This is a genomic window from Halomonas sp. NCCP-2165 (assembly GCF_023708045.1).
Lineage (GTDB): Bacteria > Pseudomonadota > Gammaproteobacteria > Pseudomonadales > Halomonadaceae > Bisbaumannia > Bisbaumannia pacifica.
The window spans coordinates 1-57064 of sequence record NZ_BRCY01000007.1 but is presented as its reverse complement, the minus strand read 5'-3'; the positions used below and the strand labels follow the sequence as shown (position 1 = coordinate 57064).

Below are 57064 nucleotides of genomic sequence, written 5' to 3'. Positions count from 1 at the left end.
CCGATGGCGGTAGCAATCGAGGACCGCGAAGCCGGCCACCGAGTGGTTCCATTCCAGGCACCAGGTCGTCCCCTCGGGCCGGGGCCGGCTCAGCAGGGTGGCGCCGTCCTCGCCGATCACCGCCAGGCACGCCTCGGCGGCGTTCGCCGGCGACGCCAGCAAGCCCGACATAAGCGCCAGGGCGGGCCCCAGGGCCCACCCCGTCAAACGCCTCGACACGGCTCAGGGACGCTGATGCTCGGCCACCTCGGCGCCCACCTCCTCGTAGTAGCGCAGGGCCCCCGGATGGAAGGCGATGGGCGTGGAGTCGATGCTGAAGGGGACCGTGGTGTCGTTGGCCGCCGGATGGATGGCGATCAGCTCGTCGGTCTGCTCGAAGAGCACCTTGGTGATCTGGTAGGCCAGTTCCTCGCCCATCTCGCTGCTCACCGCCAGCACATTGGGGATGCTGATGGTCGGCACCGGCTCGTCCACGCCGTCGTAGATGCCCACCCGCAGGGTGTAGGGGGCGAATACCGGCTCCGCCTCCCGGGCGTTGGCGATCTCCTCCTCGGAGAGGCCGATCAGGCGCACCTCGCGGGTGGTGGCCAGGTTGAGGATGGAGCTGGTGGGCGGCCCCACGCTCCAGAAGCCGGCGTCGATATCGCCGTCGCGGATGGCATCGGCGGTCTCGTTGAAGTTGAGCCGCTGGGGGGTGAAGTCGTCGTAGTCGATGCCGTTGGCCTCCAGCAGGGCCCGGGCATTGAGCTCGGTACCGCTGCCCGGTGCCCCCACCGAGACCCGCTTGCCGCGCAGGTCCTCCAGCGAGTGGATATCGGAGTCGGCCAGGGCCACCAGTTGCACCGCATTGGGGTAGATGGAGGCCAGGGCGCGAATGTTCTCCAGCTGGCGTCCCTCGAAGTCGCCGGTGCCGCTATAGGCCTGATAGACGGTATCCGCCAGGGCCAGGGCCAGGTCGGAGTCACCGCGCCACACCAGGCCCATGTTCTCCACCGAGGCGCCGGTGACCTCGGCCACGGCGCTGGCGCCCTCGATATGGTTGTTGATCAGCTCGGCGAGGCCGCCGCCATAGGGGTAGTAGGTGCCGCCGGTACCGCCGGTGGCGATGGAGAGCTGCTGGCCGAAGGCGGCGGGGGCCAGGGCCAGCAGGGAGGCGGCCAGGGTAAGCTTGAATCGGGACATGGGTTCGCTCCAGGAAGTCATGGTTGTTGTTGGTCTGTCGTCGCCGTCAAAATTAGCAGGTTCTGGAATTCACTGCGCGACACGGGCCGCCGACTGCGACCAAGGAATAAGGTTAAATTCCTGCATTTTTCCCTGGCAAGCCACGGCAAAACCTTGCATGCTGAGGTCGTCGCTAGCCAAGGCCAACGGAGAACCATGAGCACGGCACGATTATCCAGCGGTTGGGATGCCCTAGACAGTGCAAACACGGCCCCCAACCTGGACGTCCGAGAGCTGGAGAAACGCTCTCGACTGATGCGCATCCTGACCCGCCGCATCGCCCTTTCCGACCTGCCCAATCGCGAGATCGCCCATCGCGTCGGCATGCCCCCCCAGCGCCTCAGCGACCTGCTGGCCGGCAAGGTGGAGCTGTTCGGCGTAGAGGAACTCGAGTCGCTACGCGACAGCCTCGACCCGGATCACTGAGCGCGCCCGCACCGCCCCCCGCGGTGCGGGCGCGTCCACCTGGTCGCCGAGTGGTCGGCAAGTCCCCCTCAATCGAGTATCCTGGCGCCTTCTTCTCAACCCGAGGACGAGACAGCCATGCTGCGTGCCCTGATGCTGGCCCTGGGACTGGTCGCCGCCCCCCTGGCCGCCGCCGCCCCCCTGGTGTTCACCGCCATTCCCGACGAGGACGAGACGCGCCTGCAGGAGCGCTTCGGCGCGGTCGCCGACTACCTGGCCGAGGAACTCGAGGTAGAGGTGCGCTTTATCCCCGTCACCTCCTACGCCGCCTCCGTCACCGCCTTCCGCAACAACCAGGTGCAGCTGGCCTGGTTCGGCGGCTTCACCGGGGTCCAGGCACGCCAGCTGGTGCCCGGCGCCCGGGCCATCGCCCAGGGCGTCGAGGATCCCCAGTACAAGAGCTATGTAATCGCCAACCGCGACACCGGCCTCGAGCCCATGGAGCAGGCGACCGCCCCCGAGGCGCTGCGCGGCCTGACCTTCAGCTTCGGCTCCCAGAGCTCCACCTCCGGGCGCCTGATGCCGGAATACTTCCTGCGCGAGCACCTCGGCGAGGCCCCGGAGGCGCTCTTCGAGCGGGTCGGCTTCAGCGGCAACCACAGCCGCACCATCTCCCTGGTCCAGTCCGGCGCCTACCAGGCCGGGGTGGTGAGCTACAAGGCCTGGGAGAACGAGGTCGATAGCGGCAGCGTCGACCCCGAGCGGGTCCAGGTGATCTGGCAGACCCCGCCCTACCCTGACTACCAGTGGACGGTCCGCGGCGACCTGGACGAGCGCTTCGGCGCCGGCTTTACCGAGCGCCTGCAGCAGGCCCTGATCGCCATGCAGGCGCCGGAGCTGCTGGCCAGCTTTCCGCGCTCCGGCTTTATTCCCGCCGACAACGACGACTACGCCATGATCGAGCGCGTCGCCACCGAGCTGGGGCTGCTCGACTGATGACCGACCTGGTCCTGGCGGGGGCGGTGGCCGACTACGGCAGCGCCCGGGTACTGGGTCCCCTGGACCTGGCCCTGGCCCCCGGTGAGCGCGTCGCCCTGGTGGGCAAGAGCGGTGCCGGCAAGTCGACCCTGCTGTCGCTGATGCATGACCAGTGGCGGCAGCAAGGGGTGGCGCTGATGCCCCAGGACCTGGGCCTGGTGCCCAGCCTCTCGGTGTTTCACAACGTCTATATGGGGCGCCTGGACCGGTATCCCTGGTGGGCCAACCTGTGGACCCTGGTGCGTCCCCGAAACCGCGACGTGGTAGAGATCACCGCGCTGCTCGAGGGCCTGGACATCGCCGAGAAGCGCTGGACGCCCTGCGGCGAGCTCTCCGGCGGCCAGCGCCAGCGGGTCGCCGCCGCCCGGGCGATTCACCAGGGCGGTCGGGTGCTGCTGGCCGACGAGCCGGTCTCGGCGCTGGACGGCCCCCAGGCGGAGCGCGTGATGCGCGCCCTCACCGAGACCTATGACATGGCGGTGCTGGCCATGCACGACCTGGAGCTGGCGCTGCGCCACTGCAATCGGGTGGTGGGCATCCAGGCGGGCAGGATCGCCCTCGACCGCCCCAGCCGCGAGCTGAGCACGAACGACCTGCTCGATCTCTACTGATATGCCCATCCTGCCCTCGTCACGCGATCCTATGCCCTTCGGCGCCACCCGCCGGGTCAGCCTGGCCCTGGTGGCACTGGCGGCGCTCTGCCTGTGGCTGGGGGACTTCGAGATCAGCGCCCACGACCCCTGGCAGGAGCTGGGACGCCTGGCCCTGGGCCTGGTGCGCCCCGACTTCGGCGCCGTGGATGCCCTCGGCGAGGCGCTGCTGCGTACCGTCGCCTTCGCCTTCGTCGGCGTCGGCGTCGGCGCCAGCGCCGGCCTGCTGCTGGCGCTGGGCTTCCACCGCCTCTGGGTGCGTACCGGCTGCGCCTTCGTCCGCGCCATTCATGAGCTGTTCTGGGCGCTGATCTTCCTGCAGTGCTTCGGCCTGCACCCGCTGACCGGGGTGCTGGCCATCGCCATCCCCTATGCGGGCATCTTCGCCAAGGTCTACGCGGAGATCCTCGACGAGACCGACCCGGCCCCGGCGCGTACCCTGCCCCGGCGCACCGGACGGCTCTCGGCGCTGCTCTATACGCGCATCAGCCAGGCCTGGCCACACCTGGTCAATTACACCGCCTATCGCCTGGAGTGCGGCCTGCGCTCCAGCGCCGTGCTGGGCTTCGTGGGCATGCCCACCCTGGGCTTCCACCTGGCCAGCCACTTCGCCCAGGGCCACTACGCCGTGGTGGGCGCCCTGCTGCTGCTCTTCTATGCCCTGATCGCCAGCCTGCGCCTCTGGGTGCGGCCGAAGCTGCTGCCCTTCTACCTGCTGGCGGCACCCTTCTGCCTGGGCACCGGCCTGCCGATCCTGTGGAGCAATGTGGCGCGCTTCTTTACCCAGGACATCGTGCCGGCGCCGCTGAGAAACGGCGAAGGCCTGGCGGGGCTCGGCCCCTGGCTCGGCGACCTGCTGCTCCACCAGGCCCTGCCCGGTCTCTGGAATACCCTGCTGCTGAGTCAGATCGCCCTGGTGCTCACCGGGGTGCTGGCCATGGCGCTCTTCCCGCTGATCTCTCACCACTTCACCGGGCGACACCTCACCGGCCGCCTCGGCGCCGGCCTGGGGCATGGCGTGCTGGTGGTGCTGCGCTCGACCCCGGAGTACCTGCTGGCCTTTATCCTGCTGCAGCTGTGGGGCCCCTCCATGCTGCCGGCGGTGGTGGCCCTGGCCCTGCACAACGGCGGCATCATCGCCCACCTGGTGGGACGGCGCAGCAACCAGATCGTGCTGCGCCCCGACGCCCCCCGGGGCCTCGAGCGCTATGCCTACGAGGTGGCCCCTAGGGTCTATGGCCCCTTTATGGCGCTGCTCTTCTACCGCTGGGAGATCATCATGCGCGAGACCGCCATCCTCGGTATCCTCGGCATCGCCACCCTGGGCTTCTACGTGGACAGCGCCATCCAGGAGATCCGCTTCGACCGCGCCCTGGTGCTGATCCTGATCACCGCCGCCCTCAATATCGGCGTGGATATCCTCGCCCGCCGCCTGCGCGCTCACCTGCGGCTGCGCCATACCATCAATCGCCAGAGCTGCTAAACGACCAAGCGACCAAGCGACCAAGCGACCAAGCGACCAAGCGACCAAGCGACGATAGCCTTGGCGCCTGGAGCCTAGTCCGGTATATCGGTCACCGCGCCGGTACTCGCCGAGCTGACCAGCCGCGCATACTTGGCCAGCACCCCGCGGGTATAGCGCGGTGCCGGCTGCCGCCAGGCGGCGCGACGGCGCGCCAGCTCCGCCTCGGAGAGGTCGACCTCGAGGGTATCGGCTTCGGCATCGATGGTGATGACATCGCCGTCCTCCACCAGCGCCAGGGGCCCACCATCGAAGGCCTCGGGGGTCACATGGCCCACCACGAAGCCGTGGCTGCCGCCGGAGAAGCGCCCGTCGGTGATCAGCGCCACCTCGCTGCCCAGGCCTCGCCCCATGATCGCCGAGGTGGGAGTCAGCATCTCGCGCATGCCCGGCCCGCCCCGGGGCCCCTCGTAACGGATCACCACCACATCGCCGGCGGTCACGGTGCCGTCGTTGATGCGCGCCTGGGCCTCCTCCTCGGAGCCGAACACCCGGGCGGTGCCGGAGAAGCGCGTGCCCTCCTTGCCGGTGATCTTGGCCACCGCCCCCTCCGGCGCCAGGTTGCCGTAGAGGATGCGCAGATGGCTCTCGGCCTTGAGGGGGCGGTCGAGTGCCGCGATGATCGTCTGGTCGTCGGGATAGGGGGCGACGCTCGCCAGGTTCTCGGCCAGGGTCTGGCCGGTCACCGTCAGGCAGTCGCCATGCAGCAGGCCGGCGTCGAGCAGGGTCTTCATCAGCGGCTGGATGCCACCGATGGCCACCAGCTCGCTCATCATGTAGTGGCCACTGGGGCGCAGGTCGGCGAGCACCGGCACCCGCTTGCCGATGCGGGTGAAGTCCGCCAGCGAGAGCTCGACCCCGAGGGTGCGAGCCATGCCGATCAGGTGCAGCACCGCATTGGTGGAGCCGCCCAGGGCGATCACCACGCTGATGGCGTTCTCGAAGGCCTCCCGGGTCATGATATGCGAGGGCCTGATATCGCGTTCGAGCAGCGTCAGCACCGCGTCCCCCGCCGCCTCGCAGTCCTCGCGCTTGTCCCGGGACACGGCGTTCTGGGCGGAGCTGCCCGGCAGGCTCATGCCCAGCGCCTCGATGGCCGACGCCATGGTGTTGGCGGTGTACATGCCGCCGCAGGAGCCGGGGCCGGGAATCGCCGTCTCCTCGATCTGCTTGAGCGCGATCCGGTCGATATCGCCGCGGGAGTGGGCGCCCATGGCCTCGAACACCGAGACGATATCGGTGTGGCCCTTGCCGGGCAGGATGGTGCCGCCGTAGACGAAGACGCTGGGCCGGTCGAGGCGCGCCAGCCCCATCAGGCAGCCGGGCATGTTCTTGTCGCAGCCGCCGATGGCCACCAGGCCGTCGAAGCCCTCGCAGCCGGCCACCGTCTCGATGGAGTCGGCGATCACCTCCCGCGACACCAGGGAGTACTTCATGCCCTCGGTGCCGTTGGCGATGCCGTCGGAGATGGTGATGGTGTTGAAGATCACCGCCTTGCCGCCGGCGGCGTCGGCGCCGTCCCGGGCATGCTCGGCGAGTTCATGGATATGGCTGTTGCAGGGGGTGACCATGCTCCAGGTGGAGGCGATGCCCACCTGGGGCTTGGCGAAGTCGTCGTCGCCGAAGCCCACCGCGCGCAGCATGGCGCGGCTGGCCGCCTTGCCGGGGCCATCCACCACCGGGGCGGAGTGACGACGGCGGGGATCCTTGGGGGTATCGGACATGGCGGGCCTCCTCTGACGATGGCATGACCCTCAGAGGGTGGCCCCTCACCGCCCGGCTGGCAACCGCCTCAGCGCGGCATCACCGCGTCGTGGAAGGCGCGCTCCTTCGCCACGGTGTCGCGGAAACGCTCGGCCATGCGGGTGAAGGCGGCGTCATCGAGCGTTTCCGCCTCCTCGTCCAGGCGGCGACGCAGCCAGGCGACGAACGCCTGGAAGGCGGGGTTATCGTGCAGATCGATCCACTCTCCCATCAGCGGGTGCAGGCCTTCGGCCCGCGTCACCCGCAGCGCCCACTCGAGATAGACCCACTCGGTGACCACCAGCACCGCCAGGAGCTCGGCATAGTCGCCGCGATCGCCGGTATCGCGCAGCAGCGCCCGGAAGGCCTGGGTCTCGGCCAGGTAGTCCGGCGCCTCGCGCCGGGCGGCCGGTACCTCGAAGGCCTCGAAGGTGCGCTGGAAGGTGCGGTTCTCGTCGCTGGTCAGCATGCCCATGAACTGGCCCAGCACCACCCGATCGTCCATGCTCGGCGCCCGGCCGATGGCGTGACCGATCAGCGCGGTGAAGGGATCGACGAAGCCGTAGTCCTGGACCATATAGGCGGCGAAGTCGGCGCCGGGGAGGTGCCCCCCGGCCAGGGCCTCGAACAGCGGATGCGTCACCGTCGCCGACCAGTCGGGCTCGCTGATCTCGCGCAGCCAGTCGGTCAGGCGCGGCGTTTCGCGGCCGGCGGCCCAGGCATTCCATTCGGCACGTGTGGTCATCGGGCCTCTCCTTCACTCGTCAGTTGAAATCTCGCCCCCGGGCGCCGCCAGGCGACCAGCAGGCTGACCAGGGTGGAGGCGACAAGCGCCCCCAGGAAGGGCGGAAGCGTGGGGATACTGTCCGGGAAGGTCGCCGCCAGCACCCCGGCGCCGAGGCCGCCCAGGGAGATCCAGCCCGGCAGCACCGCGCCGAGCAGGCCCGCCACGCCGCCGGCCACCGCCGCCAGCGGCGACATGCGCCGCCACAGGCCCAGCAGCACCGGCAGCAGGATGGCCGCACACAGCAGGTCGGCGATCAGGAACAGGCGCAACACCGAGAAGCCCTGCAGGGCGACCCAGGCCACCGGCACCATCAGCGCCACCGTGACCCACCGCGCGCCGCGGACCGACAGCCCCCGCCGGCCGCTGCTGGCCACCGCCATGGAGGCGATGGCGTTCTGCAGGGTATCGACGCTGGAGGCCACCAGGGTCACCGCCAGCACCAGGGCCGGTAGGCTCAGCCAGGCGGGCGCCTCGCTCAGCAGGGCGAAGAAGGGAATCGGCGGCTCGCCGAGCGGCAGCGCATGCATCGCCGCCAGCATGCCCAGGCCACCGATGGCCATCACCACCAGCAGGCTGCTGATGCCGCCCAGCAGGGCCCCGCGGCCGAGCGCTCGGTCGTTTTCGGCGGCCCAGACCCGCTGCCAGTAGCCCTGGTGGAAGAGATTGGCGGCGGTGACCGCGATCACCAAGGTCAGCGCCACCGAGAGGGCGCTGCCGGTGGGAATCGACGGCATCACCGCATCAGAGGGCATGGGGGGCAGCCCCCACCAGGCCACGCCGCCGACCAGCACCAGCAGGGCCAGCAGCAGCCAGGCCTGCCAGCGGTCCGTGGCGAGGCTGGCCCGCAGCCCGCCGAGGGTGGTATAGACCAAAGTGGCCAACGCCACGCCGAGGATCACCAGCGCCGGCGGCACCTCAGACAGCAGCGCAGCGATGGCGCCGATGGCGGTGAGCTCGGCGGCCAGGAAGATCGCCATATAGGCCACCGAGACGAAGGCGACCCAGCGCCGCACTCCGCTGCCGTAGCAGGCCTCGGCGAACTCGCCGATGCTGCGCCCCTCGGGCAGGTGGCGGCGAATCGCCGGGCCATAGAGCCCCAGCACGATAAACGGCAGGGAGGAGCCGATGGCATAGCCGGCCAGGGCCACCGGCCCCACGAAGGCACCGATCTCCGGCGGCGCGAAGAGGATCCAGGCGCCCATGCTGGAGGCCAGGAAGGACAGGCCGATGGCCTGGGCGCCCTGGGAGTTGCGGGCGGTCACGTAATCATCGAGGGGGCCATCGGCCCGGCGGGCCCTGAGGCCCAGAAAGGCAAAGCACAGCAGCGCCGCGCCGAGCGCGGCAGACGTCAGGTAGGGCATGTCGCACTTCCTCCGCCGGCATGAACCGGATCAGGTTCCAGGGTCGGCACTCGGCCCTCTCAGTCCCGTGGGACCCCCCTGGCGACAGTGAATGATTGGATTGTCTCGCGATGGCTCGCGGCGGCCTATGGTGTCGTCACCGACCGCGACTGTAAAGCCATATCCCCCATCAGGCCTGCTACCAAAGCAGCAGGACACAGGCATCAAGTCATACCAGAACCTGCCGATATGGCACCTATCGCCCCTATGCCGGCCCGATGATTACTCGAGATCCCCGATGCCCTATCACGAAGCCAAAGAACACGCGCCGGGGCGGCTCCACGCCCTCTTTACCGCCCCCTATAGCGCCTTCGACAACGACGTCGTCGAGCGCCGCCTGCACCTGCGCGTCGCCCTCCAGGCCCTGCTGGACCGGCCCGGCCGGGAGGGCCGCCTGGTCCTGCGGGTCCTGCATGGCTGGGCCAATGGCGAGGCCGACCCCCAGCACCTGGCCCATAGCGACCACCCCCTGAGCCGGCGCGGCGACCTGCTTCCCGTGGTGGCCCGCTATCAGGCCGCCATCGACGAGCAGCGGCCACTCCCCGGGGAAGCCGGCACCCTGCTGGCGGAGCCGCTGATGGCGGCCATCGCCGGCGCCGAGGCCCGGGGCCAGGAGATCGATGCCGAGACCCGCGCCAACCCGGCCCACTGGCCGAGCTTCGAGCGGGGCCTCGGCCTCTATACCTTCTTCAAGGTCTATCACCGTCTGACCTATGGCGAGGACGAGAGCTACCGGGTGGCGCGCTGCGAGACCCCGGAGGGCCTCAGGGAGATCCACGAATTCCATCTGGAAGAGTGCGAGTTCGCCGTGGTGACCGGCATCGAAGGCGACGACAAGAGCCGGGTCGTCCTGCTGGTGCATGTCGGCGCCCTGGCGCCCCTGGCCGCCTTCGTGGAGACCATGCTGGGGGAGTGAGACGGCCCTATTTCTCCCGCGGCACCCGGCCCATCAGGTAGAACTCCGGGTTGGGCGGGGTGCCGGCCAGGGTCACCAGGCGATTGGAGAGGCCGAAGAAGGCGGCGATGGCGCCGATATCCCAGCAGTCGTCCCGGGTGAAGCCCGCCGCCTCGAGCCGCGCCGCCCAGTCGTCGTCGAGCTCTCCCACCCCCAGGCCGCTGTGCAGGGCGAAGTCCAGCATCACCCGATGCCGTTCGCCGATCTCAGCGACCCGGTGGTTGACGGCCACCTGATCGGCCAGCAGCGGCTCCTTGCTGTAGATGCGCAGCAGGGCGCCATGGGCCACCACGCAGTAGAGGCAGCGATTGCGCGCACTCAGCGCCACCACGATCATCTCCTTCTCGGCCTGGGTCAGGGTGTCCGACTCCCGCTCCATCAAGGCATCGTGATAGGCGAAGAAGGCACGAAACTCCGCCGGGCGATGGGCCAGCATCAGGAACACATTGGGCACGAAGCCCGCCTTCTCCTGCACCGCCAGGATGGCGTCACGGATGTCCTCGGGCAGCTCATCCAGCGACTCGGGGATGGGAAAACGGCTAAGGGATGGGGTCATGGCGTGAGGCTCCTTGAGTTGTGATTGTTCGCCACTCAACAGTTAACGTAAACGTAAGTCAGTTGTCCATCCTTCCATGGCCGCGACGACAAAGGCCCCGCCTCGAGGAGGCGGGGCCCTTGATGTGCCGATCACCAGGGGTCAGCTCAGCGAGATGGTGCTGTTGATGCCTCCGGAGACGTTTTCCGGCTCGTACCAGCGAGCGGTGACCGTCTTGGTCTGGGTCCAGAAGGCGATGGCCTGCTTGCCGTTGGGGCCCAGATCGCCGAGCTTGGAGGCCCGGGAGCCGGTGAAGCTGAAGTAGGCCACCGGCACCGGAATCGGCACATTGATGCCCACCTGGCCCACGTCGATCTCGGTCTCGAAGCGCCGTGCCACCCAGCCGGAGTTGGTGAAGATCGAGGTGCCGTTGCCGTTGGGGTTGGCATTGATGAAGTCGATGGCCTCATCCAGGGTGTCGACGCTCACCACGCAGAGCACCGGGCCGAAGATCTCCTCCCGGTAGATGGTCATCTCGGCGCTCACCCCGGCGAAGACGGTGGGGCCCACGAAGTTGCCCTCGGCATAGCCCTCCACCCGACAGCCGCGGCCATCCAGCAGCAGCCTGGCGCCCTCCTGCTCGCCGGCATCGATCAGGCTCACCACCCGGTCCCGGGCGGCGGGCGAGACCAGCGGCCCCAGGTCGGCGTCGCGCTGGGTGCCGGGGCCCACCTTCATCTTCCGGGCACCCTCGACGATATCCTCCAGCCAGGCCTGGGCCTCGCCCACCAGCACCACCACCGAGTTGGCCATGCAGCGCTGGCCGGCGGCGCCGAAGGCGGAGCCCAGCAGGTTGTTGATGGCCTGGCTGTGGTTGGCGTCGGGCATGATCACGCAGTGATTCTTGGCGCCCATCATCGACTGCACCCGCTTGCCCGCCTCGCCGGCGCGACGATAGATATGGGTGCCCACCTGGGTCGAGCCGATAAAGGAGAGCGCCTTGATGTGCGGATGGTCGCAGATCTGGTTGGCCACCTCGGGGCCGCCATGCACCACGTTGAGCACCCCGGCGGGGAGGCCCGCCTCGTGGGCCAGCTCCACCAGGCGCATGGTCGAGCTGGGGTCCTGCTCGGAGGGCTTGAGCACGAAGGTGTTGCCGGTGGCGATGGCCAGCGGAAACATGAAGCAGGGCAGCATGATCGGGAAGTTGAAGGCGGTGATGCCGGCGCCGACCCCCAGCGGCTGGTTGAGGGTGTAGACGTCCACCTCGCTGGCGGCGTTCTCGGCCAGCTCGCCCAGCTGCAGGGAGGGAATCGAGCAGGCGTGCTCCACCACCTCGAGGCCGCGGCCCACCTCGCCCTCGGCGTCCGGCAGGGTCTTGCCGTGCTCCTCGGTGATCAGGGCGGCGAGCTCGGCGGTGTGTTCACGGATCAGCGCCTGGAACCGGAGCATGATGCGCTGACGCTTGGCCAGGGGCACCTTGCGCCACTCCTTGAAGGCGGCCTTGGCGCTGGTCACCGCCCGATCCACCTCCTCGGCGGTACAGAAGGGCACCCGAGCCACCACCTCCTGGGTCGCAGGATTGAGCACGTCGCGCCACTCCTGGCTCTGGGAGGGCACGGCCTGGCCGTCGATATAGAGGGGAATCTCGCGGATGGACATGATGGCGACTCCTTGACGGGTGGCGTCACAGCCTTGGACCCGAGGGTTGGGGGTATTATCCGAAGCGCTGCTGGTGTGCATATCGGCAAGGCCGATATGGCGTTCAGGCATGATTTCAGTGTAGACAGGGGGGTAATTGACAGACAACGACCAAGACCGCACATTGCTTGTGCACTTATGCACAACAACTCGTCGAGGTGCGCATGCTGGACTGGCAGGACATACAACTCTTCCTGGAGGTGGCGCGCTGCCAGCGCCTCACCGAGGCGGCACGGCGCCTGGGCCTGGATCATTCCACCCTGTCGCGGCGCACCCGACGCTTCGAGGAGAAACTCAACACCCAGCTCTTCGAGCGCAGTACCCACGGCTACCGCCTCACCGAGGCGGGGCAACGGCTGCTGGCCCATGCCGAGGAGATGAGTCGCCACGCCCTGGAGGCGGTGGAAGGACTCAGCGACCAGAATCGCCGCCTCAGCGGCCAGATACGCCTGGGGGTCACCGAGGGGTTCGGCACCTGGGTGGTGGCCCCCCTGCTGGCCGCCTTCGGCGACCGCCACCCGGGGCTGACCCTCGACCTCCTCGCCCTGCCGCGGGTGGTCAACCTGAGCCGTCACGAGGCGGACCTGGCAATCACCATCGAGCGCCCGGCGAGTCCCGGCCTGGTGGTCTCGCGGCTCTGCGACTACCGCCTGCGCCTGTATGCCAGCCGCGACTACCTGGCCCGCCGCGGTCGCCCGGAGCGCCTCGGCGAACTGGGCCGCCATCGGCTGATCGGCTATGTGGATGACCTGATCTTCAGCGACCAGCTCAGCTACCTGGAACCGCTGCTCGACCCGGCCAGGGTCGGCCAGCCGCCGCAGATGGCGATCCGCAGCACCAGCGTCACCACCCAGTACACGGCCTGCCTGCATGGCGCCGGACTCGCCGTGCTGCCCTGCTTCATGGCGGAGCCGGCGCCGACCCTGGCCCCGGTGCTCGGCGAGGAGGTGACGGTAGAACGCCAATTCTGGATCACCGCCCGCCAGGAGCAGCGCCAGCTGGCCCGGGTACGGTTGCTATGGGATTACCTGCGCGAGGCCCTGGTACTCAACCGCGGCTTCCTGATGGGCGAATCGGCCGGCCTGATCATCCCCGAGGCCTGAGCCATCGATAACTTGTCAGGGGTATATCAACCTTTATTGATAAAGCGTGACTATCAAGGCCTTCGAGAAAGAAAAATGGCGGCAACCGTCCCCGGCTCTTAGCTTATAGAGAGCAGACGGGGGAAGGCCGCCGCCGATGTCTGAGTGACGCAGAGTTGATTCAGCGCATTGTTCAGGTCGGCGCTTCTCATCTATCACTAGTGAGTCACCGCCAAGTGGCCATGACTAGAGAGGAACGGAGAGAGCAATGAGCGACCAACAGAGCAGCAGCGGCAAGTGCCCGGTCATGCACGGTGGCCAGACCACCAGCGGCCAATCCAACACGGACTGGTGGCCGGAGACCCTGAATCTGGACATTCTCCATCAGCATGATCGCAAGACCGACCCCATGGGCGAGGACTTCGACTACCGCCAGGAGGTCCGAAAGCTCGACTTCGACGCCCTGAAGCAGGACATGCACGCCCTGATGACCGACAGCCAGGCCTGGTGGCCGGCGGACTGGGGGCACTATGGCGGCCTGATGATTCGCCTGGCCTGGCACGCGGCGGGCTCCTACCGTATCGCCGACGGCCGCGGCGGCGGCGGCACCGGCAACCAGCGCTTCGCTCCCCTCAACAGCTGGCCCGACAACGCCAGCCTGGACAAGGCGCGGCGCCTGCTGTGGCCGATCAAGAAGAAGTACGGCAACCAGATCAGCTGGGCCGACCTGATCATCCTCGCCGGCAACGTGGCCTACGAGTCCATGGGCCTGAAGACCTTCGGCTTCTCCTTCGGCCGCGAGGATATCTGGCATCCCGAGAAGGACACCTACTGGGGCGCCGAGAAGGAGTGGCTGGCCCCCTCCGACGAGCGCTACGCCAGCGTCGACAAGCCGGACACCATGGAGAATCCGCTGGCCGCGGTGCAGATGGGCCTGATCTACGTCAACCCGGAGGGGGTCAATGGCCAGTCCGACCCCTTGAAGACCGCCGCCCAGGTGCGCGAGACCTTCGCCCGCATGGCGATGGATGATGAAGAGACCGCGGCGCTGACCGTCGGGGGCCATACCGTGGGCAAGTGCCACGGCAACGGCGATGCCGATGCCATCGGCCCGGAGCCCGAGGCCGCCCCCGTCGAAGAACAGGGGCTGGGCTGGAAGAACCCCAACCAGGGCGGCGTGGGCCGCTACGCCCTGACCTCGGGCATCGAGGGCGCCTGGACCACCCATCCCACCAAGTTCGACATGGGCTACTTCGATATGCTGCTCGATCACGAGTGGGAGCTGAAGAAGAGCCCGGCCGGCGCCAACCAGTGGGAGCCGGTCGACATCAAGGAGGAGGACAAGCCGGTCGATGTGGAGGATCCCTCGATCCGCTACAACCCGATCATGACCGACGCCGACATGGGCATGAAGATGGACCCGACCTACCGGGCCATCCTCGAGGCGTTCCGCAAGGACCCGGCGCGCTTCCAGGACGCCTTCGCCCGGGCCTGGTTCAAGTTGACCCACCGAGACATGGGCCCTAAGGCCCGGTATATCGGCCCGGAGGTGCCCGATGAGGAGCTGATCTGGCAGGACCCGGTACCCGCCGGCAGCACCGACTACTCCGTGGAAGCGGTCAAGCAGAAGATCGCCGCGAGCGGTCTCTCCGTCGCCGAGCTGGTCAGCACCGCCTGGGACAGCGCCCGCACCTTCCGCGGCTCCGATATGCGCGGCGGCGCCAACGGCGCCCGCATCCGCCTGGCCCCGCAGAAGGACTGGGAGGGCAACGAGCCGACCCGCCTGGCCAAGGTACTGAAGGTCTACGAGGGGCTCAGTGCCGAGACCGGCGCCAGCATCGCGGACCTGATCGTGCTGGGTGGCAGCGTGGGCATCGAGCGTGCCGCCAAGGCGGCCGGCTACGAGATCCTGGTGCCCTTTATTCCCGGCCGCGGCGATGCCAGCGACGAGATGACCGACGCCGACTCCTTCCAGTACCTGGAGCCGCTGGCCGATGGCTTCCGCAACTGGCAGAAGCAGGACTACATCGTCAAGCCGGAGGAGATGCTGCTCGACCGCGCCCAGCTGATGGGCCTGACCGCCCCGGAGATGACCGTGCTGATCGGCGGCATGCGGGTGCTGGGCACCAACCATGGCGGTACCCAGCATGGCGTCTTCACCGACCATGAGGGGCAGTTGACCAACGACTTCTTCGTCAACCTGACCGACATGGCCTACCGCTGGGTGCCGACGGGCGACAATCTCTACGAGATTCGCGACCGCCAGAGCGATCAGGTGAAGTGGACGGCCACCCGTATCGACCTGGTGTTCGGCTCTCACTCCATCCTGCGCGCCTACGCCGAGGTCTATGCCCAGGACGACAACGAGGCGAAGTTCATCGAAGACTTCGTGGCGGCCTGGACCAAGGTGATGAATGCCGACCGCTTCGATGTGGACAAGCTCGGCGAGTGCTGAGGACGCGACTCACCCGTCACCACGCGGACGCCCGGGCCCTGGCCCGGGCGTCTTGCCGTCGAGGCTAGGTGTGATCCCTCGGCGGGCGATTCATCCGGTGCACCGCCAGCAGGACCCTCTCGACTCAACCGCGCAGCATCACCACCAGGATCAGCAGCGGACAGACCACGCGGATATACCAGGGCCACAGCTTCCAGAACAGGGTACGCTCGATCTCCGGGGCCCCCCGACGCAGCTCCTGGAGCTTGGCGTTGCGCGACAGCAACCAGCCCACATAGACGCAGATCAGCCCACCCACCAAGGGCATGCTATAGCTAATGGTCAGGGTAATCGCCCAGTCGAACAGCGGTTCGAAATAGGCCAGGATCAGAGTGGCGATCATGAAGGTGAGCGTGGCCATCAGCCAGGTGGCCGGACGACGCCGAATCAGGCCGGTTTCCTCGAGGGTCGACACCGGCACCTCCAGCACCGGAAACATGGAGGTCAGGGCGGCGATGGCCAGCAGCAGGAAGAAGACCAGTTCCAGGCCCAGCCCCAGCTCGCCCAGGGCCTCGAACATGGCCGGCATGACCATAAACAGCAGGGTCGCCGAGCTCTGCAGTTCACCGGCCTCGTCGAAGACCTCCACCCCCAGGCCATGAGCCACGAACATGGCCGGAATGATCAAGAGGCCGGCGATAAAGGCCACCCCCATATCGATCAGCATCACCTGGGCACCGACCCGGGGCAGATTGGCCTGGCGACTCAGGTAGGAGCCATAGACCACCATGGCGCCGACGCCGATGGAGAGCGAGAAGAAGGCCTGCCCCATGGCATCCAGCAACAGCGGTCCATCGATCCGCGACAGGTCCGGTATCAGGTAGGTCTTGACCCCCTCGCCGGCGCCGGGGAAGCTCAGCATCACCGCGATCAGTCCCAGCATCATCACCAGCAGCAGCGGCATCAGCCGTTTGGTCCAGCGCTCGATGCCCTGGTTCACGCCGGCCAGCACCACGGCCGCGGTAATTACCATGGCCACCAGGGCCAGGCTCCAGTCCCGCCAGAAGCTGCCCTCGGCGAGCCAGGCCGTCGCCCCCTCCAGGCCGAGAAACCGGGATAGCGGCAATAGCGCGTAGCCGATCAACCAGCCGGTGACGATGGCATAGAACGCCTGCCCCAGGCAGGCGGCCAGCAGCGCCAGACCGCCGACGCCCTGCCCCAGGCGCCGTGGCAGGCCACGGCCCCCCACCCTCCCCATGGCATTGATCACGCCACTCTGGGCATAGCGCCCCAGGGTCAGCTCAGCCATCAGTGCCGGGTAGGCGAGGATAAAGGCCATCACCACATAGGCCAGCAGGAAGGCCCCGCCGCCATTGTTGGCGGCCATGGAGGGAAAGCTCCACACATTGCCGAGCCCCACCGCGGCGCCGGCGGCGGCCATCAGGAAGCCGAAACGACTGGAAAATTGCGCGCGCCCGGCGGGCACCTCGGCGGCGGATGGGGTGCCGGCGGCATGGTTGGTTTGCGATATTGTCATTGGAATTATCCATCGGGTGTAGGAATCGGCCCGTCAGGGTCTTGGTTCGAGCCGCTCGAGAATGTCGAAGTGATCGCAAGCGGACAGCGGGCAGAGTTCCACCGCCACCCCGGCCGCCCGGGCGCGTTCATAAAGCGCCTCACCCTGGGCGCGGAAGGCGGGCGGGTCGAGTTCGCCGTGGGCCAGGGTCACTGGCGGCAGGCCCCGCAACGCCTGACACAGGGGGCTGAGCCGCTCGGCCCGCCCGTCGTCCAGCCCCAGGGGAGCATCGATATAGGTGCCCACCAGGGGACGCAGATCATAGATGCCGCTGATCAGCCAGAGAGCGGCGATATCCGTCAGGCGCCCCTGCCCCAGGCAGCTCATCAGCGCCAGCTGAGCCCCGGCGCTATGACCACCCAGATGGAAGCGACCATCCAGGCCCAGGGCGCTCGCCTCACGGCGCAGCGCCGCGATGCCCTGGCGACAGGCCGCCACCATGGCCTCGATATCGGCCTCAGGCGCCAGGGGATAATCCAGGGAAGCGAACGCCCATCCCCGCGCCAGCCAAGGCGCGGCCATGAAGTCGGTGGCCGAGGCATCCAGCTCCTGCCAGTAACCGCCGTGCAGGAAGACCATCAGCGGCCAGGGCCCCCGCCCCTCGGGGACGAAGAGATTGATCCCCTCCAGCGGCCCGGCCCCGTAGCTTAGGCGCTGTGGGGCATGCCGCTCGCGTAGCCGAACCCCGAGCTCGGCCTGGCGCGCCAGGGTGGCTTCGACATCCCGCGCCCAGCGACTCGGGGAATAGGCCCGCTCCCGGCGAGTCAGCTCCGCATGGTCCATCTCAGGTAACCTCCGAACGTACCTGGAAGCGCGCCTCGAGGTATTCGCGGCTCTCCACCACCTCACGGAAGTGGCGGGCCGCCTGCCAGACGTCCTCGTAGCTGAGATAGAGGGGCGTGAAACCGAAGCGCATCAGCCCCGGCTCCCGGTAGTCACCGATCACGCCACGGGCGATCAGCGCCTGGACGATGGCATAGCCATGTTCGCGATGAATAAAGGCCACCTGGCTGCCACGCTCCGCCTGAGCCGGGGTGATGTCCTCGATGCCCTCGGCCTCGAGCAGGTCGGCCAGGCAAGCGCGGAACAGCTCCCCCTGGGCCAGGCTCTTCTCCCGCAGGGCGGCCATATCGACCGCTTGCCAGAGACGCAATGAGGCCTCCAGGGGGGCATAGATCAGCGCCGAGTGGGTACCGGTACGAAAGCGGGTGATGCCTGGGGCCGGGGCATAGTCGCCATCGAAGGCGAAAGGCGCGGCGTGACCATGCCAGCCGGAGAGCGGCTGCCAACCGCCCTCCTGGTGATCCCTGTGCACATAGAGAAAGGCCGGCGCCCCGGGGCCGCCGTTGAGGTACTTGTAGGTGCAGCCCACCGCATAGCGGGCCCCGCAGCCATTCAGGTCCACCGGCAGGGCCCCGGCGGAGTGGGCCAGATCCCAGACGACTTCAGCGCCTCGCTCATGCACCTGGGCGGTGATGGCGGCCATATCGCGCTGACGCCCGGTACGGTAGTTGACCTGGCTCAACACCACGGCGGCGACCCGCTCGTCCAGGTAGTCGGCGAGTTCGGCGCCCTCGGGAAGCACCCGGTGCTCGAACCCGGCGAAACGGCACAGGCCCTGGGCGATATACCCATCGGTGGGAAAATTGCCGCCTTCGCTGAGGATCACCGGCCGCGAGCGCCCCTGAGACTCGGTGATATATCCCAACAATTTGAAGATATTCAAGGTGATATTATCGGTAATGATCACCTCGCCGGACTCGGCGCCAATCAGTGGCGCCAGCAGATCGCCCAGGCGTTCCGGGGCGTCGAACCAGCCCTGGTTCCAGCCCTTGATCAGCTCATCGCGCCACTGATCGCGGGTAGCGGCCAGGGCCTCCCGGGCGTCGACTGGCTGAGCCCCCAGGGAGTTTCCGTCCAGATAGATCACGCCTTCGGGAAGCGCGAAGCGGGCCTTGAATGCCGCCAAGGGATCATGGCGATCCAGTTCGCGCGCCCTATCCAGGGTCGGGTTCATGCTGTCCTCCGAAGAATGGGGTGGAATATCTGCCCCCGATTCTAGGAGGGATTGGGCGGGAAAGGCTTGCGTTATTCGCCACAAAACCGGCAGCCTACGCAATAATCTTGCATCCTTAAGAGGAATGGCACATTGGAAAACCTGGATCGCTTCGACTGCCGGATTCTTCACGCCCTGCAGCGAGATGCCCGCCTGACCCTGGCCACCCTGGCGGAGACGGTAAACCTCTCTCCCAGTCAGTGCTCGCGGCGTATCGCCCGCCTCGAGGAGAGTGGAGTCATCCGGGGGCACGGCCTGCGCCTCGACCCCGAGGCCCTGGGCCTCAAGGTCACCGCCTTTATCTTTCTCTCGGTGGACAAGGGGAACATGGCCTGTCCTCGGGAGGCGGTAGCGGAGCTACTGACCCGGGATGAGGTGATCGACTGTCACGCCATTACCGGCAATCACGACTTTATTCTCAAGGTCATGGTGGAAGACCTCGCCGACCTGTCCCACTTCCTTTCCAGCGCCGTGAGCAACCTGCCGGGAATCCGCGATATTGCCACCCAGGTGGCCATGAACACCCTCAAGGTGGAAGGCCCGCTCAGGGTCATGCCTTGATTCCCCCCAGAGACCGCCGCTTCGATCGCCCCCCGGCTCAATGCCGGTAATTCTGACTCGACCGCCCTAGGTGACCGAGGTCGTCGGCCTGCCCTGGCTCACCTTCCTGCAACCAGCGTGCCGGACCATCGACACGCCCAGCTATCATTATTTCGAATACCTGACACTAGCCAATGTCTGACCTTGCCCAGCAGATTCGCCTCTGCCAAGGCCAGGCCTACAGCCTGGCTTTGGCGTTTTGTCGTGATCGAGGCGGATACGCTACGCGCAAGGGGAGTACCTCGGCAGCCGGGCCTCGAGCAGTCGAGCCGCATGCAGCACCTTCATGTCCTGAAACCGTGGGCCGACTAGGTGTAGTCCAATAGGAAGGCCCTGATTATCCAGGCCGCAAGGCAGCGAGGCGGCGGGCTGCTGTGTCAGGTTGAAGGGGTAGCTGAAAGGTGTCCAGTCCATCCAGTCACGATAGGGGCCACCCGGTGGCACGTTGTGACCGGCCGCGAAGGGGGCGATCGGCATGGTGGGGGTGATCAGCAAGTCGTAGCGCTGGTGGAAGGTCTGCATTTGGGCGGTCAGCCTTTCCCGAGCTCGGCAGGCGGCTAGGTAATCACACAGCGAGATTTGTGCGCCACGCTGAGCAATGTCGAAAAACCCGGGATCCAGTTGGGACTGCTGGGTCGTATCGAGTCGCTCGAGTGCCTGGCTGGCACCAGAGAACCACAGGGTATTGAACGTCTCGAGCGGGCTCTCGAACCCAGGATCAACCTCATCCACCTCGGCGCCTAACTCCTCGAATAAAGCCACCATGTCGCGCACCCGTGCGGCAATATCGGGTGCCACTTCCACATAGCCAAGATCGGGGCTGTAGGCGATCCGCCAGCCTGTCAACGCGTTCGGTGGAGCCATTAGCCAATCATCGGCGCGAGCATTGCCAAGATAGCCGTCCCTAGGATCGGGTTGCGCCATCACACTCAGCATCAGGGCGCTATCCGTGGCGGTTCGGGTCATGGGCCCCAAGTGTGACAGGGTACCCATGGCACTGGCCGGCCATTGAGGCACCCAGCCGAAGGTCGGCTTAATGCCGAAGGTGCCGGTGAAACTGCAGGGAATGCGGATGGATCCGCCGGCATCACTCCCCTGGTGTAAGAGCCCGAGATTGAGGGCAGCGGCAGCAGCAGCTCCTCCCGAAGACCCCCCGGGGGTGAGGCGCGTGTCCCAGGGATTGCGTGTAACGCCGTGCAGGGGATTGTCGGTGACCCCTTTCCAGCCAAACTCCGGAGACGTAGTCTTGCCGAGGAGTACCGCCCCGGCACTGCGCAAGTGACGGCTGATCGGTGCATCGACATCCCAAGGCCCGTTGAGGGCGCTAGTGGCCGAGCCCAAGCGAGTCGGCATGCCTTCCGTTAGGGTCAGATCTTTGATGGTAGTTGGTACTCCATCGAGGGGGCCGCAAGGCGTGCCTGCATGCCAGCGGGCCTCGGAGGCACGTGCCGAGGCCAGGGCCTGCTCCTCATCGACATGGGCGAAGGCGTTGACTCGAGGGTTGTCGCGGGTAATGCGTGTCAGGCAGTCCTGGGTCAACTCGACCGGGGAGAGGTCGCGTCGATGAAACAGGCTGAGCGCTTCCGTGGCGCTCAACTCTGCCAGCTGAGTGGGTTGGGAAGGCGTTGTCATGGTCGTCTCACTCCTCGACGTCATCAGCTAGGCCTGCTTGTTCCAGCATGGCGTGAAGCAAGATATTGCATCCCTGGTGTAAGTCGTTGGGATCGGCGCCTTCAATTTCGTTGTGGCTGATGCCGTTCTCACAGGGCACGAAGATCATCCCGGCTCGGGTGACACGACCTAGGAAGATGGCGTCATGGCCGGCGCCACTGACAATATCCAGGTGTGAGTAGCCGAGGCTATGAGCAGCACGGCGGACCGCATCGACGCAGTTGTCGTCGAAGTGCTCCGGTGCGAAGTCGGCAGTTGGTGTGAGCTCGGCTTGCAGGCCATGACGCTCGCTCACTTCCACGACCACTTGGCTGAGTTCTTGCGCCATCTTCTCGAGGGTGTCGTGATCAAAATGACGCAGATCAATGGTCATCCGTACCTGTCCAGGAATGACGTTGCGTGAACCAGGGTGTAGCTGCAGCATTCCTACCGTGCCCCGGCCATGGGGAGGGTAGGCATTGGCGATGCGATTGACCGCGAGGGTGATCTCCGAGGCACCCAGCAGTGCATCGCGCCGCAGGGGCATGGGCGTCGGTCCGGCATGCGACTCTAGGCCGGTCAGGGTCAGATCAAACCACTTCTGACCGAGGGCCCCCATGACCACGCCGATGGTGTTCCCGGTGTCCTCGAGGATAGGGCCCTGCTCGATATGGCACTCATAGAACGCCTTGATATGACTGGGGTTGACCACATCGCTGCCGCGATGACCGATAGATGACAATGCCTCGCCGGCAGTGATGCCATCGCTGTCGGTACGGGCTAGCATATCGTCCAGTGCCAGCTGCCCGGTAAAGACGCCTGAGCCCATCATGCACGGTGCAAACCGGCACCCCTCTTCATTGCTCCAGACCACCACCTCGATGGGGGCACGCGTCTTGATGTCGTGCTGATTTAGGGTGCGAATGACCTCTAGTCCTGCCAGTACCCCATAGACCCCGTCATACTTGCCGCCAGTAGGCTGGCTATCGAGATGGCTTCCGGTCATCACCGATGGGCCGTTAGCATCCTGGCCCGGGCGTCGGGCGAACACATTGCCGATGGCATCGATCCGGATCGAGCAGCCTTCGGCGCGGCACCACTCGATAAATAGCTCACGTGACTGGCGATCGAGCTCGGTGAAGGCCTGTCGGTTGACCCCCCCCTTGGGCGTGGCACCGATCTTGGCCATGTCCATCAAGGCTTGCCAAAGGCGCTCTCGATCGGTTCGCAGATCGGTGATGGAGCGGGCTGTATCCATGAGTGTCATGAGTATCCTCTTTTATCCTTATCGTTGTCAGGGCGGAATGTCGTCGTGACTAGCGATTCTGATTAACCAGGCGTAGTAGTGGCGAAGCCTGGTCGAGCTCGCTCAGCGCTTCCTGTGAGATCAGCATCTGGCCGGCCATTTCCGCCTCGAGTGCTGACATATGGGTTTCGGCATCACGCATGTGCTCATCCATTAGTTGTCGGACACGTTCGGCATCCTCGGCGCGGTAGGCCTCGAGCAGCTCGCGATGGTAGCGGTGGTTGGCTTCATCGAACTGTTTGCGTTCCGGGATATAGGCCTTCTTTACGACGACCAGGTCTCGTAGCAAGTCATTGAGGAATCGGCACATGAAGGCCAGCAGGGAGTTAGGACAAGCGCGGGCCAAGAGGTTGTGAAACTCGAGCTCCAGGAAGCGCTGACGCCGCTGATCCTCATCGTCGGGGTGGCAGCACTCACAAGAGGCGATATTTGCTTCGAGCTTCTCCAGCATGTCGTCACTGAGGTGCCCAACCACCGAAACTGCCAGCTCCACCTCGAGCAAGCGCCTCAACTGGTACACCTGTTGGCCGTCCAGCGAGCGGAAGTGGAGAAAGTTTCTCAGCATGCGACTGGCTGGCTCCATGCTGGGGGGATGGAGAATGGCGCCACCGCCTGGGCCAGTCTTAAGGGTAATCAAGCCTTCGACTTCGAGGATTTTCAGGGCCTCGCGGACGGTCCCCTTGGCGCACTCATAAAGCTCCATCAGGGTCTTTTCATTAGGCAGCCGGTCACCCTCTGTGAGTCCCTCGGTGGCAATCCAGCGCTTGATATCTTCGCTGATCAGCTCGGCGAGCTTTTGCCGCCGGCGTAGGGGAGGGGAGTTGGCCATGTATATGTCTCCTTGAGCGGGGCCGGGTCGGCCCCGCGTGGCTATGGATTAACGGGGGGAGAGGGTTTCGGAACCCTGGCGAGATCCGTCGCCGAGGCGCTCCGGGTGGTATTCGGCATCATAGTCCTGTCGGGCGCTGGCAAAGCGCTCCACGACGTCATGGTCATGGCGAACAAGAGCCAGGCTGAGGCCAACGAATAGGCCGGAATTGACCAGGAGGCCCCAGATACCGGCATGGAAGCCGAAGGGGGCGCTGAACGGGCCGAAGGTCAGCAGCAGTACGCAGCCGACACCTCCAAGCAGACCCCAGACTGCCGCGGTGGGATGGGCACGACGCCAGGTGATGGCGCCGATTGTGGGAACCACCAGCTGAGCCGTACCGGCGAGGGCGGCGATACCGATGGTGACGAGCACGCCCGGCACGGTCAGCGCCATGATGTAAGCGGCCAGTGAGAACACCACCAGGGAGATGCGACCGACCCCGACGATACGTGCTTGATCGGCATCGGGCTTCACATAGCGCTTATAGATATCCATGGTGACTACGGTCGATACGGCGTGAATCTGCGAGTTGGCCGTGGACATCGCCGCTGCCGCACCGGCTGCCATGATCAATGAGGCGAGCAGGAAGGGGGCATAGTTCATCAGCATGACCGGCAGGATACGATCGGGAGACTCCAGTCCTGGTTCCAGCAGCACGCCGGTGTAACCGGTCAGCACAGAGCCAATGTAGGCGAAGGCGGCGATCCCCAGTAGGAACGGCATCAAGTTAAACAGGCGGCCGCTCTTGACCGAGTACATGCGCAGCCAGATCTGAGGGCCCATGAAGGCGCCAATGGCGGTGATGATGAACAGTGAGAACCACATGCTGTAGCCCATGTTGCCGTTCGGCCCGGGCATTGTGAGGTGTGCCGGCGAGCTTTGACGGAGCTGTTCAAAAAGGGCTGCTGGACCACCTACTTGGCTGGAGATGTAGTAGCCGGCGTACATCATGCCGAAGAACAGCAAGGCTCCATAGATCACATCGGTCCAGGCGATGGCGCGAATGCCGCCGATCCAGACGTAGATGATAATGATGAAGTAGAAGAGCAGCGCCGCTAACCAGAAAGGGATCAGACCGCCAGATGCCACCTCGATCAAGTAGGCGCCGCCGGTTAGCTGGATCTGCAGGTAGGGCACGGTGAATACCAGGGTGATCAGTGCCACCAGGATGCGTAGCCCTTCATGGTTATAGAAGTCCCCCATCAGGTCAGAGGGCGTGAGATAGTTGAAGCGCTTGCCGAGGAACCAGACGCGCTTGCCGATCCAGTAGTACATGAGGCCGAATAGCAGGTTCCAGGCCAGGGCGGTCAGGTACACGGGCCCGCTGCTGTAGAAGGTGGCATTGGAGCCCAAGAAGGCAAAGGCACTCCACCAGGTGGCCGCTACAGTGAAGAAAACGGCGATGCTGCCCATGGCCCGCCCCTGAACGAAGAAATCCTCGCTGGTGGCCTGTGACTGCTTGGATGACACGACTCCCACGAGTAGCGGGATGATCATGAACGCCGCGATGATCAGAATGCTTCCGGTCATGATGGTCTCCTCCTCAACGGATGTGCTGGGTGGCCGGAGCGGTACGACTGCCCCAGTTGGTGAGGTAGGCCACCAGGAACAGGCTGGTTAGGAAGGCCCACCATCCCAGATTCCAGATGAAGAAGAACGGCACCCCCATGACCATGGGTTCTATCTGGTTGGCGGTCATGATGAGTGGGCTTTCCAACATCACGAAGCCGAGTAGGATCCCGGCATAGAGGTAAAGCTTCGCTATGGGTAGGTTACGCATTGGTCAAGGCCCCTTATTCTGATTGGTTGGGGGTTAGTGGTCACCGCTGCGATGCAGGGTGGAGGGCTTCGGAGTGGCGCTCAATCAATTATTATATTTATACGCATAAATAGATTTTTAGACGCCCTGGCTGAAGCTGTCAAGAAATGAGCAGCTGTAGGGTCTCGGATGATCAGCTCGCCTATGGAAATTATCCTCCGCTGGCAGCCAGACGCCTTCTACAGCAATTCATCCGGGAGCCATAGATATCAAGCATCTGCCTCAGATGCCCGACGAGGAGCAGAAGCGCTACCTGTACGTCGCCATCGGCCGTGCCACAGGCTGGGTCTATTGGAAGGTCAGGCGTCGCCAGTCCGCCAAGGATGGCAAGGCGTTCATGAAGCGCGTGGAGGCGAAGGCTTCCTTCACGATCCAGACGGTACTCACTGACAACGGCAAGTCGCTTAGCGATCGCTTCACATGGGCAGGTGAGCGCAATCCCAGCGGCTGCCCCCCTTCAACCAGGAGTGCCGGGCCCGTGGTATCGAACATCGCCTGATCAAGCCGGGAAGGCCACAGACAAGCGGTATGGTGGAGCGGTTCAACGGCCGCCTCAGCGACGTGTCGGAGACCCAGCGCTATACCTCAGGCGAGGACCTGGAGCAGACGCTCAAGTGCTACGCTTGGCTGTACAGTCACCACATCCCCCAGAAGGCGTTGCACCATCAACCACCGATTGCAGCGATGAAGGAGTGCCAGGCCAGGCGGCCTGAGCTATTTACCAAGCGGGTGGTCAATCACGCGGGACCCGACACCCATGGGGTCCCGCGTGATCACATCCGGGTACGCACCGACCACAGCTCGGGGAAGAAGGTCAGCTCCAGGGCCTTGGAGAGATAACCGACGCCGCTGGTGCCGCCGGTGCCGGACTTGTGGCCGATGATCCGCTCCACCGTCTTCATATGGCTGAAGCGCCATTGCTGGAAATGGTATTCGGTGTCCACCAGCTTCTCGGCCAGCTCGTAGAGGTCCCAGTGGCGCTCGGTGTCGCCATAGACCTCGGCCCAGGCCGCTTCCACCTCGGGAGACGCGGCATAGGGCTCGCGCCAGTCGCGATCCCGCACCTCGGCCGGTAGGGCGAAGCCGCGCCGGGCCAGTAACTGCAAGCAGGTGTCGTAGAGACTGGGCGCCTCGAGCACCTCGGTGAGGCGCCGGTAATGTTCGGGGTGGCCGCGATGCACCTCCACCAGGCCGGGGTGCTTGTTCCCCAGCAGGAACTCCAGCTCGCGATACTGGTAGGACTGGAAACCGGAGCTCTGCCCCAGGCTATCGCGAAAGCGCGCATAGTCCGCCGGGGTCAGGGTGACCAGCACCTCCCAGGCCTGGATCATCTGCTCCTGGATGCGTGCTACCCGGGTCAGCATCTTGAAGGCGGGCCTCAGTTTGTCGGCGGCAATATGCGCCGCCGCGGCATGGGCCTCATGAAGACACTGCTTGAGCCACAGCTCGGAGACCTGGTGAATGACGATAAACAGCATCTCGTCATGCTCGTCGGTCAGCGGCGTCTGGCAGGCCAGCAGCGGCTCCAGGGCCAGATACTGGCCATAGCTCATCTCCTGATCCCAGTGCACGCCTTCATCATCCAGGCTCACCGAGGTGCGGTCCCGCTGCGACTTGTTCATCGTCCCCTCCTCGTTTCGTGGTGGATCACTCCATGGTGCGCCCATCCCGGGTGGCGGGCCAGGGGGCGCCCTCAACGCCGGCGACACCCGGTCCTAGAGCAGCGCCAGGGTCAGCCAGGGCTGCCAGGCCAGCAGCACCAGGGTCGCCAGGCTGGCCAGCAGGAAGGGCAGCAGCGCCCGGAAGATCCGCAGCGGCGGCACCCCGGTCATCGACGAGGCGATAAAGAGCCCCGCCCCCACCGGCGGCGTCAGCAGCCCCAGCACCAGGGTCAGGCAGACCACCACGCCGAACTGGTAGGGGGTGATATCGAACTGCTGGGTGGCGATCGGCAGCAGGATCGGCACCACCAGGATCAGCGCGGCGATGCCGTCGACGATCATCCCCACCAGCAGCAGCACCCCCACCAGCAGCAGCAGGAAGACGAAGGGATCGGTGGTCAGGGCGGCGATCCAGGCGGCGGCCATCTGCGGCAGCTGCTCATAGACGATCACCCAGCCGAACACCCCGGCGGCGGCGATCAGCATGATCACCAGGCCGGCGTTGATGGCGGTGCGCTTGAGGACCTCGGGCAGCATGACGAACTTCAGGTCGCGATAGAGATAGCGTCCCAGCAGCAGGGCCGCGAGCGACGCCAGCGCCGCCGACTCGGTGGGCGTGGCCAGGCCGAGCAGGATGCCGCCGATGATGATCAGCGGAATCGACAGGGCCGGCAGCCCCATCTTCAGGGCCTCCATCGCCTGGTGGCGACTCGGCCACTCGCCCTTGGGGTACTGCTGCACCAACCCCACCACGGCGATGGCCAGGAAGAAGGTGCCGCCCAGCAGCAGCCCCGGGAGGATGCCGGCGATAAACATGTCGGCGATGGGCACCTGGGCCATCACCCCGAACAGCACGAAGAGCATCGACGGCGGAATGATCGGCGAGAGCAGGCCGCCGGCGGCGGTGATGGCGGCGCTGTAGGGCTTGTCATAGCCCTCTTGCTCCATGGCCGGCACCATGGCCCGGGACATGATGGCGATCTGCGAGGCCGCCGACCCGATGATCGCCGCCATCATCATGTTGGCGACCAGGTTGATATAGGCCAGGCCGCCCCGGAAGCCGCCCACCAGCAGCCGCGCCAGGTCGATCAGGCGGCGGGTCACGCCCCCCTCGTTCATCAGCTCCCCGGCCAGCATAAAGAGCGGAATGGCCAGGAGGCCATAGCTCTCGATGGCCCCGAAGAGCTGCTGGGGATAGGACTCGAAGAGCACGCTATTGCCCGAGACCTGGATATAGAACAGGGCGGTAAGCGCCAGCACCAGGGCGATGGGTACGGCCCCCAGCAGCAGCACGGCAAAGACGGCGACGGTCATCGGGCCAGCTCCTCTCGAGTGGAATGGGATGCCCGCCGACCCGGGCCACGCAGGGCCTGGCCGACGTTGACCAGGCCATGCAGCAGCAGGGAGGCGGCGAACCAGGGCAGGATCAGCCACACCCAGAACTTCTTGATGCCCAGGGTCGAGGTGGTCTCGGCATAGATGAAGTTGAAGGTCTGGCCCTGGAAGGCCTGCACATCGAAGCCGGCCTGCCACAGGGTGAGCGGTTGATACCAGCGCCAGCAGAGCACCAGAAGCACCAGCGCGAAGCCCGCCACCATGAGGTCGACGAAGAGGCCGACCAGGCGCTGCAGGGATGACGGCAAGAGGTCGGTGAACAGGGTCACGGCGATCCCCTGACGCCGCTTGAAGACCGCGCTGGCGATCAGCAGGGTCATCCAGATCATGGCGTAGATGGCCAGCTCGCTGATCCAGTAGATGGGGCTGCCGGCGGCGCGGAAGGCCACATTGACCAGGATCAGCAGGGTCACCGCCGCCGCCAGGGCGGCGGCGGCGATCTCTTCTCCCCTGGCCAGTCGGTCGGAAAGTCGTGACAACATGACGTCACCCCTCACTCACGTAGGCGGTCGGCTTCCTCGCGAAGCAGCTCCAGCCTCGGCGCCTTGTCGGCCCAGGTGGCTTCCCACTCGGCGATGGCATCGCTGAAGAACTCGGCATCGGCCTCGACGATATTGAGGCCCAGCTCGCGGATCTGCGCCTCCTGGGCGGCGTCCATGGCCTGGAAGCCACTCAGCACATTCTCCAGGTGCTCGGCCATGGTGGACTCGATCAGTTCGCGATCCTCGGCGGAGAGCTCCCGCCATACCCGTCCCGAGACCACCCCCACCATGGGGAACATCATATGGTTGGAGATCAACAAGTTAGGTGCCTGCTCGTGAAACTTGAGGATCAGGATCGAATCGAAATCCATGTCGATGGCATCCACCTGACCGTTGGCCAGGGCGTCATAGACCTCGAGCAGCGGCAGCGGCGCCGGGGCCGCCCCGGTGGCGGTATAGAAGTCGCGGATCGGCTCGAAGGGAGTGATGCGCAACCGCTTGCCGCGCATGTCGTCCTGGCTCTCGATGGGATCCCGGGAGAGCACCTGGCGCATGCCCACCATGCCGTAGCCGACGCCGATCAGGCCCACGCCCTGGGGCATCAGGTCGAGCAGCTCGCCGGCGGCCTCGGAACGCAGCAGGGCCGCGGCATGATCCACGTCATCGACCAGGTAAGGCGCATAGAGGGCGCCGAAGTCGGGAATCCGGTTGGAGATCTCGGCGATGGTCAAGAAGGCCATGTCCAGGGCGCCGGTCTGCAGCTGCTGGACCATCTGCGCCTCGTTGCCGAGTTGCTGGGCCGGGAAGACGCTGACGGTATGCTCGCCGCCGGAGCGCTCATTCAGGCTCTCGGCGAAGGCCACGGCCTCGGTGGACCAGAGGTGCTGGGGCGGGGTGATCAGCCCCAGGCGGAAGTCGCGGGCCTGGGCGGTGGTGGCAGCGAAGGCCAGGGTAACCGCCACGGCGCTGCTCAACAGGGTCTTGATGGGTGTCATGGGGGCCTCTCTTGTGTTGTTGTGGAGAGCGAGATGCCCCGCCCCCGGCGTGGGGGCGGGGCAACCATCAGGCGTCTTCGAGGGCGCGCGGGCGCTTGTGGCGGGCCTGCTGCTCGGGATCCTCGGTCCTGGCCAGCTCCACGTCGAAGATCACCTCGGTGAAGGGACCGCTGAGACCGCGCAGCTCGGCTTCGCTGGGGTCTTCGATGCGTTTGGCATCCACCACCAGCTCCTCGCGGGTGGCGAAGGCGAAGTCGTCCCAGGTGTATTCATCACCGGCCAGGTTGATCTGGGTAGTCAGATGACGATGACCCGGCGCCGAGATAAAGAAGTGAATATGCGCCGGACGCTGGCCATGGCGCCCCAGGGCGGCGAGCACCCGATCGGTGGGACTGCCCGCGGGCACGCCGTAACCTGAGGGGATGATGCTGCGGGCGTGATAACGCCCCTCGGCGTCGGCGATGATGGTGCGGCGCAGGTGGTACTCGGACTGCGACGGGTCGAAGAAGGAGTAACCGCCCTTGGCGTTGGCGTGCCACACCTCGACCTGGGCATGGGGGATGGGATTGCCCTGGGTGTCGCGCACCTGGCCGGTCAACCACATCACCTCGCTGTCGGTATCGCTGCCGTCATCCAGGCGGGCCTCGACTTCGCAGACCGGCGCGCCGGCCACGTAGAGGGGCCCCTCGATGGTGCGCGGGGTGCCACCGGTCAGGCCGGCCTGGGCATCGGCGGCATCCATGCGCATGTCCAGGTAATGATCGAAGCCCAGGCCCGGGGCCAGCAGGCCGAACTGGGTCTCCTTGCCGAGCTCGTTCATCAGGCTCACCGCCGACCAGAACTCCTCCGGAGTGACGTCATAGTCGTCGATCAGCTGGTACACATCGCCGAGCAGGCGATGCAGGATCTGCTTGGCGCGCTCGCTGCCGCCGGCCTGGTCGAAACCGGCCACCTTGCTGAGGAAGCTCTGGACTTCGGCGCTGTCGAAAATCTTTACGGTCATGGTCGAATCTCTCGTTGTCATTCTTGGGACGGAGCTGGCCACCCGGGGCCGGTGACGAGGCCTTGGCAGGCCAAGGCCTCAACTGGAAACGAATTTCTCGAAGAACACCCGGTGCTCGCCCACCTCATGCGCCTCGAGCCATTGCTTGGTGGCCTCGATCATCGGCGGCGGCCCGCACAGGTAGGCGTCGAAGGGCCGGGCCAGGAAGTCGAGGTCGAAGAGATCGCAGACCACCCCCTTGTTGCCCTGCCAGGCCTCCGAGGGGTTCATCACCACGGTGTCGAAGGCGAAATCGGGCAGGCTGCGGGTAAAGGCCTCCAGGCGATCGAGCTCGCTCAGGTCCTGCTCCTGGGTCACCCCATAGGCGAGGCGAATCGGCTGGGTGCACTCGCCCTTGTCGGCCAGCTCCTCGAGCATGCCGAGGAAGGCGGAGAGCCCGGTACCGCCGGCCACCATCAGCAGCGGCCGCTGCACCTCGCGCAGGTAGAAGGCCCCCAGGGGCGCCTCCAGGGAGATGGCATCGCCCGGCTTGGCGCGATCGCGCAGGTAGTCGCTCATCACCCCGCTGGGCAGCAGGCGAATCAAGAAGCGCAGCTTGCCCTCCCGGACCGCCGCGGTGGCGAAGGAGTAGGCCCGCCACTCATCGGAGCCCGGCACCTCGATCCGCGCGTACTGGCCGGGCAGGTAGGGCAGGGCCTGGGCCGGATCGTCGAGGGTGATCTCGAGGATGGCGGCACCGTCGGAGACCGCCTCCACGGCAGTGACGGTGCCGTCGTGCACCTCGGTGGCCACGCTGCAGACACTGGAGTCGATATCGAAGTAGAAGGAGCCCTGGCTGGAGCGCAGGCGAGTCTGGCAGGCCAGCACATGCCCCTCGGCGATCTCCTCCTCGGTCAGGGCCTCCTCGTCGATGTACTCGACCTCGACCTCGCCGGACTCGCGCAGGCAGCGGCAGGTCCCGCAGACCCCTTCCCGGCAATCCACCGGCAGGTTGACCCCGTGGCGCTGCGCGGCGTCCATCAGCAGCTCGTCGGCGTCGACCTTGACGAAGCGGGTGGTGCCGTCCCGAAAGACGATGGCGGCTGTGTTGTGCATGACTCGCCCTCCAGCGCAATCAGACGTGGTAGAAATCCAGGACGGAATCGATCTTGTCGTTGAGCAGCACGGTGTGCTTGCGGGTGATCTTCCAGTCGTCGCCGTCGCCGCGCAGGGTGTAGTCGGCGGTGCCGAAGAAGTGGCCGCTCTCGCCGAAGCGATGGAAGTGGGTCACCCAGTTCACCTTGACCTGCACCTGGCCATCCTCCCGGGGCGCCAGGCGCACGTTATTGATCAGGTGCAGGGTGCGCGGCATCGGCGTGGAGGCGGCGGACTTGCCGGTGCGCAGGCGGAAGATACGATCCTCGATGCCGGTGCGATCGGCGTAGTACATCAGCGACATCTCGCGCTTGGGGTCGCTGGTGACCTCGTGTTCGCCCTTCCACTGGGGAATATGGAACTCGCACTCCGGCGCGAACTGCTCTAGGTAGGCGTCCCACTCCTGGTGGTCGCAATACTCGGCGACCCGATAGAGGAACTGCTCGATGGCTTGCTGCTGGCTCATGACTTACACCTCCTGGAGCTTGAGTGCTTTCTTCTCGAGGCCCTCGAGCAGCAGCCGCTGCCAGGTGCCGTGCTGGTTGACGTAGAGGCCCTCGTGGGTGAACTCGGTGCCGGTGATCACCGGTCGGATGCCGAGCACCTGGCTGTTGTGGGTCTCGGCGTACTGCCAGTGCTCGTGGCCCCGGGAGATGTCGTTCCACTCGGTGGCCCGCGCCTCGAAGCCGCGCTGCTGCTCGCGGAACTCCACCAGGTCATCGGGGGTACCCATGCCGGAGACGTTGAAGAAGTCTTCGAACTGGCGGATGCGGTTCTCGCGGTCGGCGTCGGACTCGCCCTTCACGCCCAGGCAGAGGCTGATCACCTCGGTCTTGTTCCAGGCCACCGGGCGCACGATGCGCAGCTGGGAGCTGATCTGGTCCATGAAGAACAGGCTGGGGTAGATGTTCAGGTTGCGCAGGCGGTGCATGGTCCACTCGGCGCGCTCCCGGGGGTGCTGCTCGAGCAGGCGCGGCATCACCGCGGCGTAACCGGGACGCACCTGGGGGTTGGGCATGTCGCTGAACAGCAGGCTGTGGCCGTTGGTGAAGGAGAACCAGCCATCGTCGGTGTCCTTGTCGCCGGCGCCGAGCTTGCTGTAGTCGAGGGTATCGCCGCCGCCGCCGTGCTTCTGGGCCTCCAGCTCGCGGCGATGCTGCACGGTGGAGACGTAGTTGTAGTGGACGGTACTGACGTGATAACCGTCCAGGCCGTTCTCGTTCTGCAGCTTCCAGTTGGCGTTGAAGGTGTAGCGGGACTCGCCGGGCAGCACCTCCAGCTCACCGTCTTGCGCCTGCTCCACCATCATGTCGAAGAACAGCTTGGTGTCGCCGAGGAACTCCTCGAGGCCGACGGTGGACTCGGTGTCCAGGCTGATAAAGACGAAGCCGCGATAGCTCTCGATACGCGCCTGGCTCAGGCCGCGGGAGGCCTTGTCGAAGTCCTGGGGATATTCGCTCGGCGCCTTGACCTTGACCAGGCGACCATCGGACTTGTAGCACCAGGCGTGGAACGGGCAGGTGAAGGTGGACTGGTTGCCCTTGCCGACCCGGGTCAGGGTGGCCCCGCGGTGCTGGCAGGTATTGGCCAGGGCGCGCAGCTCGCCCTTGCCATCCCGGGTGATGATCATCGGCTGGCGACCGGCCTGCATGGTGATGAAGTCGTGGTTGTCGGGGATCTGGCTCTCGTGGCAGGCGAAGATCCACTGCTTCTCGAAGATCAGCTCCATCTCGAGGTCGAAGAGGGCCTGATCGGTGAACATGTCACGGGAGACGCGATAGACGCCGTCATCGGGGCGGAAATCGATGCACTGCTCGATAAACGCCTGCCAGTCAGGGAGGGAGCGATATGCTGTCATCGGTCGTTACCGTCTTGTTGCTGTTTTGGTATGGCTCACCTTAGGCGCCCTTCCCCGGGGCTCACTATGCGGTTCTTGGAGGAACGCTATGCACTTTTTCACCACCTCCGAAATGAGCATATAAGCCACTGATAATTAAAAGCTTTAAAGAGCCCATACGACCAAAGAAAAAGGCACCGTCGCCGGGGCGAACGGTGCCTTTTCGGGCCGTATGCAGGTCTTGGATCAGAACGGCAGGCTCGCCTTGAGCCACAGCGAATCGCCTCGAGGACGATGCTCGACGGCGAACTCCCGCTCGTACTTGAGGGTCACGAAGGCGCCCTGACCGTTATCCCATTTCAGCGACGGGCCGAGGGCGAATGCCTGCCCGCGATTGCCGATAGCTTCGCCATTGAGGCGATCATCGGTGACCTGCCGGTAGGCGTAGCCCCCCACCCCGACGACCCAGTTGGGGTGCAGCGCATAGCCCAGGGAGTAGTCGGCATGCAGTTCCTGGCCGGACTGGTAGTGGGTATCGGGATTCTCGAAGTTGTAGTCATACATCACCTTGAGATCCCAGTTGAATCCCTCGGGATCGACCCGGGAGAGCGCATACACCCCCTGGACGGTCCAGTAGTTGCGACCGATATTGGCCAGGCGATCGGCATCGAAGCTGCCGGTGGGCACGAAGAGGTCGACCCCCACGGCGCTATGCAGGTGGGGGCTGTGGTGATAGGCCAGGGCCATGGTCAGGTCGATATCGCCCAGGCCCCGATCGCTGTCGTGCCGACCATTGACGGTGACATCCAGGTCGACCAGCGGAAAGAGGCCGGCGAAGGCCAGTTGCCCGCCCCACAGGGTCTGCTCGGTGACCCACAGCAGGCGCGGTGCCAGCACATTGGCCCTGAGCCGGAAGTCGATGGGCAGGCGCTCCCCTTGGCCGTCGCGGAACTCATCGGCGGCATAGTGGTTGGCGTAGAGCAGCGGATAGACCCCCGGCGGCGGCAGGGCCCCCATCAGGAAGTTTTCGGCGCCCATGGGGTAGCTGGACCCGCCGCCCTCGGTGGCCTGGGCCGAGGCCGCGGCCACCAGGGCCAGTGCGGCGATGCCGCCGCGCAGTGCGGTGTGTTTCATCGGATGGACTCTCATGGCTGTTGTTGTTATTGCCCGAGGCCGGACGGCCCCGGGGCTGGCAGGGGACCGAAGCACTCAGGCGCAGAGGCGCTGAAAGCCCCCCTGGTAGAAGAGCAGCGGCTCGCCCGCCTCGCTGGCGAAGCGCAGCACCCGCCCGACGATCAACAGGTGATCCCCGGCCAGGCGCGTGAACTCGACGCGGCATTCCAGGCGCGCCAGGCTATCCGCCAGCAGCGGCACGCCCTCGACACTGGTCTGCACCGCGATGCCGGCGAACTTGTCCTCGGCGGGGCGGGCGAACTGCATGGCCAGCGCCTCCTGTTGGGCACCGAGGATATTCACCGCGAAGTGACGCCCCTCGGCGAAGGCCCCCAGGCTCGGCGACTGCACGCCCAGGCTCCACAGGATCAGGGGCGGCTCCAGGGAGAGTGAAGAGAAGGAGTTGGCGGTGATACCGATGGGCTCACCGCCCTCCCCCGTCGTGGTCACCACGGTCACCCCGGTGGCGAAATGCCCGAGGGTCTGGCGCAGGGCCCGGGGGTCAAGGGCCTCGGCGCCGGCCTCCACGGCCGGCTGGGATGCGGTCAGGGTAGTCATGATCAGGCCTCCTGCTTGAGTTGCTCGTTGATCAGATGACGGCAGGCCTTGGCATCGAGCCACCAGGGCAGGTAGTCGGGGGGATTATCGAAGCCGTTGGCCAGCATCGCGGCGAGCTCCGGCGCGTGCTGGGCGGCGTCCAGCAGCTCGAGGATATGCTCGGCGGGCGGCAGCAGCAGGCTGTTGGTCCAGCTCACCACGTCCTTGGCATAGCCCCAGTAGGTCTCGAAGGTGGCCTCCATCCAGGCCCGATCGAAGGGCGCGTCGCCCCGGGCCAGGATGGCGTCCAGGTAGACGCGGCTGCACTTGGCGCCGTTGTTGGAGCCCTGCCCGGTGATCGGGTCATTGACCACCAGGGCATCGGCGATGCCCAGCACCTGGCGCCCCGACGGCAGGGTCGCCACCGGCTTGCGCACCGTGGGCGGGAAGCGTCCGGCGAGGATGCCGTTGTCGTCGGTGAGCTGCACGTCCTGACAGCGCGCCGCTTCCCAGGGCGCATAGGTGCGCAGCAGTTCCAGGCTCTTGGCCAGGTGCTGCTCGGGGGTGGTGACCTCCTGCCAGCAGTCCATGGGCCCGCCGGGGATTCCCTCGAAGACCATGATCTCGCAGGGGCCGTTCAGGGTCAGGGAGGGGAAGACGAAGTATTCGCCGACGCCGGGGATCAGGTTGAAGGCCACCCGGGAGAAGTCCTCCCGGGGCGTCATGCCCTGCACATAGGTGAGAGCCAGGGCGCGCTGGGGCTTGTCGAAGCGCGACCGCTCGGCATCGCGTTCGAAGAGGCGCACGATATCGCCCTTGCCCGCCGCCACCAGTACCAGGTCGTGGCTGGCGGCCAGTTCCTCCAGCTCCTCGATGCCGGCGTCACGAATCACCAGCTCGCCCCCCAGGCGCTCGAACTCCGCCATCCACACCGGCATCTTGAGGCGCTGATCCACCGATTGGGCGTAGCGCTCCAGGGGCGCGGCCCAGTCGATCAGCTTGGCGCCGGCCCGTTCCGGATGGGGCACCGTCATGCCGATGCCCTCCACCGGTGGGCACTCGTCCTCCCAGAAGTTCAGCCCCAGGTCGCGCTCGGTCTGCAGGGCCTGATCGAACATGCACTGGCTCGACATCACCCGCCCCTGGCGGATCTGTTCACCGGTGCGGTTGGAGAGCAGGGTCACCTGGTAACCGCTCTTGAGCAGGCCGATGCCGGTCTGCAGGCCGGACTGACCGGCCCCTACGATAGCAATGCGTCGGGTCATGGGAATCTCCCCATCGGTTGTTGTTGTGATGGCCAGAGGCCTTGGTGAAGTCAGCCGGCGAGTCGCGGGATCGCCGGGACGCGCTGCTCCGGGCCCAGCGCCGAGTAACCGCCATCCACGGCGTAGTCGGCGCCGGTGACGAAGCTGGCCCGGTCGGAGCAGAGGAAGAGCACCACCTGGGCGACCTCGGCCGGGTCACCGGCACGACCGAGCATATGGAAGTCCCCCGCCACCCGGTCGGTGCGCGCCCGGTCGCCGCCGCTGACCTCTTCGATCAGCCGCGACCAGGTCCAGCCCGGCGACACCGAGTTGACGCGGATGCCCTCCTCGGCCAGGTCGAGGGCCATGCTGCGGGTCAGCTGGCGCATCGCCGCCTTGCTGGCCGGGTAGAGCCAGCGCCCGGTCTGGGCCACCTCGGCCGAGATGCTGCTGAAGTTGACGATCACGCCGCCGCCGCGGCGACGCAGGGCGGGATGCACGGCCTTGGTGGCCATGACCGCGCTGACCAGATTGATGTCCAGGGCCGTCAGCCAGTCGGCCCGGGACGAGGCCAGGCCTTCGTCCAGGTAGCTGCAGGCCAGGTTGACCAGGATGTCGATGCCGCCGACCTCCGCCTCGACCCGCGCCACCGCCGCCTGGAGCTGATCGTCACGGGTGATATCGGTGGCGATGAAACGCGCCGCCGGCCCCAGTCGGTCGGCCAGGGCCGCCCCGGCCGCCGCATCGATATCGAGGATGGCGACCTGGCTGCCCGCCGCCACGAAGGCCTCGGCCAGGGCCTGGCCGATCAGGGTGGCCCCGCCGGTGATGATGACGCTGCGCTTGTGCAGTGATTCCATGAGAGGCTCCTCCCGGGGCTCAGCGATTGGCGCTATCGGCCCAGGTGGGCATCAAGGCATTGGACGGCAGGGTCTCGTCGAGCAGCTTGGCGGCGGTCTCGCGACCGGCCACCGGCAACCCGGTGGGGTCGAGCACCCCGATCTGCACCAGCAGCGAGGCCTGATCCCAGTAGATATGCTCGTGATAGAGCTTGTCGCCGCGGAACTTGACGATGGCGACCAGGGGGATCTCCACGTAGTTGCCGGTGGGGGCGATCCCCGGCAACAGCCAGTCGATCTCCCGGTCGTGGGTAAAGCAGAACAGCAGCTCGTCGACGATCTGGGTAGCGCCGACGGTCCGCGACAAAGGAATCAGGGTGGTGTCGTCGGGGTTGCTGTCGACGAAGTGGTGCTTGTAGAAGCGATAGAGCTCCCGGTAGCCCACCCCGCCGGTCAGGGTCGGGATATGGTTCACATAGGGCTCGGCGACCATAGTGGCCATGGTGTCGTCCACGTTGCGGGTGGAAAACTCGTACTCGCAGTGCTTGTCCCACAGCGCCGAGAGGTCGTAGTGGGGTCCCATCGCCTGGCGGAAGGCCGCCACCGAGCGCTGGTGCGCCATCAGCGCGGACGGCTTGTGGTAGTGTTCGGAACGGGGCCGGGCGAAGGCGTGGTCGACCCCCGGATAGAGGTAAAGCTCGACGTTGTCCCGCTGGCCGAGGACCGCCTCGATATCCTGGCGGGCGGCGGCGGGGCAGTACTCGTCCTGCTCGGCGAAGTGCAGCACCAGGCGGCCGCGCATCGAGGCGGCCTCATCGAGGTGATGCTCGATACCCATGCCGTAGTAGCCCACGGCCACGTCCACGTCGCAGCGACAGGCGGTCAGGTAGGCCAGGCGTGCCCCCAGGCAGAAGCCCAGCGCCCCCACCTGGCCGCTGCACTCGGGACGCGAGCGCAGGGCCGCGATGGCGGCGGCGATATCCTCGATGCCGCGATCCTGATCGAAGCCCTGAAAGAAGCCGAAGGCGCGTTGCCAATCCTCCGGGGTATAGTCGAGCTCGACCCCGGCTTCCTGGCGCCAGAACAGGTCCGGGGCCAGCACCACATAGCCCTCTTCGGCGTAGTAATCGGCGATCTCGCGGATGGTGCCATTGACGCCGAAGATCTCCTGCAGCAACACGATCCCCGGACCGCTGCCGGAGGCCGGAATGGCCAGATAACCGCTGAAGCTGCCGCTGCCATCCGCGGCCTTGATCTCGATGGAAGTGCCCATGCCGATGCCTCCTGGTGTTGTTGTTGGCGGGTCATTGCGGGAATCCACGCCACCACCTTAGGCAAGGGATCGGGCACGCCACGATCCGCTGAGTGCGACCACTATCCGCTGAGTGCAGAAAGTGCTTTTCCACGACGCCAATCAGGAAAAGCGCCCTTTATACTGCAGGGGCATGACGTTGCCCGTCCCTGACGCGGGCACATAACAACAACAAGCGAGACCCCCATGACAACGCACGAGCCACTACCCGACTGGCTGAAGCGAGCCCTGATGGAGGACCATCGGCGCCTGGTGTTCCGCTCGACCGCCGCGGAAGAGGCGCAGCAGAGCGTCGCCAGTGTCTTCAAACCACATCGCCTGGAGCCGCTGAGCCGCGGCGGTCAGCTGGCCGCCCGCCTGCATTCGGTGACCCTGGGCCGCGTCTCCTATAACCGCCTGGCCTATGGCGGCGCGGTGCGCATCGACCCGGAGCGGCTCGAGGGCTTCTACCTGATCCAGATGCCCCTCCAGGGGCTGGCCCGGATCGACAGCGACGACGAGCGAGTGGCCTCGGGAGCGGGCCTGGCCTCGGTGCTCAACCCCACGGCCCGGCTCAGGATGCACTGGAGCGATGATTGCGATCAGTTGATGCTGCGTATCGAGCGCGACGCACTGGAGCAGGCCTGCGGCCAGTTCCTGGGACGCCCCCTGCGCCGTCCCTTGAGCTTTCACCCGGCCCTGCGCTGGCGTGACACCCCGAGCTGGTTCAACCTCATCGCCTATGTAACCCGGCTCCTCGGGGAGTCGCCGGAGGCCGATCGGGATCCGCTGATCGCGCCCCAGATCGAGCAGCTGATCATTCACACCCTGCTGACCACCCAGCCCCATAACTACAGCGAGCTGCTGCGCCAGGGAGACAAGCGGCTCGCCCCGCGGCACGTCAAGCGCGTCGAAGAGTACATCGAGGCCCATGCCCAGGAGCCGTTGACCCCGGCGCAGCTGGCGGCGCTGGCGGGCGTCAGCCTGCGCACCCTCTATGCCGGCTTTCGCGACTTTCGCCACCAGAGCCCCATGGAGACCCTGCGCCAGGTGCGCCTGCGTCGGGTCAGGCAGGCCCTGCTCGCGGAGCAGGGCTCGGCATCGATCACCGATATCGCCATGAGCTGGGGCTTTACCCATATGGGCCGCTTCAGCCTCGCCTATCGGCAGGCGTTCGGTGAATCCCCGAGCGAGACACGACGAGGCCAGCGGCAGGTCTCCCTCTAGCGGACGACTCGGGCCACCGTTTTCCCCTCGACACGCAAAGGGGATACCTTGAGGAAATTGGCCATCGCCTGACCGGGGTGGCAGAATAACAACGCAGGTTCGCAATACGTACCAAAGAACGACATGCGGACAACACCTCGACCGCCCGGGTCATGCGACCCCACCATAACGACTATCGCGGCGAGGCCAGGAGGAACCATGACCGTACCCCCGACCCGACAACAGATCGCCGCCGAGTTTCGTCATCCCGACTCGGCCTGCCGCTGGATGTGCCAGGTCAATGGCCCCCATCGCCTGGAGGTTCCCCAGCCGCGTCAGCTCAGCTTTCGCCACCAGGGCACCCGCCTCGGCCATGTCTCCATCGGCACCATCGAATATGCGACCCGGGTGACCGTCGGTATCGCCGACCTGACCCACAGCTACAGCATCAGCCTGCCCCTGCAGGGGGCCCAGAGCATCGAGTACCAGGGCGCGGTCTTTGACTCCGATGCCACCGTGGGCGCGATTATCTCGCCCAGCCAGCCGCTGCGCCTGAGCATGGACGAGCGGTGCCAGAAACGCCTGGTGCGCCTCTCCCGCCAGGCCCTGGAACACAAGCTGTCGCAGCTGTTGCGTCGCCAGCTATCGCAACCGGTGATCTTCGATCCGCGCATGCCGCTCAGCGGCACGGTGAAGGAGTGGTGGCAAATGGTCGCCAACCTGCAGGAGATGCTGCATGCCGAGGGCTCGCTGTGCGATATCCCCGAGGTATGGAGCAACTTCGAGAACTCGCTGATCACCAGCCTGCTCTATACCCAACCCCACAACTACACCAGCGAGCTGCTGGGCCGCCAGCAGGGGCGCCCCGCCTACCTCGGCGAGCTGGAGGCCCTGCTGCACGAGTCCCTGGATCGCCCCCTGGGGCTGGCCGACCTGGAGCGGGCCGCCGGCGTCTCCCGGGAGCGCCTCTACCGGGACTTCCATACCCACTACGGGGTCTCGCCCATCGCCTACTTCCGCCAGTTGCGCTTCGACTATGTGCGCCGGCGTCTGGAGCGGGCCGCCCCCAAGGAGAGCGTCTCGAGCATCGCCATGGATTGCGGCTTCCAGCAGCTGGGGCGCTTCTCCAAGGAGTACAAGGCCCGCTACGGCGAGCTGCCCTCCGAGACCCTCAAGCGCTCGGCCGCCGCGCCACTGCAGTAAGGCCGCCATCACGACGAAGGCGCCGATGGTCTCCCATCGGCGCCTTCTTGGTGCTCGGAGTGCGGGCTTATTGATGCACAGCGTCGCGGATCCGCCGCGCCTTCTCTTGCAGCAAGGGCAGCAGCCGCTGGGTCAGGGTCTCGAGGTCGACCCGCGCGGCATTGGTGCTGACGTTGATGGCGCCGATCAGCTTGCCGCCGCCATCGAAGGCCGGCACCGCCAGGGAGCGCAGCCCCGGGTCCAGCTCCTGATCGACGATGGCGTAGCCCTGCTCGCGGGCCTGGTCGATACAGGCACGCAGCGTCGCCGGGTCGGTGACGCTGCGCTCGGTATGGGGTTCCAGGATCACCCGCGCCAGGTAGGCGTCGAGCTCGGCGGCCGGCAACTGGGCCAACAGCACCCGGCCCATGGAGGTGTAGGCCGCCGGCAGCCGGGTGCCCACCGAGAGGGTGATGGCCATCAGCCGATGGCGGGCCGCCGAGCGCGCCACATAGGTCACCTCATCGCCGTCCAGCACCCCCAGGGAGGAGGACTCGCCGCTCTCGGCGGTGATCTCCTCCAGGTACTGCTGGATCACGCCGCGGTAGTCATTGGCCGAGAGGAAGGCATAGCCCAGTTGCAGCACCTTCGGCGCCAGCTCGAAGCTGCGCCCCTGCTTGCGCACATAGCCCAGGGCATGCAGGGTCAGCAGGAAGCGCCGCGCCTTGGCGCGGTTCATGCCGGTGCGGGCGGCCACCTCGCTCAGGGTCATGTGCGGATGGCCCTCGTCGAAGGCCTGGATCACCTCGAGACCGCTGGCCAGGGCGGTGACGAAATCCCGATCGTCCGGGCTCAGGGGCGCTTCCTGGGGGGGGATCTCCATCTGCTGCTTGCCTCCGCCTGGGGCTACCATCGAAGGCCCTACTCTAGCACGGCGGGGCGAACAAATGTTCGCCCCGCCGTGTTCTGCCCGAAGCCTCAGTCGTCGTTATGGCGATAGAGCTTGAGGATGCTGGAGAAGTCCAGCTCGCCGTGCTCCTTGGCATGCAGGGCGAAGAGGTTGCGGGCCTGGGAGCCCATGGGCACCGCCGAGCGGGAACCCAGCGCCAGCTCCCAGGCCAGCCCCAGGTCCTTGGCCATCAGGTTGGTGAGGAAGCCGCCCTGATAGCCCCGGGAGGCCGCCGCGTTCTCCATGACTCCGGGCCAGGGGTTATAGCCGTTGAGCACCCAGTTGCCGCCGCTGCTCTGGCGCATGATCTCGGAGAGCACCGCCGGGTCGAGGCCGTTCTCCACCCCCAGGGCCAGGGCCTCGGCGGTGCCGCTCATCAAGATGCCCAGCAGCATATTGTTGCAGATCTTGGCCACCTGGCCGGCCCCCACGGCGCCGGCATGGAAGATGTTCTTGCCCATGCCCTCCAGCACCGGCCGCGCCTTGGCGAAGCCCGCCTCGCTGCCGCCGACGATAAAGGTCAGGGTCCCGGCCTTGGCGCCCCCCACCCCGCCGGAGACCGGCGCGTCCAGGTAGTCCAGGCCGCGCTCGGCGGCGGCCGCCGCCACCTCCCGGGCATCCTCCGGGGCGATGGTGGAGGCATCGATGATCAGGGTCTCGGCGTCGAGGCTCGCCAACAGCCCCGGCGCCCCGTCGCGGCCCAGGTAGAGCCCCTTCACATGAGCCCCGGCGGGCAGCATCGAGATCACCACCGCGGCGCCCTCGACCGCCGCCGCGGCGCTCGCGGCGACGCCGGCCCCGGCCTCGCCCAGGGCGCGCATCGCCTCGGCCGAGAGATCGAAGACATGCAGGTCGTGGCCGGCGGCGACCAGGTTGGTGGCCATGGGGGCGCCCATGTTGCCCAGGCCGATAAAGGCGATTCGCATCGGATGCACTCCTCGACAGCTTGTCATGGTGAACGCCCCCGGCCCCTCGAAGGGCCCTGATCCGGGACGGTCGTGATGTTATCGAGTGTAGATAGGCGAACGCGGCGCGAACAACGCCCAATAAGGCAAGGCGCTTGTGCATTGCTGCACAAGCGCCTCGTCGTGTCGGGATCGCTTTATCAGGAGATAAGCAACGCCTGCGGCCCTGCCGCGAGCCCCTCAGGTGCCGCAGAAGGTGCGGAAGACCCGTGCGCTGGGCGGCGCCGGCCGGGCGTAGTCGTCGCGGCCGGGCTGCTCGGTAAAGGGCTCGGCGAGCACCTCGCCCAGGGACTCGAAGGGGCCGAAATCGTCGTCTTCCACGGCGGCGGCGATCATCGCCTCCACCTGGTGGTTGCGGGGAATATAGAGTGGGTTCACCGCCCTGATCCGCGCAGCGATGGTGGACGAATCGACGCCCTCCCGGGTGAGGCGCTCGCGCCAGCGGGGTAGCCACTCCCGCAACGCCGCGTCGCTCTCGAACAGTTCGAGCAGCGCCGGGGCATCCGCCTCGAGCGCCTCGGCAAGATAGCGGAAGCTCAGGGTGAAATCGGCACGGCCGGCGTGCATCGCCTCGAGCAGGGCCTCGACCAGTGCCCGGTCGTCCTCCTCATCGGTCGCCAACCCCAGCTTGGCGCGGAATACCGCCAGCCATTCGGCCTCGTAGGCCGGTTCGAAGGCCTGGATCAGCTCGGTGGCCCGGGCGATGCCGCGCTCCTGGTCGGCATCGATCAGCGGCAGCAGGGTCTCGGCCAGCCGCGCCAGGTTCCACTGGGCGATCCACGGCTGGTTGCGATAGGCGTAGCGGCCGCCGTCATCGATGGAGCTGAACACGGTGCGCGGGTCATAGGCCTCCATAAAGGCGCAGGGGCCGTAGTCGATGGTCTCGCCGGCCACCGAGCAGTTGTCGGTGTTCATCACCCCGTGGATAAAGCCGAGGCCCATCCATTGAGCCACCAGGCGGATCTGCCGGGCCTGGACCGCCGCCACCAGGGCCAGGTAGCGATCGTCTTCCTCCAGCTCGCGCAGGTTCGGATAGTGGCGCTCGATCGCCAGGTCGGCGAGGGTCTTCACCGCTTCCCGGTCGCCCCGGGCGGCGAAGTACTGGAAGGTCCCCACGCGGATATGGCTCGACGCCACCCGGGTCAGGATGGCGCCGGGCTCGGGCACGCCGCGGAACACCCGCTCGCCGCTGGTGACCGCGGCCAGGGCCCGGGTGGTGGGCACGCCGAGGCGGTGCATGGCCTCGCTGATCAGGTACTCCCGCAACACCGGTCCCAGCGGCGCGCGGCCGTCGCCGCCTCGCGAAAAGGGCGTGCGCCCGGCGCCCTTGAGCTGGATATCCCTGAGCCGCCCGTCCCGGTCGGTGACCTCCCCCAGCAACACCGCCCGGCCGTCGCCGAGGCGCGGGTTGAAGCCGCCGAACTGGTGACCGGCATAGGCCTGGGCGAGGGGGTCGGCGCCGGCGGGCACTTCATTGCCGGAGAACCAGGCGGTGGCCTGGGCCTCGTCGAAGGCGGTCACATCGAAGCCCAGTGCCTCGGCCAGTGGCCGATTGAAGGCCAGCAGGCGCGGCGCCGCCACCGGGTCGGGGGTGAAGCGCTCATAGAAGTGTGCCGGCAGACGGGCATAGCACAGGGTGAAGTCGGGAAACATGACGGGCTCCGCAATCGGACGATGGCGCTTACTCTACGGATGACCGCGAAGGCTGGCCACCATTCCCCGCCGCCCCCTCGATTCGTCAGCTCCCTTCGCTGCCTGGCGAAAGCTGCTCGCGGATCAGCTCGGCCAGGCGCCGGGCGGGCTCCGTGGGGCGGTGCGGGGGCCGGTGCAGGGCCAGCTCCACGGCGGGCAGGGGCGGCAGGCCGCTGCTGGCTTCCAGCACCCGCAGCTCCGGCGTCAGCATGCTCTGGGTCACCACCACGATGGCCAGGCCCGCCTGTACTACCGGGGTCAGGCCGGCCATGGACTGGCTGGTATAGGCGAGGCACCAGTCGCGGCCAGCGGCGGCCAGTACCTGCTCGGCCACCTCGCGGAACAGGTCCGCCCCCGGCGAGTAGAGGGCCAGCGGCAGGGGGTCCAGCAGCGATGGTTGCCGCCGGCTGCCTACCGCCCAGGCCAGGGGCTCGCGGCGGATCACTTCACCTCCCGGCGAGTGGCGCTGGCGCGTCACCAGGGCCAGGTCCAGCTCGCCCTGGCGCACCCGCCCCACCAGGTCGGCGCTGGTCGCGCAGACCACCTGCAGACGCACCTCGGGATAGAGCTGATGAAAGTAGGCGAACACCGAGGTCAACAGGGAGGCATAGTCCTCGGGAATCCCCAGCGTCAGCTCCCCCACCACCCGGCGGGTGCGCATATCGGTCAGCGCCTCGTCGTTGAGGGCCAGCAGGCGGCGGGCATGGCCCAGCAGCCGCTGGCCCTCGGCGGTAAAGCGGATGCACCGTCCCTCCCGCTCGTGGAGCGCCACGCCGAGGGCCTCCTCCAGGCGCCGTAACTGCATGCTGACGGTGGACTGGGTATAGGCCAGGCGCCGGGCGGCGGCGGTCACGCTACCGGTGTCGGCCACCGCCACCAGGGTCCGCAGCAGGCTCAGATCGAGGGTCTCGGCACGCATCAATACATCACCAACCTTGATGAATTGGATCAAAAAAGATCGATATTATGATGAGTATGGAGCGGATAGGCTGCCCTCGTCATCCTCGGCAGCCTCCCAGGAGCCCCGACCATGCAGACAGCGACTCCCGCGCCCCATCACTCGACCTGGCAGGGTCCCGCCGCCGCCGGCCTGGCGGTGCTGCTCTGGGCCCTGGTCCCGCTGCTGGCCGGCCTCGCCGAGACGCTGCCGCCACTGCGTCTGGCCTGCCTGTTGCTGCTGGGGGGCGCCCTGGCCACCCTGCCGATGGCCCGGGGGCGGCCCCGGACCCCATCCCTCACCGGCGCATCCTGGTGGCTGGTGTATCTCGGCATGCCACTGCTGATCGTCGGCGCGGTGAGCGCTTGCCTCGCGGCGCTGCGCCTGGCCCCGGTGGCCGAGGCGGCGCTGATCACCTACACCTGGCCGCTGCTCTTCCTGCTGGCCGGTGAGTGGTTGACCCGGCGACGCCTGCGCCCGGCGACCCTGGGCGGGAGTGCCCTGGCCTTCGCCGGCCCCGTCCTGCTGGTGGCCCCCGAGGCCCTGGCCGGGGGCCTCTCCGGGGCCTGGGGCGGCTATTTGCTGGCCCTGCTGACGGCGCTGTGCTGGGCGCTCTACTCTTTGGCCTGTGGCCATCCCGGGCTCGGCCTACGCCGCCGCCTGCCCCGGCTGCTGCTGATCGCCAGCCTGCTCACCGGCGCCGCCAGCCTGGCCCTCGAAGGACGGATCGCCCCGCCGGATACCCGGGCCCTGCTGGCCGCCGCCGCCCTGGGCCTGGGCCCCTATGGCCTGGCCATGCTGGCCTGGGAGCATGCCCTCCAGGATCCCCGGGGCCGGCGCCTGGGCCACCTGGCCCATGGGGTGCCGGTACTGGCCACGCTCTTCCTGGTGATGGCGGGCATGACCACGGCGGACTGGCGCCTGCCGCTGGCGGCGATGCTGGTGATGGCCGGCAGCCTCGCCGCCAACCGCTGAACGCGTTTCACGACACTGGGCGACATTCCCCTCCCAATCTCGACCGATTGGACATTTTACCGCGAGCTCAGTAGGGTATGGCCCCTCGGGATCACCAACAAGGCTCACAATCGATCCCATGCGGCCCCATCCGCGGGCCCCTGGTCTTGCCTCACCGCAGACTGGATCACCGTACCTTCGACTGACCGTCGACGACGCCATCGAGAGAGAAGGAATCCATGTCGCGCCACTATGCCGATGAGGGCCGGTGCATGCCGCGCCGCCCGCCACCCAGCCTCCCCTTCCCGGGGTAACGCCTTCTCCAGGGCGCCAACTGCCGTGCTAGCTCGCTAGGCCAGGTCCAAAAACTGCCTGCGCCGCGGTATCGCTCTGCCGATCGCCCTCCGAACCGGCCGTCCGAACCGGCCGTCCGAACCGGCCGTCCGAACCGGCCGTCCGTACCCGGCCGTTGATGCCCGCCCGAGGCGTGCCCCGTCATGACATCACCGCGATAGGCGTGTCGATTCGCTCGACACGCCCCGATCGCCTCCGTTTCATCGACCGAGGGACTGCCCTTGAACAGCGAATCGCTTTATCAATTCTCGACCCCGACCGTAATCCTGCTGCTGCTGGCCTTCTACGGCGGCACCTACCTGCTGACCCTCGGCATCCGCAAGAAACACGAGGATGCCGATGCCTTTATGGTCTCCAATCACCGGGTCGGCTTCGGTATCGGCGCCGCCAGCATGACCGCCACCTGGATCTGGGCCGCCTCCTTCTACGCCGCCGCCACCTCCGGCTATACCTATGGCGTCTCGGGCCCTATCCACTACGGCCTGTGGGGCGCGCTGATGATCCTCTTCATCTACCCCTTCGGCCGGCGCTTCCGTAAGCTCGCGCCCAATGCCCACACCCTGGGCGAGCTGATCCATGCTCGCCACGGCAGCTCCAGCCAGCTGATCCTGGCGCTCTCCAACGTGCTGGGCAGCGTGATCAGCCTGATGGTCAACTTCACCGCCGCCGGCGCCCTGGTCTCGGTGCTCTCGCCGCTCTCCTTCCAGGCCGGGGTGATCATCGCCGGCGTCGGCGTACTGCTCTATACCCTGTGGTCGGGCTTCCGCGCCTCGGTGCTGACCGACTTCGCCCAGCTGGTGGCACTGATGGCCATCGCCGTGGTGATCATTCCCGCGGTCTTCTTCGCCATGGGCGGGCCCACCGAGCTGGTCGCCGGCCTCGACAACCTGACGCCCGAGCAGGCCGACTTCTTCTCCATGGACGCCATCCTCAACCAGGGCGCACCCTTCTTCGTCGCCGTGCTGGCCTACGCCATCGGCAACCAGACCATCTCCCAGCGCCTGTTCGCGGTGAACGAGGAGCACATCAAGCCGACCTTCCTCACCGCCACCGTCGGCTACGGGGCCATCGTCATCGGCCTCGGCATGATCGGCCTGATGGCCCTGACCCTGGGCGTCGAGCCCATGAACGGCGACATGAACAACCTGATTCCACAGATGGTCTCCGGCTACCTGCCGCCGCTGTTTATCGCCCTGTTCTTTATCCTGGTGATCGGCTCGCTCTCCTCCACCGCCGATTCCGACCTCTCGGCGCTGTCGGCGATCATGATGGCCGACGTCTACGGCAAGAACATCGCCCGCGGCCAGGCCGACCCCAAGCGCATGCTGCTGGTGGGGCGCCTGACCATGATCCTCGCCACCATGGTGGGCATCGTCTTCGCCAGCTTCTCGCTGGATATCCTGGTGATGCTGGTCTTCGTCGGCGCACTGTGGGGCGCCATCGTCTTCCCGGTGATCGCCAGCTGTTTCTGGCGTCGGGTCACCAACCAGGCCTTCACCACCTCGGTGCTGGTGGCCATGGTGCTGTTCTGCGCGGCGCGTTTCGAGCTGCTCCCGCTGAGCGGCGCTAGCGGCCTCTTCTTCGAGCTGCTCGCCAGCATCGGCGGTGGCGTGATCATCGGCCTGATGGTGTTCGGCTTCCTCGGCCGCACCGCGGGGTTTGTCGCCGGCGCCCTGGCGCTGGTCGCCATGCTGCTCTTCGCCACCGGTTTCCTGCGCGACTACACGGTGCTGCTGGCCTCGCTGACCGCCTATGGCGCCAGCACCCTGGTCTGCGTGGTGATGAGCCTGCTGAGTCGTCAGCCGGACTTCGATTTCGCCACCATCCGCGAGCGGGTCGGCGACTACGAGGCCACCCATGACGCCTCGCCCGCCGAGGAAGACGACGCCCTCCCCGCCGCTACCCGCCTGGCCGGCCAGCGCTGAGCGATCCCATGATGTCGCGGTGCCACCTGTCGGCACCGCTTAGAGGAGAGAAATGATGACTACACTCTTTGGCTTCTACGTATTGATCTGGCCCGCCCTGACCCTGGGCGTGCTGGTCCTGATCTGCCGCGCCGTGCTGCGCGACCGCCGCGAGGCGCGCCGCGAGCAACGCGAGCTGGTCTGATCGCCCCCACCGGCCCTGATCCTTCAGGGCCGATTCCGCTCAGCGTTCCCCGGTACAGGGCGTACACTGGGGGCAGGTTTCGCCGAGGATGCCCCTCCCACTCTGGTATCAGGACCCACGGAGCCCCGCCCATGACCGCCAAGGCCTCTCTCGCAACAACGCTCGCCACGACCCTGGACTACTACCGCCCTCCCGCCGCCGATGCCCTGGGGCTGATCCGCATCCGCGCCGATGCCACCGGCATCACCGAGATCGGCTTCACCCTGGACGAGGACGCCCCGGCCTGCCCCGGGGAGCTGACCGAGCGGGCTAGGGCCCAGCTCGAGGAGTACTTCTCCGGCAGCCGCCGGGCCTTCGACCTGCCGCTGGCCCCCCAAGGCACCGACTTCCAGCGCCGGGTCTGGGCGGCGCTGGCCACCATTCCCTTCGGCGAGACCCGCTGCTACGCGGAGATCGCCGAGCAGCTGCGCTGCAAGGGCGGCCAGCGCGCCGTGGGTGCCGCCAATGGCCGGAACCCCATCGCCATCGTGGTGCCCTGCCACCGGGTGATCGGCAGCGACGGCCGCCTCACCGGCTATGCCGGCGGCCTGGGGCGCAAGCAGTGGCTGCTGGCCCATGAGGCCGGCGAAGTGCCTTTCCGGCTCGAATGAGCCCATGGGCGACGGCCGACTAGCCAGGACAGCAGTGGCCGCTGGCCCATGAGGCCGGCGAAGTGCCTTTCCGGCTCGAGTGAGCCCATGGGCGACGGCCGACTAGCCAGGACAGCAGTGGCCGCTGGCCCATGAGACCGGCGAAGTGCCTTTTATGCTGGACTAAGCCATCACCCGCCGGACGCGGCGACCGCTGCCGCCTTGGCATGCTTCAGCCCCTGCGCCTTGCCGCTCCACTGTGGCACCATAAGTCCCCCCGGCCCATCGCGAAGGAAGCGCCCATGTCCCCGGCCGTCGCCACGACCGCCCTCTCCCCCGGCTTTATGGTGATCCACGGCAACCGCCTGGAGGCCCTGCGCCACCTGGCGGTGGAGTGGATGACCCGTCACCCCCTCGGCCCGCTGGAGAACGAGACCATCCTGGTGCAGAGCAACGGCATCGGTCAGTGGCTCAAGCTGGCCTTGGCTGAAGATCCGGCCGAGGACGCCCCCCAGGGCGGCGCCGGCATCGCCGCGGCACTGGACGTGACCCTGCCGGCGCGCTTCCTGTGGCAGGCCTATCGCAGCGTGCTGAACCATGTCAGCGGCGACGAGAATGCGGTGCCCGCCACCTCGCCGCTGGACAAGTCGCGGCTGGTGTGGCGGCTGCTGCGCCTCTTGCCGGGGCTGCTGGACAAGCCCAGTTTCGCACCCCTGGCACGTTTCCTGGCCGACGACTCCGACCTGCGCAAGCATCACCAGTTGGCCGAGCGGCTGGCCGACCTCTTCGACCAGTACCAGGTCTACCGGGCCGACTGGCTGGACGCCTGGGCGGCGGGGCAGGACGTGCGCATCTCGGCCCGCGGCGAGGCGCGCCCCCTGGAGGAGGCCCAGCGCTGGCAGCCGGAGCTGTGGCGGGCGCTGTGCGCCGACGTGGCGGCCGCCCATGGCAGCGCCGGCATCGACTCCAGCCGCGCCCGGGTGCATCGGCGCTTTCTCGCCGCCGCCGAGTCGCTGACTCCCAACCATCGCCCCCCCGGGCTGCCGCGCCGGGTAGTGGTCTTCGGCATCTCCTCCTTGCCCCAGCAGACCCTGGAGGCCCTGGCCGCCATCGCCCGGGTCAGCCAGGTGCTGCTCTGCGTGCACAACCCCTGCGAGCACTACTGGGCCGATATCATCGAGCACAAGGAGCTGCTGCGGGCGGCGCGAAGGCGCCAGGCACGCAAGCCGGGCATGCCGGAGCGCCTCGACGTGCTCGGCGATGGCGACGGCGAGGCCGCCCTGCACCTGCACGCCCAGCCGTTGCTGGCGGCCTGGGGCAAGCAGGGCCGCGACTACCTGCGCCTGCTCGACGAGCACGATGACGCCGGCAGTTATCAAGGGCTCTTCGAGGGCGAGGCGCTGCGCATCGACCTCTTCGAGCCCTGCGTGCCGGACGATTCGCCGGGCCTGCTGCTGCAGCAACTGCAGGACGATATCCGCGCCCTGCGCCCGCTGGCCGAGAGCCGCGACACCTGGCCGGCACTGGACCCGGCCGCGGACGACTCCCTGGTCTTCCACGTCGCCCATGGTCCCCAACGGGAGGTGGAGATCCTCCACGACCAGCTACTGGCCGCCTTCGCCGCCGACCCCGGGCTCAGGCCCCGGGACATCATCGTGATGGTGCCGGAGATCGACCACTACGCCCCGCATATCCAGGCGGTCTTTGGTCAATATCCGCCGGACGACCCGCGGCATATCCCCTTCACCCTCTCCGACCAGGCCGACCGCCACCGCCTGCCGCTGATGGTGGCCCTGGAGAAGCTGCTGCGCCTGCCGGAGCTGCGCTTCTCGGTGAGCGACCTCCTCGACCTGCTGGAGGTGCCGGCGCTGCGGGCCCGCTTCGGCCTCGACGAGGCGGACCTGCCGACGCTGGCCCGCTGGATCGAGGGCGCCGGCATCCGCTGGGGACTCGACGCCCGCCAGCGCGGCAGCCTCGACCTGCCCGAGGGCCTGACCCAGAACACCTGGGCCTTCGGCCTGCGCCGGCTGCTGCTCGGCTATGCGGTGGGCAACGGCGGCGGCGCCTGGCAGGGCATCGAGCCCTACGACGATATCGGCGGCCTGGAGGCGGGCCTCGCCGGCCCCTTGGCGCAGTTGCTGGAGACCCTGGAGGCCCAGTGGCAGCGGCTGCGCCGGGCCCAGGACGCGGATGCCTGGGTGGCGGTGCTGCGCGAGCTGCTGGAGGCCTGCTTCTCGGCCTCCGAGGCCGCCGATAGCCTGATGCTGGCGCGCCTGGAGCAGGGCCTGCAGACCTTCCAGGAGAGCGCCCGGGAGGCGGGGCTGACCCGGGAACTGCCGCTCTCGGTGGTGCGCGAGCACTGGCTGGGACAGATCGACGAGCACAGCCTCTCCCAGCGCTTCCTGGCCGGGGCGGTCAACTTCGCCACCCTGATGCCGATGCGCGCCATCCCCTTCCAGCGGGTGTGTCTCTTGGGCATGAACGACGGCGACTACCCGCGCAGCCAGCCGCCGCTGGATATCGACCTGATGCACGGCGACTACCGCCCCGGCGACCGCTCGCGCCGCGAGGACGACCGCTACCTCTTCCTCGAGGCGCTGCTCTCGGCGCGGCGCCAGCTCTATATCAGCTGGGTGGGGCGCAGCATCGTCGACAACGCCGAGAAGCCCCCCTCGGTGCTGGTGGGCCAACTGCGCGACCACCTGGCCGCGGGTTGGCAGACCGAGCACGGCGACGACCCGCTCGCCGCCCTGACCACCGAGCATCCGCTGCAGCCCTTCAGCCGCGACTACTTCCCCACCCCGGCGCAGCAGGCGGCCCGGGACACCTCGGCCCGGCGCCTGTTCACCTATGCCCATGAATGGCGGGATATACATAACGAGTTGATCCAGGGTGAAGTGACGGGAGCCCTGGGCGACTTCGCGCAGGAGAACCCTCTGACGCTGGCCCAACTCGGCAGTTTCCTGCGCGACCCGGCCAAGGCCTTCTTCAATACCCGGTTGCGGGTCTTCCTGGAGCGGGAGGAACTGACCCGCCTCGACCAGGAGCCCTTCGCCCTCGACGGCCTGACTCACTGGCAGTTGCAGGACGCCCTGATCCAGGCCCAGCGCCGCGCCGTGGATGCCGGCCAGCCGCGCATCGCGGCGCTGGACGAGGCCCTGCAACGTCTGGAGGGCCAGGGGGTGCTGGCCATGGGTGCCTTCGCCGAGCGCATGCGCGAGAGCCTCACCGAGCCCATGGAGGCGCTGTTCGCCGAATACGCCGAGCTGATCGACGCCTGGCCCTACCCGGTGGAGGAGCCCGAGCCGGTGCGCCTGGCGCTGCCCACCCGCACCACCCCGCCCCTGGAGGACTGGCTCGATCAGTTGCGCACGAACGAGGCCGGCGAGCGCTGCCGCCTGCTGCTGACCAGCAGCAGCCTGATCAAGCAGAAGAAGTACCGCTGGGCCCAGCTCGTGCGCCCCTGGGTGGCCCATCTGGCCGGCAACCTGGCGGCGCCCCTGACCACCCGGCTGCTCTCCAAGGCCGGCAGCGTGACGTTGCCGCCCGTGGAGGCCACGGTTGCCCGGCAACGCCTCGCCGAGCTGATCGACGCCTGGCAGGCGGGCATGCGCGAGCCCCTGCCGCTGGCCTGTGATACCACCTTCGCCTGGCTGGCCAAGGTCGACCGGCACGACGGCTCGGCCACCAACAACGGCCCCGACAGCGATGCCTGGCAGCAGGCGAAGAAGGCCTACGAGGGCGACGCCTTCAGCGCCGGCGAAGTGGACCGCAACGCCTACCTCGCCCACCGCTGGCCCGACTTCGCCGCCCTGATGGCCGCCGCCCCGGTCGATAAGGAGGCGCGGCTCGGCGGCGCCAGGCTGGATTTCCCCACACTGGCCGAGCGGCTGCTGGCCCCGCTCTATCTCGCCATCAAAGGGGATAAAGAGAAAGGAGACGGGAAATGAGCGACCCCCAGCCCATTGAGCTGAATGCCCTGACCTTTCCGCTCCACGGCAGCCGGCTGATCGAGGCCAGCGCCGGCACCGGCAAGACCTTTACCATCGCCCTGCTCTATGTGCGCCTGGTGCTGGGCGCCCGTCACGCCGAAGACGAGGCCGCCTTTCCCCGCGCCCTGACCCCGCCGGAGATCCTGGTGGTGACCTTTACCAACGCCGCCACCCAGGAGCTGCGCGAGCGGATTCGCGCGCGGCTGGTCGAGGCCGCCGAGGTCTTTCAAGCGGGTCCGTCGGATGCGGCCCCCGAGCTCGATCCGCTGCTGCTGGCCCTGCGCGACCAGTACGACCCGGCGGCCTGGCCCGCCTGCGCCCGGCGCCTGCAACTGGCCGCCGAGTGGATGGACGAGGCCGCCGTCTCCACCATCCATAGCTGGTGCTACCGCATGCTGCGCGAGCACGCCTTCGACAGCGGCAGCCTCTTCTCCCTGGAGCTGACCACCGACCAGGGCGAGCTCGAGCAGGAGGTGGTGCGCGACTACTGGCGAAGCTTCTACTACCCGCTGGACGCCGAGGCCCTGGCCGAGATCACCCGCTACTGGGAGGCCCCCACCGAGGGTCGCGCCTCCCTCTACGCCGCCGTGCGCCCGCTGCTGCCCGAAAGCGACGCCCTCGACCACCAGGCCCCGCCCCCCGCCGAGACCCTGGCCGCGGCCCGGGCGGAGCGCGAGGCGCGCCTCGCCGAGCTCAAGGCGCCGTGGCGCGCCTGGCTGGACGAGCTGGGCCCTGCCCTGGAAGAGGCCGCCAAGCGCAAGGCCTTCAAGGGCCAGAGCTTCAATGCCAGGAGCCGCGCCACCTGGCTAGGGGCCCTGCGCGACTGGTGCGAGGGCGAGGCGAGCCGCCCGGCGCTGACCCCCGCCGCCTGGAAGCGCCTGACCCCGGAGGGCATGGCGGAGATCTGGAAGGAGGGCACGCCCCCGCTGCCGGCGGCCTGGGAGGCCCTGGCCGAGCTGCCCGCGGCCCTGGACGCCCTGCCCGAGCCCCATGCCGACCTGTTGATACATGCCGTGCGGTGGTGCCGGGCGCGGCTGGCCCGCGAGCAGGAGCGCCGCGCCGAGATGGGCCCCAACGACCTGCTGACCCATCTCGACCGAGCCCTCGCCCGGGCTCACTCAGACCCGAGCGCCGAGGCCCTGGCCGAGCATATTCGCCAGCAGTTCCCGGTGGCCCTGGTGGACGAGTTCCAGGACACCGACCCGGTGCAGTACCGCATCTTCGACCGGGTCTACCGCCTGGCCGAGAATGCGCCGGAGACCGGCGTCTTCCTGATCGGCGACCCCAAGCAGGCGATCTACGCCTTCCGCGGCGCCGATATCTACACCTACCTCCAGGCCCGCCGCGACACCGCCGGCCGCCACGTCACCCTGGGCACCAACTACCGCTCCGGCACCGCCATGGTGGCCGCGGTCAATCGCTGCTTCGCCTTCGCCGAGGCCCACCCCGCCGGGGCCTTCCTGTTCAAGGAGGCGAGCGTCAATCCGCTGCCCTTTACCGCGGTCAAGGCGAAAGGTCGGAAAGACACTTTGGTGGTCGATGGCCGGCCCCAGCCGGCCATGACCCTCTGGCAGTTGGACAGCGACGAGCCCCTCGGCAAGGGCGCCTATCTGGGCGAGATGGCCGAGCGCTGCGCCTCACAGATGGTCGCCCTGCTGGAGCGGGGCCGGCGCGGCGCGGCGGGCTTCGACGACGGCGAGCATCTTGCGCCGCTGGCCCCCTCGGACATGGCGGTGCTGGTCAACGGCATCAATGAGGCCCGGGAGATCCGCCGCGCCCTGGCCCGCCGCGGGGTCAAGAGCGTCTACCTCTCCGACAAGGACAAGGTGTTCGCCTCGCCCATGGCCGGGGAGCTCGAGGCCTGGCTGCGCGCCTGCGCCGACCCGGACGATGAGCGCCTGCTGCGCGCCGCCCTGGCCACCCCCGGCCTGGGCCTGGATCTCGCCGCCCTCGACCGCTTGCACCAGGACGAGCTGGCCTGGGAATCCCGGGTGCTGCAGTTCCGCGACTACCGCCGCCTCTGGCAGCGCCAGGGGGTGCTGCCGCTGCTGCGCCGGCTGATGAACGACTTCGAGGTGCCCGGCCGGCTGCTGGCTAAACAGCCCGCCAACGAATCGTCGAACGGAATGAAGCACAAGGCGCCAGGCGCGCAGGAAGCGAGACATAACGAGGGGTTAGGCGAGCTGGCGAGCACCGAGCAACGCAGTGATTCGTCCGTGCAGACATTCGTCGAGGGTGAGCGCTGGCTTACCGACCTGCTGCATCTCGGCGAGCTACTGCAGCACGCCAGCCAGGAGCTGGACGGCGAGCATGCGCTGATCCGCTTTTTGGCCGAGGCCATCGCCGAGCCAGACGACCAGGGCGAGGCCCATAAGCTGCGACTGGAGAGCGACGCCGACCTGGTGCAGGTGATCACCATCCACAAGTCCAAGGGCCTGGAGTATCCGCTGGTGTTCCTGCCCTTTATCGGCAACCACCGCGCCACCAAGGCCGACGACTCGCCGCTGCGCTGGCACGATGCCGAGGGCCGGCTGCGCCTGAGCCTTTCCGCCGACGAGGCGACGCTCGCCATCGCCGACCGGGAGCGCCTGGGCGAGGACCTGCGCAAGCTCTATGTGGCCCTGACCCGGGCCCGCCACGCCACCTGGCTGGGGGTCGCGCCCCTCAAGGGGTTGGAGGCCAGCGCCCTGGGCCAGTTGCTAAGCAATGGCGAGGCGCTGACCCCGGAGAACCTCGGCGCGGCCCTGGCCGCCCTCAAGGGCGACGAAACCGCCATCGTCATCGAGCCGGCGCCGCCGGCCACCGCCGAGTGCGTTACCCCGGCCCAAGGCGAAGGCGAGCTGGGCGAGGCGCGCGTGCCCGCGCGCCCGGCCCGGGAGCACTGGTGGATCGCCAGCTACTCGGCGCTGCGCACCGGCGCCGCCATCCTCGAGCCCGGCCCCGCCCCGGCGCAGGCAGGCGCCCCAGTAAGCACTGACTTACCGCCTAACGCCGATGAAACGGCGCCTTTTCCCGAGCCCACCACGCCCCTGGAGGCCACCGCCTTCGAGGTGATGGACGAGCCCCGCGACGCCGCCGCGACCCAGCCCCCCCAGGCCCATCGCCTGCACCGCTTCCCCCGCGGCCCCGGCCCCGGCACCTTCCTGCATGGCC

The 57064-nt window shown here is 67.3% G+C and carries 48 protein-coding genes, 1 pseudogene and 1 riboswitch (1 of these 50 cut by a window edge); of the genes and pseudogenes, 17 read left to right on the top strand and 32 right to left on the bottom strand.

Translation table 11 applies throughout. From position 1 onward, the window contains the following. A protein-coding gene (locus NFU04_RS05595) for a DUF1850 domain-containing protein (RefSeq protein WP_251308517.1) crosses the window boundary here: on the bottom strand, positions 1 to 171 show its 5' portion. The gene continues 294 nt to the left of window position 1, outside the view; only the first 171 of its 465 coding nucleotides appear in the window; it begins with the start codon at positions 169 to 171; its stop codon lies beyond the left edge, outside the window. Between the two features lie 51 nt (positions 172 to 222). Next, positions 223 to 1182, bottom strand: a complete 960-nt coding sequence (locus tag NFU04_RS05590) for a TAXI family TRAP transporter solute-binding subunit (protein WP_251308516.1) — start codon at positions 1180 to 1182, stop codon at positions 223 to 225. A 195-nt stretch (positions 1183 to 1377) separates the two neighbouring features. On the opposite strand from NFU04_RS05590, the gene NFU04_RS16485 reads away from it, so the two are divergent. The 4 genes from NFU04_RS16485 (at position 1378) to NFU04_RS05565 (ending at position 4797) form a co-directional block, all read left to right on the top strand. Then, complete coding sequence (locus NFU04_RS16485) at positions 1378 to 1647, top strand: helix-turn-helix domain-containing protein (RefSeq protein ID WP_459382069.1); 270 nt, start codon at positions 1378 to 1380, stop codon at positions 1645 to 1647. 117 nt (positions 1648 to 1764) lie between these two features. Continuing rightward, a complete protein-coding gene (locus tag NFU04_RS05580) occupies positions 1765 to 2622 on the top strand; it encodes a phosphonate/selenate family ABC transporter substrate-binding protein (protein ID WP_459382068.1) in 858 nt (285 codons plus the stop codon). Then, the gene (locus NFU04_RS16350; RefSeq protein ID WP_285835119.1) at positions 2622 to 3275 is read left to right on the top strand and encodes an ATP-binding cassette domain-containing protein; all 654 of its coding nucleotides are present in this window, start codon (positions 2622 to 2624) and stop codon (positions 3273 to 3275) included. Before NFU04_RS05580 ends, NFU04_RS16350 begins: the two co-directional genes overlap by 1 nt. Before the next feature lies 1 nt (position 3276). Then, positions 3277 to 4797 (top strand): PhnE/PtxC family ABC transporter permease, encoded by a 1521-nt coding sequence (locus NFU04_RS05565; RefSeq protein ID WP_251308514.1) that lies wholly within the window; start codon positions 3277 to 3279, stop codon positions 4795 to 4797. Positions 4798 to 4871: 74 nt separating this feature from the next. Here NFU04_RS05565 and ilvD read toward each other — a convergent pair whose 3' ends face one another. From ilvD to NFU04_RS05550, 3 genes are all read right to left on the bottom strand, one after another. Then, on the bottom strand, positions 4872 to 6560 hold the full coding sequence (gene ilvD, locus NFU04_RS05560; protein WP_251308513.1) for a dihydroxy-acid dehydratase: 1689 nt from the start codon (positions 6558 to 6560) through the stop codon (positions 4872 to 4874). Positions 6561 to 6628: 68 nt separating this feature from the next. Then, the gene (locus NFU04_RS05555; RefSeq protein WP_251308512.1) at positions 6629 to 7324 is read right to left on the bottom strand and encodes a TenA family protein; all 696 of its coding nucleotides are present in this window, start codon (positions 7322 to 7324) and stop codon (positions 6629 to 6631) included. Then, positions 7321 to 8727, bottom strand: coding sequence for a sodium:solute symporter family transporter (locus NFU04_RS05550; protein ID WP_251308511.1), 1407 nt, complete (start codon positions 8725 to 8727; stop codon positions 7321 to 7323). The genes NFU04_RS05555 and NFU04_RS05550 overlap by 4 nt, the downstream gene beginning before the upstream one ends. Then, a riboswitch (TPP riboswitch) is annotated at positions 8717 to 8817 on the bottom strand. It overlaps the preceding gene by 11 nt. Positions 8818 to 9004: 187 nt before the next feature. On the opposite strand from NFU04_RS05550, the gene NFU04_RS05545 reads away from it, so the two are divergent. After that, entirely contained in the window at positions 9005 to 9682 is a 678-nt protein-coding gene (locus NFU04_RS05545; RefSeq protein ID WP_251308510.1) for a hypothetical protein, read from the top strand. Positions 9683 to 9689: 7 nt separating this feature from the next. Here the strand turns inward: NFU04_RS05545 and NFU04_RS05540 are convergent, their stop codons facing one another. Then, positions 9690 to 10277 carry a peroxidase-related enzyme gene (locus NFU04_RS05540; protein ID WP_251308509.1) on the bottom strand — a complete coding sequence of 196 codons (588 nt, stop codon included), beginning with the start codon at positions 10275 to 10277 and terminating at the stop codon, positions 9690 to 9692. Positions 10278 to 10418: 141 nt separating this feature from the next. Continuing rightward, a complete protein-coding gene (locus NFU04_RS05535; RefSeq protein WP_251308508.1) occupies positions 10419 to 11918 on the bottom strand; it encodes a CoA-acylating methylmalonate-semialdehyde dehydrogenase in 1500 nt (499 codons plus the stop codon). A 203-nt stretch (positions 11919 to 12121) separates the two neighbouring features. Here NFU04_RS05535 and NFU04_RS05530 point away from each other — a divergent pair, with 203 nt between their 5' ends. Next, positions 12122 to 13060 (top strand): LysR family transcriptional regulator, encoded by a 939-nt coding sequence (locus NFU04_RS05530; RefSeq protein WP_251308507.1) that lies wholly within the window; start codon positions 12122 to 12124, stop codon positions 13058 to 13060. Positions 13061 to 13307: 247 nt separating this feature from the next. Continuing rightward, complete coding sequence (gene katG / locus NFU04_RS05525; RefSeq protein WP_251308506.1) at positions 13308 to 15494, top strand: catalase/peroxidase HPI; 2187 nt, start codon at positions 13308 to 13310, stop codon at positions 15492 to 15494. Between the two features lie 124 nt (positions 15495 to 15618). On the opposite strand, the gene NFU04_RS05520 is transcribed toward katG, so the two are convergent. From NFU04_RS05520 to kynU, 3 genes are read right to left on the bottom strand one after another with little or no spacing between them, the layout of a single operon-like run. Next, the gene (locus NFU04_RS05520; RefSeq protein ID WP_251308505.1) at positions 15619 to 17010 is read right to left on the bottom strand and encodes a sodium-dependent transporter; all 1392 of its coding nucleotides are present in this window, start codon (positions 17008 to 17010) and stop codon (positions 15619 to 15621) included. 33 nt (positions 17011 to 17043) lie between these two features. Next, entirely contained in the window at positions 17044 to 17832 is a 789-nt protein-coding gene (locus NFU04_RS05515) for an alpha/beta hydrolase (RefSeq protein ID WP_251308504.1), read from the bottom strand. A gap of 1 nt (position 17833) precedes the next feature. After that, positions 17834 to 19066, bottom strand: a complete 1233-nt coding sequence (gene kynU / locus NFU04_RS05510; RefSeq protein WP_251308503.1) for a kynureninase — start codon at positions 19064 to 19066, stop codon at positions 17834 to 17836. 132 nt (positions 19067 to 19198) lie between these two features. Between kynU and NFU04_RS05505 the strand changes: the two genes are divergently transcribed. After that, a complete protein-coding gene (locus NFU04_RS05505) occupies positions 19199 to 19666 on the top strand; it encodes an Lrp/AsnC family transcriptional regulator (RefSeq protein ID WP_251308502.1) in 468 nt (155 codons plus the stop codon). 261 nt (positions 19667 to 19927) lie between these two features. Here NFU04_RS05505 and NFU04_RS05500 read toward each other — a convergent pair whose 3' ends face one another. Genes NFU04_RS05500 through NFU04_RS05480 form a run of 5 tightly spaced genes read right to left on the bottom strand, consistent with a single transcriptional unit; the run spans position 19928 to position 25312 of the window. Then, positions 19928 to 21337: an amidase gene (locus tag NFU04_RS05500; RefSeq protein ID WP_251308501.1), complete on the bottom strand. Its 1410-nt coding sequence runs from the start codon at positions 21335 to 21337 to the stop codon at positions 19928 to 19930. 7 nt (positions 21338 to 21344) lie between these two features. After that, positions 21345 to 22622: a Zn-dependent hydrolase gene (locus NFU04_RS05495; RefSeq protein ID WP_459382067.1), complete on the bottom strand. Its 1278-nt coding sequence runs from the start codon at positions 22620 to 22622 to the stop codon at positions 21345 to 21347. 49 nt (positions 22623 to 22671) lie between these two features. Then, on the bottom strand, positions 22672 to 23490 hold the full coding sequence (locus tag NFU04_RS05490) for a FadR/GntR family transcriptional regulator (RefSeq protein WP_251308500.1): 819 nt from the start codon (positions 23488 to 23490) through the stop codon (positions 22672 to 22674). A gap of 48 nt (positions 23491 to 23538) precedes the next feature. Then, on the bottom strand, positions 23539 to 25062 hold the full coding sequence (locus tag NFU04_RS05485) for a sodium:solute symporter family protein (RefSeq protein ID WP_251308499.1): 1524 nt from the start codon (positions 25060 to 25062) through the stop codon (positions 23539 to 23541). Between the two features lie 13 nt (positions 25063 to 25075). After that, positions 25076 to 25312 carry a hypothetical protein gene (locus NFU04_RS05480; RefSeq protein ID WP_251308498.1) on the bottom strand — a complete coding sequence of 79 codons (237 nt, stop codon included), beginning with the start codon at positions 25310 to 25312 and terminating at the stop codon, positions 25076 to 25078. Between the two features lie 241 nt (positions 25313 to 25553). On the opposite strand from NFU04_RS05480, the pseudogene NFU04_RS05475 reads away from it, so the two are divergent. Continuing rightward, a pseudogene (locus NFU04_RS05475) lies at positions 25554 to 26107 on the top strand (integrase core domain-containing protein); the annotation flags it as partial. Between the two features lie 17 nt (positions 26108 to 26124). Here the strand turns inward: NFU04_RS05475 and kynA are convergent. The 13 genes from kynA to NFU04_RS05410 all read right to left on the bottom strand — a co-directional run bounded on the left by kynA (position 26125) and on the right by NFU04_RS05410 (position 38924). Further along, positions 26125 to 26973, bottom strand: coding sequence for a tryptophan 2,3-dioxygenase (kynA, locus tag NFU04_RS05470; protein ID WP_251308497.1), 849 nt, complete (start codon positions 26971 to 26973; stop codon positions 26125 to 26127). 93 nt (positions 26974 to 27066) lie between these two features. Further along, positions 27067 to 28326 carry a TRAP transporter large permease gene (locus NFU04_RS05465; RefSeq protein ID WP_251308496.1) on the bottom strand — a complete coding sequence of 420 codons (1260 nt, stop codon included), beginning with the start codon at positions 28324 to 28326 and terminating at the stop codon, positions 27067 to 27069. Then, positions 28323 to 28889 (bottom strand): TRAP transporter small permease, encoded by a 567-nt coding sequence (locus tag NFU04_RS05460; protein WP_251308495.1) that lies wholly within the window; start codon positions 28887 to 28889, stop codon positions 28323 to 28325. The genes NFU04_RS05465 and NFU04_RS05460 overlap by 4 nt, the downstream gene beginning before the upstream one ends. Before the next feature lie 11 nt (positions 28890 to 28900). Beyond that, positions 28901 to 29884: a TRAP transporter substrate-binding protein gene (locus NFU04_RS05455; protein ID WP_251308494.1), complete on the bottom strand. Its 984-nt coding sequence runs from the start codon at positions 29882 to 29884 to the stop codon at positions 28901 to 28903. Positions 29885 to 29951: 67 nt separating this feature from the next. Next, a complete protein-coding gene (gene catA, locus NFU04_RS05450) occupies positions 29952 to 30887 on the bottom strand; it encodes a catechol 1,2-dioxygenase (protein WP_251308493.1) in 936 nt (311 codons plus the stop codon). A gap of 78 nt (positions 30888 to 30965) precedes the next feature. Beyond that, positions 30966 to 31982, bottom strand: a complete 1017-nt coding sequence (antC, locus tag NFU04_RS05445; protein WP_251308492.1) for an anthranilate 1,2-dioxygenase electron transfer component AntC — start codon at positions 31980 to 31982, stop codon at positions 30966 to 30968. A gap of 19 nt (positions 31983 to 32001) precedes the next feature. Then, entirely contained in the window at positions 32002 to 32487 is a 486-nt protein-coding gene (gene antB, locus NFU04_RS05440) for an anthranilate 1,2-dioxygenase small subunit (protein WP_251308491.1), read from the bottom strand. 3 nt (positions 32488 to 32490) lie between these two features. Then, positions 32491 to 33879 carry an anthranilate 1,2-dioxygenase large subunit gene (antA, locus tag NFU04_RS05435; RefSeq protein WP_251308490.1) on the bottom strand — a complete coding sequence of 463 codons (1389 nt, stop codon included), beginning with the start codon at positions 33877 to 33879 and terminating at the stop codon, positions 32491 to 32493. A 225-nt stretch (positions 33880 to 34104) separates the two neighbouring features. After that, on the bottom strand, positions 34105 to 34992 hold the full coding sequence (locus NFU04_RS05430; protein WP_251308489.1) for a SphA family protein: 888 nt from the start codon (positions 34990 to 34992) through the stop codon (positions 34105 to 34107). A gap of 75 nt (positions 34993 to 35067) precedes the next feature. Continuing rightward, complete coding sequence (locus tag NFU04_RS05425) at positions 35068 to 35589, bottom strand: flavin reductase family protein (protein ID WP_251308488.1); 522 nt, start codon at positions 35587 to 35589, stop codon at positions 35068 to 35070. A gap of 2 nt (positions 35590 to 35591) precedes the next feature. Then, positions 35592 to 36833, bottom strand: coding sequence for a styrene monooxygenase/indole monooxygenase family protein (locus NFU04_RS05420; protein ID WP_251308487.1), 1242 nt, complete (start codon positions 36831 to 36833; stop codon positions 35592 to 35594). 50 nt (positions 36834 to 36883) lie between these two features. Further along, positions 36884 to 37672, bottom strand: coding sequence for an SDR family oxidoreductase (locus tag NFU04_RS05415; RefSeq protein WP_251308486.1), 789 nt, complete (start codon positions 37670 to 37672; stop codon positions 36884 to 36886). A 19-nt stretch (positions 37673 to 37691) separates the two neighbouring features. After that, positions 37692 to 38924 carry a dienelactone hydrolase family protein gene (locus NFU04_RS05410; RefSeq protein WP_251308485.1) on the bottom strand — a complete coding sequence of 411 codons (1233 nt, stop codon included), beginning with the start codon at positions 38922 to 38924 and terminating at the stop codon, positions 37692 to 37694. A gap of 225 nt (positions 38925 to 39149) precedes the next feature. Here NFU04_RS05410 and NFU04_RS05405 point away from each other — a divergent pair, with 225 nt between their 5' ends. Both NFU04_RS05405 and NFU04_RS05400 read left to right on the top strand, forming a co-directional pair. Then, on the top strand, positions 39150 to 40169 hold the full coding sequence (locus tag NFU04_RS05405) for an AraC family transcriptional regulator (protein WP_251308484.1): 1020 nt from the start codon (positions 39150 to 39152) through the stop codon (positions 40167 to 40169). Positions 40170 to 40367: 198 nt separating this feature from the next. Beyond that, positions 40368 to 41351: an AraC family transcriptional regulator gene (locus NFU04_RS05400; protein WP_251308483.1), complete on the top strand. Its 984-nt coding sequence runs from the start codon at positions 40368 to 40370 to the stop codon at positions 41349 to 41351. A gap of 67 nt (positions 41352 to 41418) precedes the next feature. Here the strand turns inward: NFU04_RS05400 and NFU04_RS05395 are convergent, their stop codons facing one another. The 4 genes from NFU04_RS05395 to NFU04_RS05380 form a co-directional block, all read right to left on the bottom strand. Further along, complete coding sequence (locus tag NFU04_RS05395) at positions 41419 to 42213, bottom strand: IclR family transcriptional regulator domain-containing protein (protein WP_251308482.1); 795 nt, start codon at positions 42211 to 42213, stop codon at positions 41419 to 41421. 95 nt (positions 42214 to 42308) lie between these two features. Next, positions 42309 to 43205 (bottom strand): 3-hydroxyisobutyrate dehydrogenase, encoded by an 897-nt coding sequence (gene mmsB / locus NFU04_RS05390; RefSeq protein ID WP_251308481.1) that lies wholly within the window; start codon positions 43203 to 43205, stop codon positions 42309 to 42311. A gap of 219 nt (positions 43206 to 43424) precedes the next feature. Continuing rightward, complete coding sequence (locus NFU04_RS05385) at positions 43425 to 44897, bottom strand: protein adenylyltransferase SelO (protein WP_251308480.1); 1473 nt, start codon at positions 44895 to 44897, stop codon at positions 43425 to 43427. A gap of 85 nt (positions 44898 to 44982) precedes the next feature. Beyond that, positions 44983 to 45855, bottom strand: a complete 873-nt coding sequence (locus NFU04_RS05380; protein WP_251308479.1) for a LysR substrate-binding domain-containing protein — start codon at positions 45853 to 45855, stop codon at positions 44983 to 44985. Positions 45856 to 45966: 111 nt separating this feature from the next. Between NFU04_RS05380 and NFU04_RS05375 the strand changes: the two genes are divergently transcribed. The 6 genes from NFU04_RS05375 to NFU04_RS05350 all read left to right on the top strand — a co-directional run. Further along, complete coding sequence (locus NFU04_RS05375; RefSeq protein WP_251308478.1) at positions 45967 to 46848, top strand: DMT family transporter; 882 nt, start codon at positions 45967 to 45969, stop codon at positions 46846 to 46848. Between the two features lie 554 nt (positions 46849 to 47402). Further along, a complete protein-coding gene (locus tag NFU04_RS05370; RefSeq protein ID WP_146800767.1) occupies positions 47403 to 49106 on the top strand; it encodes a sodium:solute symporter family protein in 1704 nt (567 codons plus the stop codon). 55 nt (positions 49107 to 49161) lie between these two features. Beyond that, complete coding sequence (locus NFU04_RS05365) at positions 49162 to 49290, top strand: putative transporter small subunit (protein WP_251308477.1); 129 nt, start codon at positions 49162 to 49164, stop codon at positions 49288 to 49290. A 131-nt stretch (positions 49291 to 49421) separates the two neighbouring features. Continuing rightward, positions 49422 to 49940 carry a methylated-DNA--[protein]-cysteine S-methyltransferase gene (locus tag NFU04_RS05360; RefSeq protein WP_251308476.1) on the top strand — a complete coding sequence of 173 codons (519 nt, stop codon included), beginning with the start codon at positions 49422 to 49424 and terminating at the stop codon, positions 49938 to 49940. Positions 49941 to 50221: 281 nt separating this feature from the next. Continuing rightward, positions 50222 to 53869 (top strand): exodeoxyribonuclease V subunit gamma, encoded by a 3648-nt coding sequence (gene recC, locus NFU04_RS05355; RefSeq protein WP_251308475.1) that lies wholly within the window; start codon positions 50222 to 50224, stop codon positions 53867 to 53869. Further along, positions 53866 to 57064: UvrD-helicase domain-containing protein (locus NFU04_RS05350; protein WP_251308474.1), on the top strand; the 3199-nt coding region annotated here is incomplete at its 3' end. The genes recC and NFU04_RS05350, both read left to right, overlap by 4 nt.

Bases quoted from the DNA above. Each gene is read 5' to 3' on its own strand.
- NFU04_RS05590 (WP_251308516.1), bottom strand. From the start codon at position 1,182: ATGTCCCGATTCAAGCTTACCCTGGCCGCCTCCCTGCTGGCCCTGGCC.
- NFU04_RS16485 (WP_459382069.1), top strand. From the start codon at position 1,378: ATGAGCACGGCACGATTATCCAGCGGTTGGGATGCCCTAGACAGTGCA.
- NFU04_RS05580 (WP_459382068.1), top strand. From the start codon at position 1,765: ATGCTGCGTGCCCTGATGCTGGCCCTGGGACTGGTCGCCGCCCCCCTG.
- NFU04_RS16350 (WP_285835119.1), top strand. From the start codon at position 2,622: ATGACCGACCTGGTCCTGGCGGGGGCGGTGGCCGACTACGGCAGCGCC.
- NFU04_RS05565 (WP_251308514.1), top strand. From the start codon at position 3,277: ATGCCCATCCTGCCCTCGTCACGCGATCCTATGCCCTTCGGCGCCACC.
- ilvD (WP_251308513.1), bottom strand. From the start codon at position 6,560: ATGTCCGATACCCCCAAGGATCCCCGCCGTCGTCACTCCGCCCCGGTG.
- NFU04_RS05555 (WP_251308512.1), bottom strand. From the start codon at position 7,324: ATGACCACACGTGCCGAATGGAATGCCTGGGCCGCCGGCCGCGAAACG.
- NFU04_RS05550 (WP_251308511.1), bottom strand. From the start codon at position 8,727: ATGCCCTACCTGACGTCTGCCGCGCTCGGCGCGGCGCTGCTGTGCTTT.
- NFU04_RS05545 (WP_251308510.1), top strand. From the start codon at position 9,005: ATGCCCTATCACGAAGCCAAAGAACACGCGCCGGGGCGGCTCCACGCC.
- NFU04_RS05540 (WP_251308509.1), bottom strand. From the start codon at position 10,277: ATGACCCCATCCCTTAGCCGTTTTCCCATCCCCGAGTCGCTGGATGAG.
- NFU04_RS05535 (WP_251308508.1), bottom strand. From the start codon at position 11,918: ATGTCCATCCGCGAGATTCCCCTCTATATCGACGGCCAGGCCGTGCCC.
- NFU04_RS05530 (WP_251308507.1), top strand. From the start codon at position 12,122: ATGCTGGACTGGCAGGACATACAACTCTTCCTGGAGGTGGCGCGCTGC.
- katG (WP_251308506.1), top strand. From the start codon at position 13,308: ATGAGCGACCAACAGAGCAGCAGCGGCAAGTGCCCGGTCATGCACGGT.
- NFU04_RS05520 (WP_251308505.1), bottom strand. From the start codon at position 17,010: ATGACAATATCGCAAACCAACCATGCCGCCGGCACCCCATCCGCCGCC.
- NFU04_RS05515 (WP_251308504.1), bottom strand. From the start codon at position 17,832: ATGGACCATGCGGAGCTGACTCGCCGGGAGCGGGCCTATTCCCCGAGT.
- kynU (WP_251308503.1), bottom strand. From the start codon at position 19,066: ATGAACCCGACCCTGGATAGGGCGCGCGAACTGGATCGCCATGATCCC.
- NFU04_RS05500 (WP_251308501.1), bottom strand. From the start codon at position 21,337: ATGACAACGCCTTCCCAACCCACTCAGCTGGCAGAGTTGAGCGCCACG.
- NFU04_RS05495 (WP_459382067.1), bottom strand. From the start codon at position 22,622: ATGACACTCATGGATACAGCCCGCTCCATCACCGATCTGCGAACCGAT.
- NFU04_RS05490 (WP_251308500.1), bottom strand. From the start codon at position 23,490: ATGGCCAACTCCCCTCCCCTACGCCGGCGGCAAAAGCTCGCCGAGCTG.
- NFU04_RS05485 (WP_251308499.1), bottom strand. From the start codon at position 25,062: ATGACCGGAAGCATTCTGATCATCGCGGCGTTCATGATCATCCCGCTA.
- NFU04_RS05480 (WP_251308498.1), bottom strand. From the start codon at position 25,312: ATGCGTAACCTACCCATAGCGAAGCTTTACCTCTATGCCGGGATCCTA.
- kynA (WP_251308497.1), bottom strand. From the start codon at position 26,973: ATGAACAAGTCGCAGCGGGACCGCACCTCGGTGAGCCTGGATGATGAA.
- NFU04_RS05465 (WP_251308496.1), bottom strand. From the start codon at position 28,326: ATGACCGTCGCCGTCTTTGCCGTGCTGCTGCTGGGGGCCGTACCCATC.
- NFU04_RS05460 (WP_251308495.1), bottom strand. From the start codon at position 28,889: ATGTTGTCACGACTTTCCGACCGACTGGCCAGGGGAGAAGAGATCGCC.
- NFU04_RS05455 (WP_251308494.1), bottom strand. From the start codon at position 29,884: ATGACACCCATCAAGACCCTGTTGAGCAGCGCCGTGGCGGTTACCCTG.
- catA (WP_251308493.1), bottom strand. From the start codon at position 30,887: ATGACCGTAAAGATTTTCGACAGCGCCGAAGTCCAGAGCTTCCTCAGC.
- antC (WP_251308492.1), bottom strand. From the start codon at position 31,982: ATGCACAACACAGCCGCCATCGTCTTTCGGGACGGCACCACCCGCTTC.
- antB (WP_251308491.1), bottom strand. From the start codon at position 32,487: ATGAGCCAGCAGCAAGCCATCGAGCAGTTCCTCTATCGGGTCGCCGAG.
- antA (WP_251308490.1), bottom strand. From the start codon at position 33,879: ATGACAGCATATCGCTCCCTCCCTGACTGGCAGGCGTTTATCGAGCAG.
- NFU04_RS05430 (WP_251308489.1), bottom strand. From the start codon at position 34,992: ATGAAACACACCGCACTGCGCGGCGGCATCGCCGCACTGGCCCTGGTG.
- NFU04_RS05425 (WP_251308488.1), bottom strand. From the start codon at position 35,589: ATGACTACCCTGACCGCATCCCAGCCGGCCGTGGAGGCCGGCGCCGAG.
- NFU04_RS05420 (WP_251308487.1), bottom strand. From the start codon at position 36,833: ATGACCCGACGCATTGCTATCGTAGGGGCCGGTCAGTCCGGCCTGCAG.
- NFU04_RS05415 (WP_251308486.1), bottom strand. From the start codon at position 37,672: ATGGAATCACTGCACAAGCGCAGCGTCATCATCACCGGCGGGGCCACC.
- NFU04_RS05410 (WP_251308485.1), bottom strand. From the start codon at position 38,924: ATGGGCACTTCCATCGAGATCAAGGCCGCGGATGGCAGCGGCAGCTTC.
- NFU04_RS05405 (WP_251308484.1), top strand. From the start codon at position 39,150: ATGACAACGCACGAGCCACTACCCGACTGGCTGAAGCGAGCCCTGATG.
- NFU04_RS05400 (WP_251308483.1), top strand. From the start codon at position 40,368: ATGACCGTACCCCCGACCCGACAACAGATCGCCGCCGAGTTTCGTCAT.
- NFU04_RS05395 (WP_251308482.1), bottom strand. From the start codon at position 42,213: ATGGAGATCCCCCCCCAGGAAGCGCCCCTGAGCCCGGACGATCGGGAT.
- mmsB (WP_251308481.1), bottom strand. From the start codon at position 43,205: ATGCGAATCGCCTTTATCGGCCTGGGCAACATGGGCGCCCCCATGGCC.
- NFU04_RS05385 (WP_251308480.1), bottom strand. From the start codon at position 44,897: ATGTTTCCCGACTTCACCCTGTGCTATGCCCGTCTGCCGGCACACTTC.
- NFU04_RS05380 (WP_251308479.1), bottom strand. From the start codon at position 45,855: ATGCGTGCCGAGACCCTCGATCTGAGCCTGCTGCGGACCCTGGTGGCG.
- NFU04_RS05375 (WP_251308478.1), top strand. From the start codon at position 45,967: ATGCAGACAGCGACTCCCGCGCCCCATCACTCGACCTGGCAGGGTCCC.
- NFU04_RS05365 (WP_251308477.1), top strand. From the start codon at position 49,162: ATGACTACACTCTTTGGCTTCTACGTATTGATCTGGCCCGCCCTGACC.
- NFU04_RS05360 (WP_251308476.1), top strand. From the start codon at position 49,422: ATGACCGCCAAGGCCTCTCTCGCAACAACGCTCGCCACGACCCTGGAC.
- recC (WP_251308475.1), top strand. From the start codon at position 50,222: ATGTCCCCGGCCGTCGCCACGACCGCCCTCTCCCCCGGCTTTATGGTG.